At 40.0% G+C, this 42,520-nt stretch carries 41 protein-coding genes and 2 tRNA genes (1 of these 43 running past the window's edge); 25 read left to right on the top strand and 18 right to left on the bottom strand.

From position 1 onward, the window contains the following. Positions 1–232: 232 nt before the first annotated feature. Positions 233–634: a DoxX family protein gene (locus HSP_RS0101910; protein WP_007526756.1), complete on the top strand. Its 402-nt coding sequence runs from the start codon at positions 233–235 to the stop codon at positions 632–634. A gap of 75 nt (positions 635–709) precedes the next feature. On the opposite strand, the gene mutM is transcribed toward HSP_RS0101910, so the two are convergent. From mutM to ppa, 6 genes are all read right to left on the bottom strand, one after another. After that, positions 710–1,546 carry a bifunctional DNA-formamidopyrimidine glycosylase/DNA-(apurinic or apyrimidinic site) lyase gene (gene mutM, locus HSP_RS0101905; RefSeq protein ID WP_007526916.1) on the bottom strand — a complete coding sequence of 279 codons (837 nt, stop codon included), beginning with the start codon at positions 1,544–1,546 and terminating at the stop codon, positions 710–712. A gap of 70 nt (positions 1,547–1,616) precedes the next feature. Next, positions 1,617–2,903, bottom strand: coding sequence for a branched-chain amino acid transport system II carrier protein (brnQ, locus tag HSP_RS0101900; RefSeq protein ID WP_007526876.1), 1,287 nt, complete (start codon positions 2,901–2,903; stop codon positions 1,617–1,619). 116 nt (positions 2,904–3,019) lie between these two features. Further along, positions 3,020–3,745, bottom strand: a complete 726-nt coding sequence (fabG, locus tag HSP_RS0101895) for a 3-oxoacyl-ACP reductase FabG (protein ID WP_007526937.1) — start codon at positions 3,743–3,745, stop codon at positions 3,020–3,022. 78 nt (positions 3,746–3,823) lie between these two features. Beyond that, entirely contained in the window at positions 3,824–4,759 is a 936-nt protein-coding gene (gene fabD, locus HSP_RS0101890; RefSeq protein WP_007526661.1) for an ACP S-malonyltransferase, read from the bottom strand. Between the two features lie 129 nt (positions 4,760–4,888). Next, positions 4,889–5,638, bottom strand: coding sequence for a M48 family metallopeptidase (locus tag HSP_RS0101885; protein ID WP_007526795.1), 750 nt, complete (start codon positions 5,636–5,638; stop codon positions 4,889–4,891). Between the two features lie 75 nt (positions 5,639–5,713). After that, entirely contained in the window at positions 5,714–6,241 is a 528-nt protein-coding gene (gene ppa / locus HSP_RS0101880) for an inorganic diphosphatase (RefSeq protein ID WP_007526912.1), read from the bottom strand. A gap of 82 nt (positions 6,242–6,323) precedes the next feature. Here ppa and HSP_RS0101875 point away from each other — a divergent pair, with 82 nt between their 5' ends. Further along, positions 6,324–7,034: a tRNA1(Val) (adenine(37)-N6)-methyltransferase gene (locus HSP_RS0101875; RefSeq protein ID WP_007526880.1), complete on the top strand. Its 711-nt coding sequence runs from the start codon at positions 6,324–6,326 to the stop codon at positions 7,032–7,034. A 57-nt stretch (positions 7,035–7,091) separates the two neighbouring features. Here HSP_RS0101875 and HSP_RS0101870 read toward each other — a convergent pair whose 3' ends face one another. The 8 genes from HSP_RS0101870 to HSP_RS0101835 all read right to left on the bottom strand — a co-directional run bounded on the left by HSP_RS0101870 (position 7,092) and on the right by HSP_RS0101835 (position 16,930). Further along, positions 7,092–7,865: a hypothetical protein gene (locus HSP_RS0101870; RefSeq protein WP_007526640.1), complete on the bottom strand. Its 774-nt coding sequence runs from the start codon at positions 7,863–7,865 to the stop codon at positions 7,092–7,094. Between the two features lie 165 nt (positions 7,866–8,030). Continuing rightward, complete coding sequence (locus tag HSP_RS0101865) at positions 8,031–8,810, bottom strand: hypothetical protein (protein ID WP_007526693.1); 780 nt, start codon at positions 8,808–8,810, stop codon at positions 8,031–8,033. Between the two features lie 188 nt (positions 8,811–8,998). After that, positions 8,999–9,658, bottom strand: coding sequence for an HNH endonuclease (locus HSP_RS0101860; protein ID WP_007526789.1), 660 nt, complete (start codon positions 9,656–9,658; stop codon positions 8,999–9,001). Next, positions 9,659–10,882, bottom strand: coding sequence for an AAA family ATPase (locus tag HSP_RS0101855; protein ID WP_007526703.1), 1,224 nt, complete (start codon positions 10,880–10,882; stop codon positions 9,659–9,661). A gap of 54 nt (positions 10,883–10,936) precedes the next feature. After that, a complete protein-coding gene (gene metH, locus HSP_RS0101850; RefSeq protein WP_010128279.1) occupies positions 10,937–14,629 on the bottom strand; it encodes a methionine synthase in 3,693 nt (1,230 codons plus the stop codon). Positions 14,630–14,816: 187 nt separating this feature from the next. Then, positions 14,817–16,190: a DUF4026 domain-containing protein gene (locus HSP_RS0101845; RefSeq protein ID WP_007526667.1), complete on the bottom strand. Its 1,374-nt coding sequence runs from the start codon at positions 16,188–16,190 to the stop codon at positions 14,817–14,819. 141 nt (positions 16,191–16,331) lie between these two features. After that, complete coding sequence (locus HSP_RS0101840; protein WP_007526801.1) at positions 16,332–16,622, bottom strand: Bor family protein; 291 nt, start codon at positions 16,620–16,622, stop codon at positions 16,332–16,334. A gap of 11 nt (positions 16,623–16,633) precedes the next feature. After that, positions 16,634–16,930, bottom strand: a complete 297-nt coding sequence (locus HSP_RS0101835) for a Bor family protein (RefSeq protein ID WP_007526642.1) — start codon at positions 16,928–16,930, stop codon at positions 16,634–16,636. 193 nt (positions 16,931–17,123) lie between these two features. Between HSP_RS0101835 and HSP_RS0101830 the strand changes: the two genes are divergently transcribed. The 10 genes from HSP_RS0101830 (at position 17,124) to HSP_RS0101785 (ending at position 27,162) form a co-directional block, all read left to right on the top strand. After that, a complete protein-coding gene (locus tag HSP_RS0101830; protein ID WP_007526967.1) occupies positions 17,124–18,317 on the top strand; it encodes a cupin domain-containing protein in 1,194 nt (397 codons plus the stop codon). A gap of 57 nt (positions 18,318–18,374) precedes the next feature. Beyond that, positions 18,375–19,217: a glycosyltransferase family 8 protein gene (locus tag HSP_RS0101825; RefSeq protein ID WP_007526843.1), complete on the top strand. Its 843-nt coding sequence runs from the start codon at positions 18,375–18,377 to the stop codon at positions 19,215–19,217. Between the two features lie 116 nt (positions 19,218–19,333). Continuing rightward, positions 19,334–21,049: a proline--tRNA ligase gene (proS, locus tag HSP_RS0101820; protein WP_007526926.1), complete on the top strand. Its 1,716-nt coding sequence runs from the start codon at positions 19,334–19,336 to the stop codon at positions 21,047–21,049. Between the two features lie 341 nt (positions 21,050–21,390). Further along, positions 21,391–22,755: a diaminobutyrate--2-oxoglutarate transaminase gene (locus HSP_RS0101815; protein WP_007526646.1), complete on the top strand. Its 1,365-nt coding sequence runs from the start codon at positions 21,391–21,393 to the stop codon at positions 22,753–22,755. A gap of 97 nt (positions 22,756–22,852) precedes the next feature. Continuing rightward, positions 22,853–24,388, top strand: coding sequence for an L-2,4-diaminobutyrate decarboxylase (ddc, locus tag HSP_RS0101810; RefSeq protein ID WP_007526962.1), 1,536 nt, complete (start codon positions 22,853–22,855; stop codon positions 24,386–24,388). Between the two features lie 86 nt (positions 24,389–24,474). Then, positions 24,475–25,191 (top strand): DUF4184 family protein, encoded by a 717-nt coding sequence (locus tag HSP_RS0101805; RefSeq protein WP_007526781.1) that lies wholly within the window; start codon positions 24,475–24,477, stop codon positions 25,189–25,191. Positions 25,192–25,321: 130 nt separating this feature from the next. Next, the gene (locus HSP_RS0101800; RefSeq protein ID WP_007526857.1) at positions 25,322–25,654 is read left to right on the top strand and encodes a MaoP family protein; all 333 of its coding nucleotides are present in this window, start codon (positions 25,322–25,324) and stop codon (positions 25,652–25,654) included. A 52-nt stretch (positions 25,655–25,706) separates the two neighbouring features. Next, positions 25,707–26,813, top strand: a complete 1,107-nt coding sequence (gene trmA, locus HSP_RS0101795; protein WP_007526664.1) for a tRNA (uridine(54)-C5)-methyltransferase TrmA — start codon at positions 25,707–25,709, stop codon at positions 26,811–26,813. Positions 26,814–26,907: 94 nt separating this feature from the next. Then, positions 26,908–26,997: transfer RNA gene (locus HSP_RS0101790), tRNA-Ser, on the top strand. 75 nt (positions 26,998–27,072) lie between these two features. After that, a tRNA-Ser gene (locus tag HSP_RS0101785) sits at positions 27,073–27,162 on the top strand. 145 nt (positions 27,163–27,307) lie between these two features. On the opposite strand, the gene HSP_RS0101780 is transcribed toward HSP_RS0101785, so the two are convergent. Further along, positions 27,308–28,084 (bottom strand): DUF5358 family protein, encoded by a 777-nt coding sequence (locus HSP_RS0101780; protein WP_007526864.1) that lies wholly within the window; start codon positions 28,082–28,084, stop codon positions 27,308–27,310. A gap of 92 nt (positions 28,085–28,176) precedes the next feature. On the opposite strand from HSP_RS0101780, the gene HSP_RS0101775 reads away from it, so the two are divergent. From HSP_RS0101775 to ftsN, 5 genes are all read left to right on the top strand, one after another. Then, the gene (locus tag HSP_RS0101775) at positions 28,177–28,524 is read left to right on the top strand and encodes an ArsC family reductase (RefSeq protein WP_007526707.1); all 348 of its coding nucleotides are present in this window, start codon (positions 28,177–28,179) and stop codon (positions 28,522–28,524) included. A gap of 26 nt (positions 28,525–28,550) precedes the next feature. Next, on the top strand, positions 28,551–29,687 hold the full coding sequence (dapE, locus tag HSP_RS0101770; RefSeq protein WP_007526885.1) for a succinyl-diaminopimelate desuccinylase: 1,137 nt from the start codon (positions 28,551–28,553) through the stop codon (positions 29,685–29,687). Positions 29,688–29,695: 8 nt separating this feature from the next. Then, on the top strand, positions 29,696–30,361 hold the full coding sequence (locus HSP_RS0101765; RefSeq protein ID WP_007526701.1) for a M15 family metallopeptidase: 666 nt from the start codon (positions 29,696–29,698) through the stop codon (positions 30,359–30,361). Further along, complete coding sequence (locus HSP_RS0101760; RefSeq protein WP_007526799.1) at positions 30,358–31,110, top strand: class I SAM-dependent methyltransferase; 753 nt, start codon at positions 30,358–30,360, stop codon at positions 31,108–31,110. The genes HSP_RS0101765 and HSP_RS0101760 overlap by 4 nt, the downstream gene beginning before the upstream one ends. A 128-nt stretch (positions 31,111–31,238) precedes the next feature. Further along, the gene (gene ftsN / locus HSP_RS0101755; protein WP_010128277.1) at positions 31,239–32,156 is read left to right on the top strand and encodes a cell division protein FtsN; all 918 of its coding nucleotides are present in this window, start codon (positions 31,239–31,241) and stop codon (positions 32,154–32,156) included. Positions 32,157–32,217: 61 nt separating this feature from the next. Here ftsN and HSP_RS0101750 read toward each other — a convergent pair whose 3' ends face one another. Then, entirely contained in the window at positions 32,218–32,571 is a 354-nt protein-coding gene (locus HSP_RS0101750; RefSeq protein WP_007526918.1) for a DUF805 domain-containing protein, read from the bottom strand. 134 nt (positions 32,572–32,705) lie between these two features. On the opposite strand from HSP_RS0101750, the gene HSP_RS0101745 reads away from it, so the two are divergent. From HSP_RS0101745 to uvrD, 8 genes are all read left to right on the top strand, one after another. Then, the gene (locus HSP_RS0101745; protein WP_007526727.1) at positions 32,706–33,065 is read left to right on the top strand and encodes a helix-turn-helix domain-containing protein; all 360 of its coding nucleotides are present in this window, start codon (positions 32,706–32,708) and stop codon (positions 33,063–33,065) included. After that, positions 33,065–34,060 carry a tetraacyldisaccharide 4'-kinase gene (gene lpxK, locus HSP_RS0101740; protein WP_007526874.1) on the top strand — a complete coding sequence of 332 codons (996 nt, stop codon included), beginning with the start codon at positions 33,065–33,067 and terminating at the stop codon, positions 34,058–34,060. The genes HSP_RS0101745 and lpxK overlap by 1 nt, the downstream gene beginning before the upstream one ends. Positions 34,061–34,092: 32 nt before the next feature. After that, positions 34,093–34,698 (top strand): recombination mediator RecR, encoded by a 606-nt coding sequence (recR, locus tag HSP_RS0101735; protein WP_010128275.1) that lies wholly within the window; start codon positions 34,093–34,095, stop codon positions 34,696–34,698. Between the two features lie 60 nt (positions 34,699–34,758). Continuing rightward, on the top strand, positions 34,759–35,085 hold the full coding sequence (gene grxD / locus HSP_RS0101730; protein ID WP_007526903.1) for a Grx4 family monothiol glutaredoxin: 327 nt from the start codon (positions 34,759–34,761) through the stop codon (positions 35,083–35,085). Positions 35,086–35,178: 93 nt separating this feature from the next. Beyond that, positions 35,179–36,351, top strand: coding sequence for a lipoprotein-releasing ABC transporter permease subunit (locus HSP_RS0101725; RefSeq protein WP_010128274.1), 1,173 nt, complete (start codon positions 35,179–35,181; stop codon positions 36,349–36,351). 15 nt (positions 36,352–36,366) lie between these two features. Next, positions 36,367–37,047, top strand: a complete 681-nt coding sequence (gene lolD, locus HSP_RS0101720) for a lipoprotein-releasing ABC transporter ATP-binding protein LolD (RefSeq protein WP_007526793.1) — start codon at positions 36,367–36,369, stop codon at positions 37,045–37,047. Next, complete coding sequence (lolE, locus tag HSP_RS0101715) at positions 37,047–38,297, top strand: lipoprotein-releasing ABC transporter permease subunit LolE (protein ID WP_010128273.1); 1,251 nt, start codon at positions 37,047–37,049, stop codon at positions 38,295–38,297. Before lolD ends, lolE begins: the two co-directional genes overlap by 1 nt. 109 nt (positions 38,298–38,406) lie before the next feature. Further along, positions 38,407–40,623 carry a DNA helicase II gene (gene uvrD / locus HSP_RS0101705; RefSeq protein WP_010128272.1) on the top strand — a complete coding sequence of 739 codons (2,217 nt, stop codon included), beginning with the start codon at positions 38,407–38,409 and terminating at the stop codon, positions 40,621–40,623. A 67-nt stretch (positions 40,624–40,690) separates the two neighbouring features. Here the strand turns inward: uvrD and leuD are convergent, their stop codons facing one another. Both leuD and leuC read right to left on the bottom strand, forming a co-directional pair. Further along, the gene (gene leuD / locus HSP_RS0101700) at positions 40,691–41,293 is read right to left on the bottom strand and encodes a 3-isopropylmalate dehydratase small subunit (RefSeq protein ID WP_007526878.1); all 603 of its coding nucleotides are present in this window, start codon (positions 41,291–41,293) and stop codon (positions 40,691–40,693) included. A 26-nt stretch (positions 41,294–41,319) separates the two neighbouring features. Beyond that, positions 41,320–42,520: the 3' portion of a 3-isopropylmalate dehydratase large subunit gene (gene leuC / locus HSP_RS0101695; protein WP_010128271.1), read on the bottom strand. Its footprint extends 209 nt past the window's final position; only the last 1,201 of its 1,410 coding nucleotides appear in the window; the start codon falls outside the window, past its right edge — the gene reads right to left on this strand; its stop codon occupies positions 41,320–41,322.

Below are 42,520 nucleotides of genomic sequence, written 5' to 3'. Positions count from 1 at the left end.
GAAAGATTTTAAATCGTATTTACCATGATGATATAAACTCTCCCTCCACTTCTTCACATTACTTTTGTTATTCGTTTTTTAATAGTCTACTTTTTCATTACCCTAGCATTAGGATTATTCATTTATAGGAAATAATATGTTTCCAATTATCTACTTTATTGAAAAATAATATAGGGTAAAATAAGCCTCGTATTTGAGAAACAAATATTCTATTTTTATTTTAGAGGAACTTATGAATTCAACTTTTGAAAAACTTACCCCTGTTGTACTTTTACTTGCTCGTATCGTTATTGGTTATATGTTTTTACTTCACGGTACTGCAAAATTCTTTGAATATCCAATGTCAATGACCGGTGGAAATGGTGCAGTTACTGATCCAATGATGATTGTTGGTGGTATTTTAGAAATTGCAGGTGGATTATTATTAGCATTAGGCTTATTTACTCGTCCAATTTCATTCTTATTAGCAGGTCAAATGGCTTATGCTTATTTCTTTATGCATATGAGCGCAGAAACGATTTTTAATCCGTTAGCAAACAAAGGCGAATTAGCCATTATGTATTGCATGGCATTTTTAATTTTCATGGTGATTGGCCCAGGTAAATTATCTTTAGATGCTAAACGTAGTGCTTAATACCCAATAAACATGAGATGAGAATAAAAGGCGAACTAATTTAAATAGTTCGCCTTTTTTGTTTGAAAGGAATTTTTATTTTATTGAGGAAAGCGGGAGTTTTTGACAATTTGGACAGAAATAGCTATTTCTTTGCCCAATAACTTTTGCTTGAATTAACTCTCCACAAACATGGCAAGATTCTCCTTTTCGCCCATAAACTTGGAGAACTTGTGCAAAGTAACCAGGTTTGCCGTTAGGTTGAATAAAATCTTTTAGAGTCGTTCCACCTTGTTGAATAGCTTTCTCTAACACCGATTTAATTACGGTGACTAACCGTTCGCATTGTTTTCGTGTCAGGTTTTGTGTAATCAGCTCTGGATGAATTCCTGCCATAAATAGCGATTCACATGCATAGATATTACCTACACCAACCACGATATCATTATTCATAATAAAGTTTTTGACAGCGACACTTTTCCCTCGACTCTTCTTAAAGAGATAATCGGTATTAAATGCCTCAGAAAGCGGCTCAGGCCCGAGTTTCTGAATGAGTTCATGTTCTGATGCATCTTCAGCCCAAAGCCAACAGCCAAATTTGCGTGGGTCGTTATAACGCAATACCACACCTGATTCGGTAATTAAATCAACGTGGTCATGTTTATTAGGGGCGATTTCATCTTCTAAGTGAAGAATGCTTAATGAACCCGACATCCCTAAATGTATCAATATATCTCCCTGATTCGTATGAAGAATCAGATATTTCGCACGTCTAGAAAGGCGTTGAATAATAGCGCCAGACATTTCTGTTAAGACATGAGGAATGGCCCAGCGGAGTTTAGGCACGCGCAAAACAATAGCTTTAATAGTTTGCCCAACTAAGTAAGGTTCGACACCGCGTAGGCTAGTTTCTACTTCGGGTAATTCAGGCATGAAGATTCCTTATAAAATAAAAAAGCAGTCAAATTTACAAAGTTTTTTGCAAAGTTGACCGCTTGTTGGATTAACGTTTTTTGATTAAATGATGAATGATATAACCTGTTACTAAACCAATTATTGCAAACGGCATCCATTCCATGGAATAAGATTTAAATGGTAGTTGATCAGTAAAGCCAGTACCAATTACCGATAAAATTGAGATGATGGTCACTAGCCCCACTGCAAGGCGTTGTCCTAATAGCGGAATGTGGTGTAATGCGTTGATTCCTAGCATTAAGATTACTGTCATTGCAATTGGATAAAGAATCAGTAACACAGGAATTGAGCGCGTAATGACTTCTTTTAACCCTAAGTTGGCAATTAACATACTTAATAAGCAGAAAATAATCACATAGGTACGATAGCTGATTTTTGGGAACACTTCATTAAAGTATTCACTGACTGATGCGCATAAACCAACGGCGGTGGTTAAACAAGCTAGCGATACAATAATGCCTAGTAGCATTCGACCATATTCACCGAATGCCTGAATGGTAATAGTGTTTAGAATATAAGTACCAAGATCTTGTTTATTGGCTTCTAACGTCGCAAGGGTTTCTTGGCTAATTTCAATATGGTTACCAATCCAACCTAATGAGAAATAAATCACGCCTAAAGCACTCGCGGCAATAACGCCTGCCACTACGGTTTGTTTAATCAATGCAGAAGGGCTGACACCTTTCGCTTTAATCGCATTTAATACGATAACAGAGAAGGCAAGTGATGCTAGTGCATCCATGGTGAAATATCCGTCGATAACACCTTTAAATAACCAAGAGTTTTCGCTTACTGCAGGGTGAATGGTTTCTGTATTCAGTAAGAAAAAAGCACGGATAACTAGACCAATAATACTAATAATTAACACAGGCGTTAAAATTGCGCCGATACGGTCAACCATTTTGGAAGGGTTGAGACTCAACCAGAGGGTTAAGGAAAAATAGATAAGTGTGAAAATGAATAGTGAGATGCTGCTTGGTTCTTTAAGAAACGGTAAAACCGCCATTTCATAAGCCGTTGCCCCTGTACGAGGGCCAGCAAAAAATGGCCCGATTGAAAGGTAAATTGCCGCTAAGAAAATCAGTGAGAACCAAGGGTGAATTCGGTTTAATGCCGATTTATAACCACCTTCATAGCAGGCACTCACAATAATGCCTAATAGCGGCAAGCCAACACCGGTTGTAATAAAACCGAGGATAGCCGGTAAGAAATGTCCTCCACTTTCTAGCCCAAGTTTAGGCGGGAAAATTAGGTTACCTGCGCCAAAAAAGATGGCAAATAGCATAAAGCCAACAACAAAATTATTTTTAGTCATAAAACACACACAAAGATTAAAAAAAGAAAAATAATAAAAGTAAAATGCCGAATCTTGCTTTTACCTGAGCTGGCATAATAGCAAAATTCGGCAGAAATTAAACCGCTTGTAGGCGATTAGTTCATATATAACCCACCATTAACGTGTAAGGTCTCACCATTGATATAACGTGCATCATCTGAAGCTAAGAATGCAACGGCTTTTGCGATGTCTTGCGCTGAACCTAATTCCCCTGCTGGAATTTGGCTAAGAATCGCTTGTTTTTGATCTTCGGTTAACTCATCGGTCATATCTGTTGCGATAAAGCCTGGTGCGACTACGTTAACTGTAATCCCGCGTGAAGCGACTTCTTTTGCTAATGATTTTGAGAAACCAATTAAGCCCGCTTTCGCTGCGCAGTAGTTTGTTTGACCAGGGTTACCCATAGAACCTACCACAGAACCGATGGTGATAATACGTCCGCCTTTTTTCATCATCGGGCGTAATACTGCTTTTGATAAACGGTAAACTGAAGTGAGGTTAGTTTGAATAATATCGAACCAATCTTGATCTTTCATACGCATTAACAAGCCATCGCGTGTAATGCCAGCATTGTTCACTAAAATATCAATATCACCAAATTCAGCTTTCACTTGAGCTAGAAGCGCTTCAATAGATTCAGGTTCGGTCACGTTTAACACAAATCCTTTACCTTTATCGCCTAAATAAGCTGAAATAGCTTCAGCACCTTTTTCAGAGGTTGCTGTACCGATAACGGTTGCACCTTTTGCAACTAATTCTTCTGCGATGGCTTTACCGATACCACGGGTTGCGCCAGTCACTAATGCGATTTTACCTTGCATTTTTTGTTCCTTTTGTTTTTTTAGTGCGTAATAAATCCCGTTTTTGCGAAGTTTATTACACACTATTGAATTAAAAAATTACGCTAACACCGCTTCCAATGATGCAACATCATTGACTGCTTTTGCTGAAAGCTCTTTGACGATACGGCTGGTTAAACCGGTTAATACTTTGCCTGGGCCGATTTCATATAATGTGGTTGCGCCATCTTGTGCCATTTTTTCAACCGTTTCTGTCCAACGTACAGGGCTATAAAGCTGACGAACTAAGGCATCACGGATTTTATCTGAGTCTGTTTCTACACTAACATCTACATTGTTGATAACCGGTACAAGCGGTGCATTTAATTGAATATTTTGCAATGCTTCAGCTAATTTTTCCGCAGCAGGTTTCATCAATGCACAGTGAGAAGGCACGCTAACGGCTAATGGTAACGCACGTTTTGCCCCAGCTTCTTTACAAAGCTCGCCTGCGCGAGTTGCTGCGGTTTTAGTTCCTGCAATAACAACTTGACCTGGTGAGTTAAAATTCACGGCAGAAACAATTTCGCCCGTTTCTTTTGCGGTTTGTTCACAAGCATTGATAATTGCATTGTTTTCTAAACCGATAATCGCAAACATTGCGCCAGTGCCAGCAGGCACCGCTTGTTGCATTGCATTACCACGTAATTCCACTAATTTTACGGCATCTTGGAAATCTAACACGCCAGCGCATACTAAGGCAGAGTATTCGCCTAAACTGTGGCCTGCCATGACTGATGGTTTCAGTTCGGGGAATTTTTCTTGCCATACACGGAAAATCGCCACAGAAGCGGTTAATAACGCAGGTTGTGTGCGTTGAGTTTGTCCTAAGTCTTCTGCGCTACCGTTTTGCACTAAATCCCATAAATCATAACCAAGCACATCGCTTGCTTGTTTGAAGGTGGCTTCTACGATCGGATATTGAGGGGCAAGGTCAGCTAACATCCCAACTGCTTGAGAGCCTTGACCTGGGAATACCATTGCGAAATTAGACATTGTTGTTCCTCTTGTAAAAATGGAAGCGGTAGGATTTTGCAAAAAATTTGCGAAATTCAACCGCTTGAAAATAGTGATAGTGTATCAGTTTTGCTACTTTTGGCTCATCGGAGCTCAAGTTTGAACCGATTAGCGTTTGCTCGCTTTATAAAGTTTCATTGCTTCAGGAATCAGACGTTCTAGATTTTCCTGACGATCTTCGTTTGAAGGGTGAGTAGAGAAAATGCCGCCGCTGCCGCCAGATTCTTTACTCATTTTCACCCACACGTTTGGTGCTGCTGAAGGGTTATAGCCAGATTCAGCCATTAACATTAAGCCGACTTCATCTGCTTCGGTTTCTTGTGATCGGGAGAATGGTTTGTTTGCGATCAGATCTGTCCCTGTGCTTAATAAACCACCTGTGTCTGCGCCTAATGCAGCAGAAGCTGCCGCATCTGCGATTGCACCAAAGATACCCGTTGTCATTTCAAAGTTATGCGCTGATTTGCTGTGTTCTTTTAATGCGTGCGCCATTTCATGGCCCATTACGGTGGCAATTTCGTCATCTGTCATTTTTAAACGATCAACTAAGCCTGTGTAGAAGCCCATTTTTCCGCCTGCCATTGCCCAAGCATTTAGCTCGTTGGTGCGGAAAACCGTAATTTCCCACTGGAATGGTACGCCAGTAGTATTGGCTTTTTCTGCATAAGGTTTCATGCGATTGAATACCGTGTGAACACGTCTCGCTGTTGAAGATGAAGTATCAATTGCACGCGCATTTTGTTGTTTCATTTGTGCATAGCCAGCATAAGCTTTAGCGTTCATTTCTTGAGTACTAACACAAGCAGCGAGGGCTGCTGCTAAAAAAGCAGATAAACATAATTTTTTAATTAAAGTCATAATATTTTCCGTAAGGTTAAAAATGGCTATATAGAAAAAATGCCAAAGTGACCTCTGGCATTTTGCATTAAAAGATTATTTTTTTGCACGCTCAAATGAGTCTAAGATTTCTTTACGAGCTTCGTTGACATCGCCCCAACCTTCAACTTTCACCCATTTGCCAGCTTCTAAAGCTTTGTAGCTTTCGAAGAAGTGTTGGATTTGTGCTTTTAATAAAGCAGGTAAGTCGCCTACATCTTGGATGTGATCGTATTCTTTGCTTAATTTAGTGTGCGGAACTGCAACAACTTTCGCATCGCCACCTGCTTCGTCGGTCATTTTTAATACGCCAACTGGACGGCAACGAATAACTGAACCCGGTTGTAATGGGTATGGAGTTGGAACTAATACGTCCACTGGGTCGCCATCTGAAGAAAGTGTGTTGTTCACATAACCGTAGTTTGCTGGATAGAACATTGCAGTTGCCATAAAACGGTCAACAAATAATGCACCGCTTTCTTTATCAACTTCGTATTTGATTGGATCTGAATTTGCTGGAATTTCGATCACAACATAAATATCGTCTGGTAATTCTTTACCAGCTGGTACGTTTTCTAAGCCCATTTTAGTTTCCTTCTGTTGTAGAGGTAAAAAAACAATGCGATTATAGCTTATCTTCATCGAAATTTGTATAAGTATCACGAAAATGAGTAAACCAAGCGGCTTTCAATTTAAACAATTTTTCATCGCACACGATAAATGTGCCATGAAAGTAAATACAGATGGCATTTTATTAGGCGCAATAGCCGATGTAGAAGGCGTTAATGTAGCCTTAGATCTTGGCACAGGAACCGGCTTAGTGGCGTTAATGTTAGCGCAACGAACAGATTCAAATTGCCAAATTCATGCGTTAGAGATCGAACCGAATGCTTATCAACAAGCAAAAGAAAATATTCAAAGATCCCCATGGGCTGATCGTATTGCGTTACGTCAATATGATGTGCTAGAAGCAGATTACACTCAAAAATTTGATCTCATTGTTGCAAATCCGCCCTATTTTATGGATTCCTTACGTAGTCCAGATAATGCGCGAGATCTTGCCAGAAGTGCAGTTCAAACGCATTTTGCTTGGTTAATGCAAGCGCAAAAATGGCTGAATGAAGAGGGAAAAATAATATTTATTTTGCCAAATGATGCCGCTGAAAAATTACTCGAACAAAGCCAAACAAGCGGTCTTTTTTGCCAAGAGATTTGCAAAATTATTACTAAAAGAGGGCAAGCACCAAAACGCTGGATAATCACATTCACGAAGCATTCACAAACGAGATTTGAACGTGACTTAACGGTTTATGATGAAAATAATCGCTATACAGATGAATTTATTCAACTGACACAAGCGTTTTATTTGAAGATGTAAAAAGGAAATGGCACTAACAGGTTTGTTAATGCCATTTAATAGAAAGATGGGGATGAATTATTTAACTGACGTAATAAGAAATAAAATAAATGATACAGGTAGCCATATTGGTGCCGTAATAAACATACCAGTTATAACAATTGCGTATATTAGTGGTTCTAGTTTCAGATAACTTTTCTCGAAAAAAACAGTAATATCTGACTTTTGATAATAGTTTTTGATAGTCGTTTTAATCGGCACTGAAAAAGAGGGATTTTTAAGTATTTCGTCACGGTTATTCAGTTTCGTAATCTTTCCATTGACAGCTTTGGTTGTCATATAAAAGTTGATTTCATTCCCACCTTTCTCTTTTTTACAATCGGCAGGCTCTTTATCAAAAAGGTCTGCAAAGCAGCCTTCGCCATAAGTAACATGCCAACGTTCTTCTAACCCATCCACGCTTTGGCGGAGTGTGTTGAGAGATTCAACAGGAATAGTCAAACTATATTCTATCTGAACCTTATCATTTTTCCTGTCAGCAATAAAATGCATGGAGAGATGAGATTTTTCATCATTTTCTAAAATAGATTTCATATATTCAGGTTGAAGTAATGGCTGTAAATAATGCGCTTCAACATCTGAAAATTCATAATCTTCCTTATCGCTAAGGAAATAAATTTTATTGTCTGGAGTTTGAATAATTTCACGAATAGAGATTTCTTCAGAATCCAAATAATCCATCTCAAAACGCTGTGTGAAAAAGTCAGTTGGTTTACTTTCGTAAGAATCTGGTCCATTCGTGTTAAAAAATACTAGCAAAAATAAGCAAGGCCAAAGCGCTATTTTTTTCATAAAGATTCCTACAAGCGGTTAAATTTTTAAATAAGTTTACTGAATTAGGTATTCTTTGGCTATTTTCTCTGTATAGGCGAGTTAATACCAGAAAATTTTATGAAGATAAGAAAAAAAGACAGCACCAACAAATGGGTTGGTGCTATTGAAATAAAGTTATTTTAATTAACCGATTCTGCCACTGAAACCATAGATATAGAGAGGCAACCATATTGGTGCGGTAATAATCATTAGCGTATCTTTAACCCCGTCTTTAGCAGCTTCTTTTGTATTCTCCCATTTTTCTGAACGTTTTTCTTTATCTGTTTTTAAACGATAATTATATACATACGATCTTATTGCAATAGGAAGAGATGGATTTTTCATAATATCATCTCGGTTACTCAGTTTTACGATTTTCCCATTGAGTCTATCTTCTTGGGCATCTATTTCGAATACGAGTTGAGTTGGGCGTTCTTTTCCTTTGCAGTCAGCAGGTGCTGGATAGAAGAAATCATTCGTATTGCATCTTCCATCGTTGTAATAGTTAGTCCAGCGTGGTTTTAGCCCCTGAAGACTTTGGCGTAATGTTTTTATATGCTTAACCGGCATATTTAAACGATATTTTAACTGGACATTATTATGGCTGCGATCAGCATAAATAATGATACTAAGGTCGTAATTTTTGTCTTCTTTTTTTAACATTGGTGTGATGTATTCGGGTTGTAACAAAGGTCGAAGATATTCTATTTCAGCCCCTGAAAACTCGTAATCTTCGGTATCACCAAGTAAATAAATTTTGTTATCTGGGGTTTTGATAATATCTCGAATATACACGATATCATCACTGATATGTTGCAGTCCTGAAGATTCTGAAATGTATGTGATTTCTTCAGGAGAAGATGAAGTCTTGTTACTAGAACAAGCTGCTAATACTAAGCAAAGCAAAGAGATGATTTTTTTCATAGGGTTCCTTACAAGCGGTAGGATTTTTGAGTTAGTTTACTTAATCCAGAATTGTTTTGCTATTTGTTTTTAGGATAGGTTTTTTTCAATGTTAGCGTTGGAGAATAAAAAGTGTGGTGAGTTTTTGGAGTGTTTTTTAGTGAAATTAGGCACACATAGGGAAATGTGTGCCATAGTGGTAAATTATTTTATTCTTCATTAAAAATGGAAATTTTATCCTTTAAAACATTATCGCGATAAATATGCCACTTCCAAAAAGCCGAAAAAGGATAATTTGATTGGCACATTTTCTCTAGTTTTTCTAGAATTTCTTTTTCTTCTCTAGTTGAGAGAAGATTGTTCCGTAATTTGAGTTTAAGGTCTAACCAACATGCATAATGTTTAATTATTTCATCAATGAGAGCTTGTCTGCTTATACCTCTAATTCCAGTAGAGCGACTGTTGTAACATTCTTCTAATAATTTTTTTGTCGCTAATATTTCTTCGTTTTCATTAAGCAAACCTAAACTAACGATTACTGGATCCGAATCAGATGAAGGGCAACGTAATTCTATTGCTTTACCTGCATCAATATTTGTACAATCCAAAATTTTCTCTTTTATGCCTTTTATACTGTTACATCTAGAACAAGAATAAAATAGATTATTCCAATCATATTTTAAATTTTCATTGTTCTGATGTGGTATGAGATGTTCAACTTCAATATCTGAGATGTTATCTTTTTCACATAAATAACATTTACCAAAAAACATTTTATTTAACTTTTTAACAACCTCGTCAGTACGATAATCTTTTCTAGTGTTTGATAAACTATTAGGTACTTGTGGATCCCTTTTAACAAAAAACATTTATCTATTCTCCTCTATATCTAGAACCTTGTTTTCTGCTAATAATAGGATTACTTTCGCTGAATTAGTTAAGCTTTCTTTAAATGGTTCTAGCTTTTTTATATGTTCTCTTAATTTATTCGAGTCATTAATATCTGAATCTATAACTTCTTTCAGTTCATCGATTATATTCTGGAGTTCTATGCTATGAGTTGTATTTACATGAAACAATCCTTTCACAATAGCATCATTTGAATAATATGTTATATTGTTTGTAATAAGTTCTTGTGTTGTTAAATCATAAATTACTGTATTAGAACTAGAGCTAATTACAAATGGAGAATGTGTGCTTACAATAAATTGAACCTTTGGAAAGGAGTTAATGAAAAAAGGTAAAATTATCTTCTGTAAAGATATATGTAAATGGGCATCTATTTCATCAATTAGTACAACACCAGTTAATTCATCTGGAGTTATATCAAACAGTTCGGTTCTCATTAACAGATCCGCATAAATGTCAAAAATGGCTTGATAGCCAGATGAGAGATTTTGAAATGTAAATTTCTTATTTCTTTGAATAATATAGAATTTCATTGATGAAACATCAAACTCTAATTTTGTGTCATTATCTTCAAAAAGATATTTTAACTGGCACTCAAAATTATCAAACCATTGTGAGAATTTATTAGCTTTTACATGATCTTTAGCCTCTGTCATAAGTAATGATTTAGTGACTCTTATATTCAAAAGATGTTGTTCTAATGTAGAACCCACATATTCTAGATTAAGAGAAGTTTTCTTCTCCTCCTCTAAAGATGTTGATGAAGATGTCGCTTGAATTCTACTTGTTCTGTATGCGGAAAAATTAGAATTGATTGCTTTTTTTGTATTAAAATCTCTAATAAAATCGCTTATATTAGGAATTGAAAGCGTTAATGGTAAATTAAACTCTTTTAGTCTTCTTTCACAACGTTGTATTGAACTTAATACGTCTATATATTCATTTGATCCTTCAGGATAATTTTTTATATTGCATTTATAATAAGCTAAGGAGGATTTCAAATTCTCTATTTGAGAGTTGTTTTTTTCTAGCTCTATAGTAATAGCTTTATAAATTGAATTTAATATTGATGTTTTTCCGACTCCATTAGCTCCAACAAGAATTAAGTTTTTACCATTTAAATCAATGTTTATTTCATAGTCGAGATGCTCAATTTTTCCAGATATATTGTGTATATATTTCATTGTATTAACCTTAATTTTAGTAAAATTACATAATTATTTTTTCTAGAATAAATTTCACTTCATCGCCACCCCCAACCACTTCATCATTTCTCTTTCATCCCAACCTTTACGTTTGGCATAATCTTGAGCTTGGTCTTCATCAATGCGACCAAGTGTGAAATAGTTACTTGCAGGGTGGGTGAAGTACCAACCGCAGACGGAAGCTGCCGGCCACATGGCGTAGCTTTCGGTGAGTTTCATACCGATGCGTTGTTCGACTTCTAATAAATCCCAAATCAAGGCTTTTTCGGTATGTTCAGGGCAGCTTGGATAACCTGGTGCAGGTCGGATGCCAACATAGTTTTCATTGATTAAGCCTTGGTTATCGAATTCTTCTTGCGTGTAGCCCCAAATGCGGGTGCGTAGCTCAAAGTGCAGGTATTCAGCCATGGCTTCGGCTAAGCGGTCGCCCACAGCTTGTAGCAAGATAGCGTTGTAGTCATCGCCTGCTGCTTTATAGCCTTCTACTAACTCCATTTCTTCAATACCGGCACAGACGGCAAACATACCCATCCAGTCTTTTTTGCCACTTTCGCGATCGGCAATAAAGTCGCTTAAGGCAAAGTTAAACGGGCTTTTGCTATTTTTGCCACGTTCGGTTTGTTGGCGTAAGCCGTAAGCGGTGCCAATAGGTTTTGTGCGTTCCTCATTAGCGAAAAGCACCACATCATCGCCTACACGTTCCGCAGGGAAGATGCCTAAAATACCGCTTGGGTTGAGTTTGTGGTTTTGTTCTAATTCATCCAATACCACTTGTGCATCGTTCCACACTTTGCGTGCTTCTTCGCCACCTTCTGGATAATCAAAGGCGTCAGGGTAACCTCCCATTAAGCCCCAAATGCGGAAGAATGGCGACCAGTCGATAAATTTACGCAGCTCGGCAATCGGTACGTTTTTAAATTCCACAATACCGATTTGGTTTGGTTTAGGCGGCACGTAATCTGCCCATTCACCACTAAAGCCATCAAAGCGGTTTGCACGTGCTTCTTCAATGCTCAGTTGCTTACGAAGTGGTTTACGGTTAGAGAAAGATTGCTGAATTTTCTCATAATCCTTTTTAAACTGTTCCCATAATTCTGCACGGCTTTCAGGGTTCATCAATGTCGCACATACCGTCACTGCGCGGGAAGCGTTAGAGGTATAAAATACGCCGTGTTCTTTATATTTGGGATAAAGTTTAATTGCCGTATGTTCTTTAGAGGTGGTCGCACCGCCAATCATCACTGGCAAATTCAAACCTAAGCGAGTCATTTCTCCTAAGAAGTATTCCATCTCGTCTAGAGAAGGGGTAATTAAACCACTTAATGCAATAATGTCCGCTTTTTCATCAATAGCGGTTTGAATGATTTTGTCTGCCGGCACCATCACACCTAAGTCAATCACTTCAAAGTTATTACATTGCATTACTACGCTTACGATGTTTTTACCAATATCGTGTACGTCGCCTTTTACGGTCGCAATCACCACTTTACCGTTGCTTGAGCCTTTTTGTTTGGTGGCGTTGATAAACGGCTCTAAATACGCCACGGATTGTTTCATCACGCGCGCAGATTTCACTACTTGTGGGAGGAACATTTTACCGTCACCGAATAAATCGCCGACTACGTCCATGCCCGCCATCAACGGACCTTCAATTACATCTAACGGGCTTGGCAATGTTTGGCGAGCTTCTTCCGTATCTTCCACAATGTAAGTGGTAATCCCTTTCACCAGCGCGTGTTTTAAACGTTCTTCCACTGGCCAAGTACGCCATTCTGCGACAGAATCGACTGCACTTTCATCGTTGCCTTGATTACGATATTTTTCCGCAATATCGAGTAATTTTTCAGTGGCATCAGGGCTGCGGTTTAATACCGCATCTTCCACAATTTCACGTAATTCAGGATCGAGATCGTCATAAATTGCGAGCTGTCCCGCATTCACAATTCCCATATCCATGCCTTGTTTAATGGCATGGTAGAGGAAAACAGCGTGGATAGCTTCACGCATCACGTTGTTACCACGGAAGGAGAAAGACACATTAGACACCCCGCCCGAGATTTTCGCATGTGGTAACGCGCGTTTAATACGGCCTGTAGCGTTGATGAAATCTACACCGTAGTTGTTGTGTTCTTCAATCCCCGTACCAATCGCAAAAATATTCGGGTCGAAAATAATGTCTTCTGGTGGGAAGCCGACTTGGTTCACCAAAATGTCATAAGCACGGCTACAAATTTCAACTTTGCGATCTTCGGTATCGGCTTGACCCACTTCATCGAAAGCCATTACGACTACGGCGGCGCCGTATTTATGCACCAGTTTAGCGTGTTCGATAAAGATTTCTTCGCCTTCTTTCAACGAGATCGAGTTCACAATCGGTTTACCCTGCACCGACTGCAAACCTGCCTCAATCACTTCCCATTTAGACGAGTCGATCATCACTGGCACTTTTGCCGCATCAGGCTCGGTCGCCATAATATTGAGGAAACGGGTCATACATTTTTTGCCGTCTAATAAGGCTTCGTCCATATTGACGTCGATCACTTGCGCGCCGTTTTCCACTTGGTCGATGGCAATTTCAATGGCTTCGGCAAATTTGTCTTCTTTAATTAAGCGTTTGAATTTCGCCGAACCTGTCACGTTATTACGTTCACCCACGTTCACGAATAGGCTTTCATCATCAATATTGAGTGGTTCTAAGCCGGATAAACGCATTGCGGTTTTAATTTCAGGCAATTTACGCGGCGCAATACCCTGCATTGCATCCGCAAAGGCTTTGATATGTTCTGGTGTCGTACCACAACAACCGCCGACAATGTTCACAAAGCCACTTTCAGCCCATTCTTTAAGGTGTGCCGCCATCTCTTCTGCACCCAAATCGTAGCCACCAAAGGCATTGGGCAAGCCCGCATTTGGGTGAACAGACACATAGGTTTCGCTGATTTTAGACAGTTGCTCAACATATTGGCGGAGTTCTTTCGGGCCGAGCGCACAGTTCAAACCAAAAGTCAGTGGTTTAGCGTGACGAAGCGAGTTGTAGAACGCTTCTGTGGTTTGCCCAGAAAGCGTCCGACCGGAAGCATCGGTAATGGTGCCGGAAATCATAATCGGCAATTCCACACCTAATTCTTCAAACACGGTTTCAATGGCGAAAATGGCGGCTTTTGCGTTTAACGTGTCGAAAATGGTTTCGATCATGATTAAATCTGCGCCACCTTCAATTAAGCCTTTAGTTGCTTGGGCATAGGCATCCACCAATTCCATAAAAGTGACATTACGGAAACCCGGGTCATTTACGTCAGGAGAAATAGAGGCTGTACGGTTGGTTGGCCCTAACACACCTGCCACAAAGCGAGGTTTTTCTGGTGTGCTGTATTTATCAGCGGCTAAACGCGCTAATCTTGCACCTGCAAAATTTAACTCAAAAGCGACCGCTTGTAAGTCATAATCCGCTTGTGCAATGGTGGTAGAACTGAAAGTATTGGTTTCAATAATATCGGCGCCCGCTTGTAAATATTTCTCATGAATGGCAGAAATTAACAGCGGTTGGGTTAAGGTGAGCAAGTCATTATTGCCACGTAAATCAACCGCACTTTCTTTAAAACGCTCGCCTCTAAAATCAGCCTCGGTGAGTTTGTATTTTTGGATCATCGTTCCCATCGCACCATCTAAAATAAGGATGCGTTCAGCGAGGGATTTTTTCAGTAATTCGGTTTGATTATGTGACATAGTTTGCTCTTTTAGAAAATCAATCAATATTGGGGAGAATGATAGGTATAAGCACAGAGAGTGTCAATTATTCCATAAAAAAGGCTAACGCATAAAATCTATATCGTTAGCCTTATTTCAAGAGTTTTTAAATTATGGATAATAAACACATCGTCTTGCTCAGTCGATGAATGCTTGTTTTTCCATGCTAGTGGCGATTCAAATATCTTCTTAATTCAAAAACTGAATCTGGTGTAATTGCAGTTTTTAGTGGTGTGCTGTAAATAATCCAATCTGTGATTTGCTCAGATGGCATGAAATAGATTTCATCCATTTGCATTTCAGGGATTTCAAATGGTGTATTTGCGAGTTTTGCTTGAATGCCTTTATCTTCAATGCTTAGCACTTCAAACCACATATGTTCTGTTGCCCCGGTTTGTTCAGAAGTACAAGCAAATTTAATAATATAGTGCCATTTATCGACTTCAGGCGGATTAGCTTGAAAACATTGCTGATAAAGTGCAAATTTTTCTTGGGCTAATGCAGACATTCTGATAGTTTCACTATTTGGCAATGCGCGAACAATATGTGTCTCATCATCTAATGTATCGCCATAATCATTCAATGCACAAACTTGATCGTTGATATTGGCAAACAGTACGATAGAAGGTGCATCGTGCATTTCATCATCACGATCACGGATATCGCCATTAAAAGGCAACACTTTTTTACGGAATAACCCTTTTTTCTTCACTAATAAATCGGAAGTAATGGCTTGTTGCCAAGGCATGAAACTTACCCAAATTTCTTCTTGTTCAGAACGTGCTAAACAGCATTTTTCTTCTAGCCAGAGTTCAGGGTTATCAATTAACTGTAACGCTAACGTTTGAATGAGATACTGGCAAATGTAAATATTATTTTGTTTAACTTGTAGAATTTCTAACTCAGGTAAACCGTATTTCAGTAAACCATGCGTGTGTAACCAGTAGCCTTCTTCAGGGTTTTCAGGGCTAACGGCATGAATAATATAGTTCACTTCAGGATTTGGCGGCGTATAAGAGATCGCCATTTCAGCCAACCAAGTTCCCCCAAAAAAGACAGACGAAATCTCATCAACAACTGCATAACATTCGCCAGCTACGGCATCTAATACAGCAAGTTGAATCATGGTGTCTTGTTGTGGTGCATTTAAATCTAAATAAGCTAGGCATTCAACAATTTGTGGGCTTTGTTGCATTTCCATTCGCTCATCTTCTAATAAATAACGTTGACGGTATTCTGCTGCTTCATAAGACCACGCGTCAGGGTGAAGGTTATGTTTAAATTCAATACGAAATAAATAACTTATTTCATCGCCTGCTAACGCAACCTTAAATGATTGATCTTCATTTTGTGTGACTTGTAGGATTTGCTCAACATCATCTCGTAGCAAGACTTTTTGTAAACGGTTTTCGATTAATTCACAAGTGGGATATTCGACATATTGCTTTACTGCTGCTGAATAAACACTAGGGAGTTGGAATTCCTGATCTTTTAATTGTTGATACTCAGGATATTCTTGTAAAAATTGAGAAGAGAGCATAGTGATTCCTTTGTTTAATCTATTTCAAAAATCAATCAATTTTGGGAAGCATGATAGGTATCAGCATAAAACGTGTCAAACATTCAATAAAAAAGGCCAACGTATAAAATTTATATCGTTAGCCTTTTTTAAGTTTTTAAATTATTGGCAGTAAACGCGAGCAGTACGAGGTGTATAAATACCTAATGTCACGAGTCCTAATAAAACGTTTGGTGCAGTTAATTCACTTTCAACTTTTGCAATTTTTGCTTCACCACCACAAACTTCAACGGCATTAACTGTTTTTTCTTGACCGATACCAAATAAGAAGAATGTTTGGCTGTCTTCATAGGTTAATTTACCTGCTGGGCTTTTTACATAAGCGGTTTGTGTTGAACAAGCAGAAAGTAATAATGTTGTACCCGCTAATAGTGTTGCTAAAAATTTTTTCATCGTATTACTCCTTATTTGCAATAAATTCTCATATCACGTGGTGAATAGATGCCATAAGAGATAAGACCCAAGAAACCATTTAAGAAGGTTTGCTGAGTTTGTACTTTTGCGACACTACCGTTAGGACATACTTCCTTGGTATCTTTTTCAGATTGCTGACCAATTCCCCCAACAAAGAAATGTTGCATTTTGTCATAGCTTGCGGTTTGCGAAGCTGTTTGATTAGACACAATATAAGTTTGTGTGGAACAGCCAGCTAATCCGGCAAGTAATACTGCTGCACTTGCGGCTACTGCGAGTTTTTTCATAAAGACCTCATTTATTTTAGGTGGAAATTTCACTTCAATTACAGCGGTAACGCTCGGTTTTGTCAAGCAAGACTGGCGGTTTAATATCATTTTTGAGAACTACTCCACACTTTTATCAATCTTTCCGTGAATTATTGCTAAAACCTCGCTAGAATAGGGCTAATTGCAACACAAGACCAAGAAGGAACGCTTTATGATCATTCCATTCTGTTTACCTGAACACATTTCGCCGCATGACTTTTTGCAAAATTATTGGCAAAAACGACCGCTTCTTATTCGCCAAGGCTTGCCGCAAATTATCGGTTTGTTTGAGCCAGAAGATATTTTAGATTTGGCGCAAGAAGAGGATGTAACTGCTCGTTTAATTCAATGCGAAGACGGACAATGGTCGGTTAAACGCAGCCCGCTCGAGGCGGAAGATTTGCAAAACTTACCTGCGCAATGGTCAGTCATGGTGCAAAACCTTGAACAATGGTCAACAGAATTAGGTGAACTTTGGCAAGCATTTGGCTTTATCCCACAATGGCAGCGTGATGACATTATGGTGTCTTGCTCGCCAAAAGGTGGCACGGTTGGTAAGCACTACGATGAATACGATGTATTTTTAGTGCAAGGTTATGGTGAACGCCGCTGGCAAGTGGGTAAATGGTGTGATCCTTCTACTGAATTCCAACCAAATCAACCTATCCGTATTTTCGATGATATGGGCGATTTAGTGGTGGATGAAATCATGCAGCCAGGCGATGTACTCTATATTCCTTCTCGTATGGCGCATTATGGTGTATCAGAAAGCGATTCTTTAACTTTCTCATTCGGCTTACGTTTCCCGAATGCGGCAGATTTATTAGAGAAATTAACCGAGAATTTAGCCCAACAACAAGAAAGTGCTGGGGTGTCTGAATTCCATATTCCATTCCGTCTTTCACCAAATGTACAGCCGAATGCCCAGCTTGATCCGAAAATGGTCGCGACCTTAAAACGTCAATTGATTAACTTGTTGCAAGAATCTGACCAATTTGATTCACTCTTTGAACAAGCCGTTGCCAAAGCGGTAAGTAGCCGTCGTTACGAACAGCTGCAAGAGGAAGAAGAGTATTATCCAGATGAAGTGCAAGAAGTATTAGAATCTGGCGGTTGGGTGCAACAAGATGCCAATGTGAAAATGCTTTATACCGAGAACCCGAAACGTGTTTACGTGAATGGCGAGTGGATTGATGAGCTGAACGAAGCTGAAATGAACTTGCTGATTCGCATTGCGAACGGCGATTCGGTTTCGTGGAATAAATTGGCCTCTAAAGCAAAAGATCAAGAAGAGCTGGAATTACTTCTAGATACCCTTTGTGATTGGTTAGATCAAGGTTGGTTAGTGCTAGAAGAAGCGGAATAAATTATTATTTCAAATAAATACACATATATTTTGAGAACTTAAAACTAAGGAAATTCAATGTCAAAAATCAATGTAGTTTTAGCTACAGATGCAAATTATCTTCGGTATGTTGAAGTTACGCTAAAATCACTGCTAGCACATAATCAGAATTTATCTGTTTTTATTATGTATACTGGTGATGTTAGCCCTGAATGGGGGGATAGATTAAAGCCTTATTTTGAAAAAAGAAATAGCACATTAAAATTAGTTTATTTTGATGAAAATCATTTGGCGTCGTTCAATCCTAGTACTTATATTTCCACAACGACTTATTTGCGTTTTTATATTCCATCGCTGTTTCAATATAGTGAAAGCCCTTATTGGATTTATTTAGATTGTGATATTGTCATTAATGGAGATGTCACGCGTCCATTTTATCTGTATAATTTTGAAAATTATGCTCTTGGTGCAGTTTCTGATCCTTATGTTAATTCACTAGGTCATTCTTATGTCAATCAAGATTATTTTAATGCTGGTGTACTTTATTTAAATAAAAATAAATTACAATCAGGCAATTATGCTTCATTTACTTCTGATTTACTTAGTTTGGCTAATGAATTGAAAGATAAGATTTTATTTGGAGATCAGGATTTATTAAACTTTTATTTTAAAGATAATTGGGTTTCATTATCCCAAGAGTATAATTTCCAATTAGCCAATATGAAATTATACAATAAAGAACAAAAAGTAAATCCTGCTATTATTCATTTTACAGGTGCAGCTAAGCCACTAGGGCCTGTATATATAGATTATGAATGTGTAAAAAAGGTTGTTCCATTATTTAGAATATATGATTCAGCCTCTTGGGATGATATTGTTAACCTTCCAATAGGAACGATCACACTAAAAATCTCCGACTAGATGTTTAACAAGCGGTTAGATTTTAGGAAGAATTTGCAAAATTCTTTAAGAATCTGGCCGCTTTTTGTTTTAAAATAGCGCCATTTTGAATCGAAATTTACGAAATAGGAAAAACAATGCGTACAAGTCAGTATTTATTTTCAACGCTTAAAGAGACCCCGAATGATGCACAAGTGGTAAGCCACCAGCTAATGTTGCGTGCAGGGATGATCCGCCCAATGGCATCAGGCTTATATAACTGGTTGCCAACAGGGATTAAAGTGTTGAAAAAAGTGGAAAATATTATCCGTGAAGAGATGAACAAAGGTGGTGCGATTGAAGTGTTAATGCCAGTTGTACAACCTGCTGAGCTTTGGCAAGAATCTGGTCGCTGGGAGCAATATGGCCCAGAATTATTACGTTTTGTTGATCGTGGCAACCGTGATTTCGTATTAGGCCCAACTCACGAAGAAGTGATTACTGATTTAGTGCGCAGAGAAGTGTCTTCATATAAACAATTACCACTGAATTTATACCAAATCCAAACTAAATTCCGTGATGAAGTTCGCCCACGTTTTGGGGTAATGCGTTCTCGCGAATTTATTATGAAAGATGCGTATTCTTTCCACACTACCCAAGAAAGTTTGCAAGAAACTTATGATGTGATGTATCAAGTTTATAGCAATATTTTCAACCGTTTAGGATTAGATTTCCGTGCAGTACAAGCGGATACGGGTTCAATCGGGGGTTCAGCTTCACACGAGTTCCAAGTGTTAGCTTCAAGCGGTGAAGATGATGTGGTGTTCTCAACAGAATCTGATTTTGCAGCAAACATTGAGTTAGCTGAAGCTGTGGCAGTAGGTGAGCGTCAAGCGCCAACAGCTGCAATGGAGTTAGTCGATACGCCAAACGCAAAAACGATTGCAGAATTAGTCGAACAATTCAATTTACCAATTGAAAAAACGGTTAAAACCCTTATTGTGAAAGGCGCTGATGAAAATCAACCGCTTGTTGCTTTAGTGATTCGTGGCGACCATGAATTAAACGAAATTAAAGCACAAAAACACCCATTAGTTGCTGATCCATTTGAGTTTGCAGACGAAGCTGAAATCAAAGCAAAAATTGGCGCCAGTGTTGGTTCATTAGGGGTGGTTAATCTTCCCATTCCTGCGATTATTGATCGTAGCGTGGCATTGATGTCAGATTTCAGCTGTGGTGCAAACGTGGATGGCAAACATTACTTCAACGTAAACTGGGAACGTGATGTGGCAATGCCAGAAACTTTCGACTTACGTAATGTAGTTGAAGGCGACCCAAGCCCAGATGGCAAAGGTGTATTACAAATCAAACGCGGTATTGAAGTTGGTCATATTTTCCAATTAGGAAAAAAATATTCTGAAGCAATGAAAGCGACTGTACAAGGTGAAGATGGTAAACCGCTTGTTATGACGATGGGTTGTTATGGTATTGGTGTTACCCGTGTTGTGGCTTCTGCAATTGAGCAACATCACGATGAGCGCGGTATTATTTGGCCATCAGATGAAATTGCACCATTTACAGTGGCGATTGTGCCGATGAATATGCACAAATCTGAAAAAGTCCAAGCTTTTGCAGAAGATCTGTATAAAACCTTAAAAGCACAAGGTGTGGATGTAATTTTCGATGATCGTAAAGAGCGTCCGGGTGTGATGTTTGCTGATATGGAACTTATTGGCGTGCCACATATGGTAGTAATTGGTGAGAAAAACCTTGATAACGGCGAGATTGAATATAAAAACCGCCGTACAGGTGAAAAACAGATGATTGCAAAAGAAGCTTTATTAGCGTTTTTAAAAGAAAATGTGAAAGCCTAAGTTATCAAGAATAGCCCGCAGATTTCTGCGGGTTATTTTTTAAATTGACAGCAAACGTTTGCCTAGAATTCGCCCACTTGTGCGACAAGCGGTAGAATTTTCTTTCTATTTTGCAGTAAAAATGTACAATAAGCCCGTTCTGATGTAGCCCTACATCAAACTGTTTCCAACCTAGCCAACCTCTTTGGGCAATTAGGGTAAAAACAAAAAAGCTGAAACGCTTTTTTTAATAAGTAGCGAGTCAAATGCCCCATGGCGTCTGTTTTTTAGAAACAGAAAGTTTAGGCTTCCCGCAAGGCACCCGACTTATTTTTTTCACCTCTTTTAGAAGGTTTTAATCAATGACAATTACCACTCCTGTAAAAGCAATTCTTGCTTCCAATAAACACTTTTTAGATCGCCAAGATGCAATGGAATCAAACGTTCGTAGCTATCCGCGTAAATTACCTTTTGCTTATGAAAAAGCAGAAGGCTGCTGGGTTACTGACGTTGAAGGCAACAAATACCTTGATTTCTTAGCCGGTGCTGGCACCTTAGCATTAGGGCATAACCACCCTGTGTTAATGCAGGCGATTCGTGATGTGTTAGATAGCGGTTTGCCTTTACACACACTGGATTTAACGACCCCATTAAAAGATGCATTCACTGAAGAATTATTGTCGTTCTTCCCGAAAGATGAATACATTTTACAATTCACCGGCCCATCAGGCGCAGATGCAAATGAAGCGGCAATTAAATTAGCGAAAACTTATACTGGCCGCGGTAACGTAATTGCGTTCTCTGGCGGTTTCCATGGTATGACTCATGGCGCATTATCACTAACGGGTAACTTAGGTGCGAAAAATGCCGTGCAAAACTTAATGCCAGGCGTGCAATTCTTACCTTATCCGCACGAATACCGTTGTCCATTTGGCATTGGTGGTGAAGCTGGTGCAAAAGCCGTTGAACATTATTTTGAACACTTTATTGAAGATGTTGAAAGCGGTGTAGTAAAACCAGCTGCGGTAATTTTAGAAGCGATTCAAGGCGAAGGTGGTGTTGTGCCAGCGCCAATTAGCTTCTTACAAAAAGTCCGTGAAGTAACCCAAAAACATGGCATTTTAATGATTGTAGATGAAGTGCAAGCGGGCTTCTGCCGTTCAGGAAAAATGTTTGCGTTTGAACATGCGGGCATTCAACCTGATATCGTTGTGATGTCAAAAGCGGTAGGCGGTAGCTTGCCATTAGCCGTGCTTGCAATCAAAAAAGAATTTGATGCTTGGCAACCAGCAGGTCATACTGGTACTTTCCGTGGTAACCAATTAGCGATGGCAACAGGTTATGCTTCACTAAAAATCATGCGTAATGAAAACTTAGCGCAAAATGCTAAAGAACGTGGCGAGTACTTAACCAACGCATTACGCGAATTAAGCAAAGAATACCCATGTATCGGTAACGTGCGTGGTAAAGGCTTAATGATGGGGATTGATATTGTTGATGAACGTCAAGCCAAAGATGCAACAGGCGCATACCCACAAGATGGCGAACTTGCGGTCGCTATCCAAAAAGCCTGCTTTAATAATAAATTATTGTTAGAGCGCGGCGGACGTGGCGGTAACGTTGTGCGTGTACTTTGTGCGGTAAACATCAATCAAGCAGAATGTGAAGAGTTTATTAAACGCTTTAAACAATCTGTTGTAGATGCATTAAAAGCCGTACGTGGTTAATCAAGAGCGGTCCAGATTTTGCAAATGTTTTGCGAAATTTGACCGCTTGTATTCCCCCTCTTTGTCAAAGAGGGGAATTTTTTAGGAAAGAATGGCTATGTCAGACCTTAAACAACATAAACAATCCCTTTTTTGTCGCGATGAGCAGTCGATTAAAGACTATGAAAATGCGATGAATAAAGCCGTGCAAGCGGTCTCAAATTGGTTAAAAAACGACAAAATGTACACGGGTGGCTCAATCAAACAAATGCGTGCTTTGATTGATGGATTCAAACCAAGCCAAGCTGGCGTAGGCGTAGAAAATGCGCTGGATCACCTCGTTGAAATTTTCTTAAATCCAAGTTTAAAAGTACATCATCCCCATTCATTAGCGCATTTACATTGCCCAACGATGGTTACTAGCCAAATTGCGGAAGTGTTAATCAATGCCACGAACCAATCTATGGACTCTTGGGATCAAAGCCCAGCAGGTTCAATTATGGAAGAGCATTTGATTGATTGGTTACGCCAAAAAGTAGGCTATGGACAAGGTACTTCTGGGGTGTTTACCTCGGGCGGTACACAGTCTAACTTAATGGGCATATTATTAGCTCGCGATTGGGCGATTGCGAATCACTGGAAAAATGAAGATGGTTCAGAATGGTCGGTGCAACGTGATGGTATTCCCGTTGATGCCATGAAGAAAGTTAAAGTCATTTGTTCAGAGAATGCGCATTTTTCTGTGCAAAAAAATATGGCAATGATGGGAATGGGCTTCCAATCTGTGGTTACTTTGCCATCGAATGCCAATGCACAAATGGATGTCAATGCGCTTGAACAAACTTTGGCGCAATTAAAAGCAGAAGGTAAAATAGTTGCTTGTATTGTGGCGACGGCAGGCACCACCGATGCGGGTGCGATTGATGATCTAAAAGCGATTCGAAAACTGGCTGATGAATACCAAGCATGGTTACACGTTGATGCCGCTTGGGGCGGTGCGTTATTGCTTTCTAAAGAATTCCGTCATTTCTTAGATGGCATTGAGCTAACAGATTCAATTACACTTGATTTCCACAAGCACTTCTTCCAAACCATTTCTTGTGGAGCATTCTTGCTTAAAGATCAAGCGAACTATCGTTTTATTGATTACAAAGCAGATTATCTTAATTCAGAATATGATGAAGAGCACGGCGTACCAAACTTAGTGGCAAAATCTCTACAAACAACGCGTCGTTTTGATGCCTTAAAATTATGGTTTACCGTGGAAGCATTAGGCGAAGAACTCTACGCTTCAATGATTGACCATGGTGTCAAATTGACCAAAGAAGTAGAAGGTTATATCAATGAAGCCGAAGAGTTAGAAATGCTCGTGCCAACGCAGTTCGCATCAGTGCTATTCCGTGTAGTGCCAAAAGGCTATCCAGCAGAATTTTTAGATGCCTTAAACCAAAATGTGGCGGATGAACTTTTTGCCCGTGGCGAAGCGAATATTGGTGTTACTAAAGTTGGCGATAAGCAATCCCTGAAAATGACGACATTAAGCCCGATTGCTACGCTTGAAAACGTAAAAGCATTGTTGGCTCAAGTCTTAGCTGAAGCAAACCGCATTAAAGATGCGATTGCAAACGGCACCTATGTACCCCCGATTGACTAATTGGTAAATTAGCCTCTAAAAATAACCGCTTGTATGAGAGAATTTATACAAGCGGTTAATTTATTCTCGTAACAATCTGAATTGCTATGCCATTTACACTTGCACATCCTGCAATTATTTTGCCTCTTTCTCATCGATATTTTCATTTTCCAGCATTAGTTTTGGGCTCAATGTCGCCTGATTTTATTTACTATTTATCAGGAAAGCCGGCAGATGGCGGGCATACGATTTTTCATAGCGAGTGGCTGAATTTACCGCTTTGCTTATGCTTTTATGCGATCTATGTTGCGGTATTAAAAGTGCCACTTTGGGCTAATTTGCCTCAACGTTGGTCGCACCGTTTGCCTGATTCACCTCGTCGTCCCCTGTGGTTATGGCTACTGATTTTTCTCTTTTCCGCTTGGGTAGGTATGTTGTCGCACATTTTCTTAGATAACTTCACGCATGGATCAGGCACTTTCGTTCGTGCGTTGCCATTTTTACAACAAGAATTTTATATTCCAATGTATAAGTGGTGTCAGTATGGCGGAACTGTTTTAGGATTGGTTTGTATTGCGTGGTATTTGCGGACGACGGCGAAACGTTATCCTCATACTAGCACGCAAACAACTCGCCAAAAAAGCCAATTTTGGTTGCTAACTTTCGTGTTATCTAGTGTTACTTTTGTTGGTTGGAATATGATGGATTTTATTCCATTAAAACAACATGGAATTTGGATTGTACGTGCTGTGGATTGCTTTGTTATGGCGCTATTTATTGTGAGTATTCCTCATAAATTTCGAATGACAAGCGGTCAAATTTGAAGGTTTTTTTGTAAAAAATTGATGAGAATCGACCGCTTGTTGCATTAAATCTTGCATATTCGTTAGCGGTTTGCTTTAATAGAGCGTTAATTTTCTTTTGGCAATTTCAAGTAAAAATAAGAGGCATATTATGGCAGAAAGTTTTAGTGTTACCCGTCGTTATTTTGATGATAAAAACTATCCACGCGGTTTCTCTCGCCACGGCGATTTTACTATCCGTGAAGCACAAACTTTAGAGCAATTCGGTCAAGCGTGTTTAGCATTAGAATTAGGCGAGCGTAAGCCGGTAACTCAAGAAGAAGAACGCTTTGTTGCTGTGATGAAAGGTGATGAAATTGCCCAAAGCATTATTGAGAAATCTTGGTTAAAATATCGTTCTTTAACGACTAAAACCAAACGTATTTATACCCTTTCAGGCAATGCAGGCAGCGATGCCGGCGATGATTTCAGCGCGACAGAATAGTCCTAATCTCTACCCCTCTGCTATCAGAGGGGCATTTTTTTCATTTCCTGTTATGACATTACCTATTGAGCAATACCCCGAACTACTTGCAAAAAAAGTAGAAAATCTGACCGCTTTATTAGCGCCATTTAATCCACCAGCTTTAGATGTATTTGAATCTGCGCCAAATCATTTTCGTATGCGCGCAGAGTTTCGCCTTTGGCATGATAAAAATGCGGCTGGCGAGGATGAGTTGTATCACATTATGTTTGATCAAGCGACCAAGCAGCGCTATCGTGTGGATGAGTTTCCGATTGCGAGTGTCCTCATCAATCAAATGATGAAGGCGTTATTAGCTGAAATTCAAGGTAATGAAGTGCTCACCCGTAAGCTATTTCAGGTGGATTACCTCAGCACATTAAGTGGCGAAATTGCAGTTTCTTTGCTTTATCATAAAAAGCTTGATGAACAATGGGAAAGTGAGGCAAAAGCGCTTAAAACGCGACTGACGAAGCAAGGATTTAATGTTCAAATTATTGGGCGCGCAACCAAGCAAAAAATTGCTTTAGATTGTGATTATGTAGAAGAAGTGCTTAAGGTGGATGGTAAATCGTTGATTTATCGTCAGGTTGAAAATAGTTTCACCCAACCTAATGCACAGATGAACATTAAAATGCTTGAATGGGCAAGAGAGTGTACCCGAAATAGTGAAGGCGATTTGTTAGAGCTTTACTGTGGTAACGGGAATTTCTCCATTGCATTAGCTGAAAATTTTCGAAAAGTATTGGCGACTGAAATTTCTAAATCTTCTGTGAATTCTGCACAATATAACATTGTGCAAAATGGTGTAGAAAATTTACAGATTATTCGAATGTCGGCTGAAGAATTCACTCAAGCAATGAATGGTGTGCGTGAGTTTAATCGTTTAAAAGGCATTGATTTAAAAGCGTATGAATGTAACACCATTTTTGTTGACCCACCAAGAGCTGGGTTAGATCAAGCAACTTTAGATATGGTGCAAGGTTATGAGCGTATTTTATATATTTCTTGCAATCCTGAAACATTAGCGGAAAACTTAAACCAGCTTTGCCAAACACATAGAGTTGAGAGAGCAGCATTATTTGATCAGTTCCCTTATACCCATCATATTGAAAGTGGCGTTTGGTTAATCAGAAAATAGCTTTTTTGTTTAATATAAATACAATCAAAAGTATTTTTATGAATTCTATTTGACAGCGCAACTTTCTCTCGGTATGATTGCGCCTGTTTTCAACGGAGGAATGGTCGAGTGGTTGAAGGCACCGGTCTTGAAAACCGGCGAGGGTTTACGCCCTCCGTGAGTTCGAATCTCACTTCCTCCGCCATCAAATTTTAACTTGTTGATTTTTCAGTAAGTTTTCTCTTTTTAGAGAGTACAATTTAGAATATGTTTTCAACACGGAGGAATGGTCGAGTGGTTGAAGGCACCGGTCTTGAAAACCGGCGAGGGTTTACGCCCTCCGTGAGTTCGAATCTCACTTCCTCCGCCATTATTTAAGCCGCTTGTTTTTACAAGCGGTTTTTTCTTACCTAAAATTTACCAAATGTATAATAAAAAGCGGAAAAGAATAGTTTCTTTTCCGCTTGTGAGTTTTAGTTAATCAGCCAGTAAATTTAACCGCTTGTATCTTAAAACTAGAAATGAATTACTTCGCTTTTAAACGGTTCGTTATTGATACGAATTTGCTCATCACCATCATAGCTTGAAGGGGCCGGCCCCACAGCTGGTGGCGTTGGTGTCGTTTCCGGTTTTGGCGGTGTTACTGGTGTTACTGGTGTTGCTGGTGCTGTTGGCGTCGTTGATTGAGCCGGTGGCATTGGCAACATTGGCGCAGTATCCTGTGTGGTAATTTCTTCATCTAAAATGTCACTTTCGCTATACACGTTTGGTATTGGTGGCAATTTAATCTTAATTGCTTGGCGGTTTAGTTGTACATTTTTCTTTTTGGTAACTTTATTCTCAAGCGTTTTAGTTGCTTGTGGTTGCGCTTGTGCCAATTTCACTAAAGTGCCGTATTCTTTACGTAATTCATTACACCAACTTTTGCCAAATTTTGCTTTTTTGGTGTGGTTAAATTTACGTAGTTTTGCCGCTGCATATTGTTGTGAAGATGGGCTTTGGCTTAAGATTTGATAATTTTGCTCACCAATGACTTGTAATAATGGGTGATTATAAATAGCCATTTGATATAGAAACGGTTGCGCAGCAGCAATGCGATTGCTCTCTTTAGGGAACAAGCATTGTTGCGCCTTATTTTTCTCGATAACCCATTTTTTGGCTAATTCATCAGATATTTTATATTTTGTGGCTGGTTTGGGTTGATTTGCGGTATGATTAGCCCTCGTGTATGTTTCACTAGAACAGGCACTGAGTAAGCATATCATTCCGCAAGTAAGCAGAATTTTATTCATAATATTTCCTCATTTTGTAGATCGAATCAATTATAGCAAGAAATCCGACTAGAAGTGATGGGTAAATATAATTTTAATTAAAAGGGCATAATATGACGATTATTGTTTATGGTATTAAAAATTGTGACACGGTAAAAAAAGCACTTAATTGGCTTTCAGCGCATCATGTTGAGCATCGTTTGCATGACTATCGTGTAGATGGGTTAGATGTAAATTGGTTAAATCAAGCGGAAAAGGCTTTTGGCTGGGAAGCATTAGTCAATAAGCGCTCAACGACTTGGAGAAACCTTGATCAAGCAGTTAAGGATAATCTAGATCGCGCCAGCGCATTAAAAGTATTAGCTGAACAACCAACGCTAATTAAGCGCCCAATTATTTTACAAGATGAGCTTGCCCTGATTGGATTTGACGAGAAAGCGTATGGTGTAGCTTTTCCCTAATGCTTTAAATAAGGAATCAACAGAAGATGAAATCACAAATTATTGAGCTTGCTCAAGCGTTAATTCGCAGAGAATCAATTAGCCCTGAAGATGCGGGTTGTCAACAAGTGATTGCGAATAGGCTAGCAGCACAAGGATTTCAAATTGAATGGATGCCGTTTGGTGAAACATTAAATTTATGGGCTACTCACGGTTGCGATGCTGAACCTTGTGTGGTTTTTGCTGGGCATACTGATGTTGTGCCAGTTGGTGATTTACAAGCTTGGCAATATCCACCATTCTCTGCGGAAATTGTGGATGGCATGCTCTATGGGCGTGGTGCTGCAGATATGAAAGGTTCACTGGCAGCTTTGGTGATTGCGGCTGAGAATTTTGTGAAGCATCATCCTAATCATCGTGGCAAAATTGCGCTGCTGATTACCTCTGATGAAGAAGCAGCGGCAAAAGATGGAACGGTTAAAGTGGTTGAAGCCTTAATGGCACGCCAAGAAATCGTGAACTATGCTGTGGTAGGCGAGCCTTCAAGTAGCCAAGTATTGGGTGATGTGATTAAAAACGGACGCCGTGGTTCAATCACGGGTAACCTTTATATAGAAGGGATTCAAGGCCATGTTGCTTACCCGCATTTAGCGGAAAATCCAGTGCATACAGCCTTAGGTTTCTTAACCGAATTAACTACGTATCAATGGGATCAGGGAAATGAATTTTTCCCAGCAACAAGCTTGCAAATTGCGAATATTCAAGCAGGAACTGGCAGTAATAATGTGATTCCAGGTGAACTTTATGTTCAATTTAACTTACGCTATTGCACAGAAGTTACTGATGAAATCATTAAAACCACGGTTGCCAAAATGCTAGAAAAGCATGGTTTGAAATATCGAATCAGTTGGAATTTATCGGGTAAGCCATTTCTTGCAGGTCACGGAAAGTTAGTTCAAGCTGCTAAGCAAGCGGTCGAAAATGTAACGCAAATTACACCGAAATTAGATACTAGTGGTGGGACGTCTGATGGTCGTTTTATTGCTCTGATGGGCGCAGAAGTCGTCGAATTCGGACCATTAAATCGCACTATTCATAAAGTCAATGAATGTGTCAGTGTTGAAGATTTGGCAAAATGTGGTGAAGTTTATTATCAAATTTTAACCAATTTACTCGAAGCATAGGAAAGTATATGGATAATTTAACGGCTTTATTAACAGGCAAAAGTCGAGCACATTTGGTTGCTTTACCAAATCCATTATCAGATAAACATTACTTACAAGCTGAAGTGGTGGAAGTATTTCTGGCTTTACAAGCAGCGGCAAAACAAGCAGGGTTTAATTTGCAACCCGCTTCTACGTATCGAGACTTTGAGCGTCAACTGTCAATTTGGAATGCGAAGTTTGAAGGACAACGCAAGGTGCATGATGATGCTGGTAATCCAATAGACGTAAGCAAATTGGATGAATGGCAGAAAATTCAAGCGATTTTACGTTGGTCTGCGGTGCCGGGAATGAGTCGCCACCATTGGGGAACTGAAATTGATATTTTTGACCCAGATCTTCTCCCTGAAGGCAAAACTTTGCAGCTTGAGCCTTGGGAATATGAAGAAGGCGGATATTTTGCACCGTTAGCTGAATGGTTACATCAACATGCCGCTGAGTTTGGCTTCTATTTTCCATTTGATGGCATTCACAATACACAGGTTGGCTTTGAGCCTTGGCATATCAGTTATCAATCAATTTCAGCACGATATGAAAAACAATTTAATGCAGAAATGTTGCAAATCGCTTGGCAAAATGAACCGCTTGCAGGCAAAGATTGTTTACTAGCACATTTGGATGAGTGGTTTGTATGATTCAACTAATTAACGAGTCTGCGCAAAAAGAGAAATTTCACGCAATTTGTGATAAGTGGCAACTTACACATCAATCAGAAAGTCCGCTTGCTTTAGTCTTAACAGACAAGCGTTTAGAGCTCCGTAAGCTAGATGAGCCTAAATTAGGGGCAATTGCCGTGGATTTTGTCGAAGGGGTGATGGCTCATCGCCGTAAGTTTGGTGGTGGACGAGGAGAGGCGGTTGCCAAAGCAGTTGGAATTAAAGGGAATGATTGCCCAACGGTCATTGACGCAACAGCAGGTCTTGGGCGTGATGCTTTTGTATTAGCTGCAATTGGGTGTAAAGTGCGTTTGGTTGAGCGCCATCCAGTCGTCGCGGCATTATTAGAAGATGGTTTAGCTCGTGCGTATGCTGATGCAGAAATCGGCAAGTTTATGCAAGAAAGGATGCAATTAGTGGCTGTTTCTCATATTGCACAACTGGATTGTGAGAAAGAACAAGCTGACGTGGTTTATTTAGATCCGATGTATCCGCATAAACAAAAAAGTGCATTAGTGAAAAAAGAGATGCGTGTTTTTCAACATTTGGTTGGAGCGGATTTAGACGCAGATAGTTTATTTTTACCCGCAAAAGCTTTAGCACGAAAACGAGTGGTTGTGAAACGTCCGGATTATGCGCAGTTTATGGCAGATATGAAGCCAGATTTTTCGCATACTACCAAAAATCATCGTTTCGATATTTATCTTTCTCATCAATCGGGAAATTAAATTAAACTTTTATTCACAAAAGTTTACAATAATTTTGATACAACTGTTTTTTAAACGATAGGCAAGCGGTTGTTTTTTCAGTAAAATTTACGAATTTCATTCTATATAAAATTGATAAGGTAACCATTGTGCCTCAACGTGACTATATGGCTCGCTCTAAAAAGAAAAAGGGCGGCATGAACAAATCAACATTATTTTCGCTCATCATTGTTTTATTGTTAGCAGCAGGACTAGGTTTATGGCTCTTAAAAGAAAATGCGCCAGCTCCTGTGATTCCGAACAATGTGCAAGTTCAGGTGCCAACACAAAAATCAAGCAATTTGCCTAGCCGACCAGAAGAAGTGTACAGCTATATTCGTGATTTAGAATCTCGAGAAGTGATAACCGATAGTAGCAAAAAATCACAAGAAAAATTAGCTCAACTGACTAAAGAACAGATTCAACAGTTTGAAGAAAAGCGTAAGCAAGAAGAAGCAGCCCGCTTAAATGCAGAAAAAACGCAGCAAGTAGAAACTACCGCAACAAATACTGAAACGCAAACTGCTCAAAGTACAGCAAATAATACGGCTACCGCGCAGCCAACTACCTCTGCAACGCCAGCGCCAAGCGCTGAACAAATTGCTGCTCAGAAAGCTCAAGAGCAAAAAGCTGCAGAAGAAAAGCGTAAGCAGGCAGAGCTCAAAAAACAGCAAGAATTAGCGAAAAAAGCAGAACAAGTTAAACAGGCTGAAGCAGCTAAAGCGGCGGAACAAGCAAAAGTGGAAACAGCCAAAAAAGCTGAAACGCCAAAAGAAACCACAGCTAAACCAGCAGAAAAACCAGCTGCTACTGCAGGGCGTTTTGGATTACAATGCGGGGCATTTAAAAATAAAGCACAAGCAGAGAATATGCAGGCTCGTTTAGCAATGTCAGGTTTTAATGCACGTATTGTGAGCAGCGGAGAATGGAATCGAGTCTTTGTCGGCCCAGTTGGCGACCGTGCAGCTGCAGCCAATGCGCAATCTAACGCTCGTAGCGTAGCTGAATGTTTGATTGTAACGATGTAATAAAACATAAAAAAACCGCCTATTGGCGGTTTTTTGTTTTAGCAAGATAATCAAATTAGGATTATGCTGGATCTACTAATTTAGGATTGTCACCATATTGGTTGCTTTGTAGCTGACCTTCAAGGCACATAAAGATAATTAAAACGATGCTAACAAATGGAACAAGACCAAGTAATAACCACCACGCGCTACGACCTGTGTCATGTAAGCGACGCACGGTTACCGCTAAGCTTGGTAAAAGAGTTGCTAAAGCGTAAATGATAGTCACAATACCTGTACCACCTAATACGCCATCAATTACCATGGCAATGCAAGCGGCGATGATATTGAAAAGTGTGAACATCCAATATTCTTTTCTTCTTGCGCGACCAGAGAAAGTTGTATATTTCTTAAGAACGGCTAAATACCAATTCATAATAAAACCTCGTGATAATAGTAGAGTTAAAGAAGGCAGTATTCTAAGGATTGTATGAAAAGGATACAATCCACAAATTTGCTCCTTTAGGGAACAAATGTTATCCTTTGCTCTACAGTTTGTGGGTGTTTGATATGAAAATCAATGAAAAAATTAAACAGCTTCGTGAAGTGCGCCAATGGACCCAAGAAGAAATGGCGCAGAAGCTGAATATGACAACAAAAGGCTATGCCAAAATAGAGCGAGGCGAAACGCTGTCTAATTTGCCTCGACTTGAGCAAATTGCCGAAATTTTTGGCATGCATATTTGCCAATTATTATCTTATGGTGAAGAAGGAAACCTTTATGCACGCAACGCGGATCAAGAAACTGAAACACTTAGGCTGATTCTTTTGCATAAAGAGGAATTGCTCGCACATAAAAACGAAATTATTGAAAATCAAAAACGCGAATTATTGTTACTGCGTGAAATGATCGAGACATTAAAAAAATAATGAAACTTTGGCAAACAAAATCTGTACTGACTTGGCTGCTTTCGCCCCTTTCCATGCTTTTTTGGCTGATTAGCCAAACACGCCGATGGTTATATCAGAAAAATATTTTGAAATCTTACCGTGCTCCTGTACCTGTATTGGTTGTGGGGAATATTTCCGTCGGGGGAAATGGTAAAACGCCAGTCGTTGTTTGGCTAGTAGAACAGCTGCAGGCAAAAGGCATAAGGGTAGGCGTTATTTCTCGTGGCTATGGCGGTAAAACAAAACAGTTTCCGCAGTTAGTCACAAATTCAAGCTCTGCCGAAATGGTGGGTGATGAGCCTGTGCTCATTGTACAGCGAACAGGCGTGGCATTAGCAATATCACCAAATCGCCGCCAAAGTATTGAGCTATTGCTCAGTCAGTTTCCGCTGGATTTGATTATTGCAGATGATGGTTTGCAACATTATGCGCTCGCACGCGATATTGAATGGGTTGTTGTTGATGGCGTGCGCCGTTTTGGTAACGGTTTTTTACTGCCAGCAGGTGGGCTGCGTGAGCTACCGAGTAGACTCAAACAGGTGCAAGCAGTCATTTGCAACGGTGGGCAGCCGCAAACTGGCGAACATTTCATGACATTAGAACCTGAATGGGCAGTCAATCTTGTGACCCACGAACGCCGTTTATTAACCGAATTTACTAAAACGCCTTGCGTTGCGATTGCAGGGATTGGTCACCCCCCACGCTTTTTTGAAATGTTAAAAGGCTTAGGCATTCGATTGCGTGATGAAGTAGGTTTTGCTGATCATCAACCTTTTGAACTTAAACAATTACAGGCATTAGCTGAAGTTGACACACCGTTATTGATGACAGAAAAAGATGCCGTGAAGTGCCAAGCCTTTGCGCAATCTAATTGGTGGTATGTGCCGGTTTCTGCAAAATTTTCTGAAAAATCGACCGCTTGTTTGCTTCAACCTATCTTGGAAAAAGTAGCAAAATTGGGTGAAAAGCACTAGAATGTGCCGTTTTGTTTTGTCGGTAAAATTTTATGCAAACCAGTCCTTTACTTGAAAATTTGATGGAAGCCTTGCGGGCATTGCCGGGAGTGGGGCCAAAATCGGCTCAGCGAATGGCATTTCATCTGCTGCAACGCAATCGTGCAGGGGGCGTGAACCTTGCTAAAGCGTTGCATGAAGCTATGACCCATATTGGGCATTGCCAAAGTTGCCGTACCTTCACCGAAGAAGAGGAATGTAACATCTGCAAGAATCCGCGTCGTCAAATGAGCGGACAGCTTTGTGTTGTGGAAATGCCGGAAGATATTCAAGTGATTGAGCAAACCGGTCAATTTTCAGGACGTTATTTTGTATTGATGGGACATTTGTCGCCGATTGATGGTATTGGGCCACGCGAAATCGGGTTAGATTTATTACAACAGCGCTTAGAGCATGAATCTTTCCATGAAGTGATTTTAGCGACGAATCCAACCATTGAAGGTGATGCAACTGCCAATTATATTGCAGAAATGTGTCATCAATATAATGTGAAAACCAGTCGTATTGCGCACGGTGTGCCGGTTGGTGGTTCATTAGAAATGGTAGATGGGACGACCCTTTCTCATGCATTTACGGGTAGACGAGAGATTGCACTTTAGTTCTTAATAAAATCTGATACAATCACTCGGCTATTTTTTAGATAATCCTTAGAGGTAACAATGGAAACGATTGAAAAAATCAAAAAACAAATTAGCGAGAACCCAATTTTACTTTACATGAAAGGTTCTCCAAAATTCCCTTCATGTGGTTTCTCTGCACGTGCAGTAGAAGCAGTGATTAGCTGCCAAGTACCATTTGGTTATGTAGATATTTTAACTAACCCAGATATTCGTGCAGAATTACCAAAATTTGCAAACTGGCCAACTTTCCCACAATTATGGGTAGAAGGCGAATTAGTGGGTGGTTGTGACATTGTTTTAGAAATGGCACAAAAAGGCGAATTACAAAGCTTATTAAAAGAAGTCGCTGAGCGTCATCCGGCTTAATTTATCTCCCTCAAAACAAGCGGTTATTTTTATGCAGAGTTTTGCAAAAATTCAGTATAATTTGACCGCTTGTTTTATTTTATGACCAGAAATATGAATTTAACCCCTTTATTTATTGCCTTTCGTTATTGGCGCACGAAAAGCGCCGACCGTTTCGGGCGTTTGGTAACTAACCTCGCCAGCCTTGGTATTACGCTAGGTGTGATGGCGCTTGTGATTGTACTTTCCGTGATGAACGGTTTAGAAAATATGCAAAAGCGCAATCTCCTTTCCCATTTACCGCATGCCATTATTGCCCCGCAAGAAGGACATTTTACGCAGAATGAAAAATTAACCCTGCCAGATTTTGTGCAAAAAAGCACGGCGATTAACCGTGCGAATGTCATTATTCAAAGCCAAAGTGGTATTCAAGCAGGGCAGCTAATTGGTGTGACGAAAGCAGAAGACGATCCTCTGCTAGATGAACAAGCAGTTGCTGAGCGTTTGCCCGCAGGTGAATTTAAGGTACTTATCGGTAGCCAATTAGCGCATAAACTAAATTTAAGTATAGGCGAGAAAATTCGTTTGATGATTACCGAGAATAGCCAATATACGCCAATGGGAAGAATTCCAGTTCAGCGTTTATTTGAAATTTCGGGTATCTATCCAAGTCAAAGCAGTGCCAGCGAATATACGCTATTTGCGAATTTGACGGATGTAGGGCGTCTTCTTCGTATTGCGCCTGAAGAAGTACAAGGCGTGCGCTTATTCTTGCAAGACCCATTCCAAGTAACAGAACTTGCACAAACTTTTGATGAAGCACATTACCAAATTAGCGACTGGCGTGAACAAAAAGGTGAGTTTTTCCAAGCTGTCCGGATGGAAAAAAATATGATGGGGTTATTGATTAGCCTAATTATTATTGTTGCAATTTCTAATATTGTGACTTCATTAAGTCTGATGGTGGTGGATAAACAAGGTGAGATCGCCATTTTACAAACTCAAGGGCTTAAGAAAAGATCGGTTATGGCCATTTTTGTTTTCCAAGGAGCCATTGTGGGTGTCATTGGCGCATTTATTGGTGGTGGGCTAGGCGTGTTAATTAGCCACTACTTAGACCAAATTGTTGCACTCTTTAACCCAATGCTGCTTTTACCGACAGAAATTTCGAGTACACAAGTTGCAGTGATTATTACAAGCTCGATTGGATTATCACTGCTCTGCACCCTTTACCCAGCCTACCGCGCAGCAAAAATTGAACCTGCGCAGGCGTTAAGATATGAATAATAAAAAGGCTAAACCATGACAACATTATTGCGCTGTGAAAATATCAGCAAGTTTTATGAAGAAGGCGAACAGCAAGTTCAAGTATTAAAAAATGTTTCTTTTTCGATGGAAAAAGGTGAGCTAGTGGCAATCGTTGGGAGTTCTGGTTCAGGTAAAAGTACCTTACTACATAGTTTAGGTGGCTTAGACCAACCGAGTGCTGGCGAGGTTTGGATTGCGGATCAATCGTTACAAAAATTGAGTGCCAATCAGTTAGCCGATTTGCGTAATCGCTATTTAGGCTTCGTTTATCAATTCCATCATTTGATGGCAGATTTTACGGCGCTGGAAAATGTCATGATGCCGATGTTAATCGGGCGTCAGAACAAAAGCGAAGCGGCAGATCGTGCTGAGAAAATGCTACAAGCGGTCGGATTATCACATCGAATTACGCATCGTCCATCGGCTCTTTCAGGTGGTGAGCGCCAACGGGTTGCAATTGCGCGTGCTTTAGTCAATAACCCATCGCTTGTATTGGCAGATGAACCTACAGGGAACTTAGATCAGAAAACTACAGAAAGTATTTTCGATTTAATCAAACAGCTAAATCATGAGCAAAATATTGCCTTCTTATTAGTGACACACGATTTGAATCTCGCGCAAAAACTCTCTCGTCGTTTTGTCATGCGTGATGGTATTTTAACTGAGGAAGCCTAATGAATACCCCATTTTTTATTAGCTGGCGGTATCAGCGAGGCAAGCAGAAAAACCGCCTTGTTTCACTAATCTCTCTTTTTTCAAGCGTAGGGATTGCGCTTGGGGTTGCCGTGTTGATTATTGGTTTAAGTGCGATGAATGGTTTTGAGCGTGAGCTTAATCAGCGCGTACTTTCTGTTGTGCCACACGTGGAACTCTATTCTTACAATGGAAATGAAAATGTGCCAATTCAGGCGGGGGAGCGTTTAGAGAAATTAGTTAGCGAGAATCCGAATGTGAGCGCTGTTTCGCCATTCGTGAGTTTTACTGGACTGATTGAAAACGGTAGCCAACTTAAAATTGCACAAGTGCGTGGAGTTGACCCGAAAAAGCAAGACCAAGTGAGCCAATTAAGTCATTATATTCCGGCAGAACAATGGCAAGCGTTTCACCAAGAGGGTGGGCTTATTTTAGGTGCAGGTATTGCTAAAGATTTATCGGTTGAAGCAGGCGATGAAGTTACTTTATTACTTCCGCAACCGACTGAAGATGGTAAATTAGCCCAGCCGTTACGTTTTAGTTTGCCAGTAACGGGTATTTTGAAATTAGAAGGGCAGCTAGACCACAGTTATGCGTTATTGCCATTAACCAAAGCACAAGAGCTGTTGGAATATAGCCCTCAAGAAATTTCAGGGGTTGAGCTTTCTTTAAAATCGCCGTTTGCGGTTAATCAACTGGCGCTCCCTGAGTTAAATGCTTTTGAGCAACCACTTTATCTCAATACTTGGATAGACAAATTTGGCTATATGTATAACGACATTCAGCTGATTCGTGCGGTGATGTATATTGCAATGGTATTAGTGATTGGCGTGGCTTGTTTTAATATTATTTCCACTTTAATTATGGCAGTAAAAGACAAGCAAGGAGATATTGCGATTATGCGTACGCTGGGTGCTAATAATCGTTTTATTAAGCAGATTTTCCTTTGGTATGGACTGATTTCAGGTATGAAAGGTGCAGTAATTGGCTTAATTTTAGGCGTATTGCTGGCACTAAATTTAACCGCAATTATCAAATCTTTAGAACAATTCTTCGGGGTTAAATTGCTTTCAGATGGTATCTACTTTATTGATTTCCTTCCAAGCGAATTACATTGGCAAGATATTGTTTATGTATTACTTGCCACTCTCGTGCTAAGTTTGTGTGCGAGCCTCTATCCGGCATCGCGTGCTGCAAAACTTTCTCCTGCGCAGGTCTTAAGCGGACATTGATTTTAAGCCATTCGAAAGAATGGCTTTTTCTTTGTGGGATTTGCAAAAAATTTCAAAAAAACGACCGCTTGCGATATAATGGATAAAAATACAATAGATAGGTTTCATCATGGATTTTTCTTTACTCTTAGACGGGCTGAACGATAAGCAACGTGAAGCAGTTGCTGCCCCGATTGGTAATTATTTAGTACTTGCAGGGGCAGGCTCTGGCAAAACACGCGTGCTTACTCACCGTATTGCGTGGTTAATTGGCGTGGAGAATGTGCCAGAATCGAACATTTTAGCCGTGACTTTTACCAATAAAGCGGCAGCGGAAATGCGTCATCGAATTGAATATACGTTAGCACAAACTGCAGAAGATCACATGAGTGGCGGACGTCTATTTGGAATGTGGGTAGGGACTTTCCATAGCATTGCAAACCGTTTGTTGCGCGCGCATTATTTGGACGCCAACTTGCCACAAGATTTCCAAATTATGGATACGGAAGATCAGCAACGCCTGATTAAACGCTTACTCAAGCTACATAATATTGATGAGAAAAATTTTCCACCGAAGCATGTCGCGTGGTATATCAATGCGCAAAAGGATAAAGGCAAGCGTGCCAAAGATATTGATCACCACAACGATCCGAATGAGAAAAAATTAGTTGAAATTTATCGTTTGTACCAAGAGGCTTGTGATCGAGCAGGCTTGTTGGATTTCGCGGAATTATTGATTCGCGCTTATGAATTGCTAAAACACAATAAATTGATTTTGCAACGCTATCAGCAACGTTTCCAACATATTTTGATTGATGAGTTTCAAGATACCAACAACATTCAGTATGACCTGATTCATTTATTGGCGGGGCAAACCGGCAAAGTGATGATTGTGGGCGATGATGACCAATCTATCTATGGTTGGCGTGGTGCGCAAGTTGAAAATATTCAGCGTTTTTTAAACGATTACCAACAGGCAGAGACTATTCGTCTTGAGCAAAATTATCGTTCCACAGGGCATATTCTTTCCGCTGCCAATAAGTTAATCGCCAATAATGATAACCGCTTGGGGAAAAATCTTTGGACGGAAAGTGGTGATGGTGACCCAGTTGAAATTTATTGCGCGTTTAACGAATTGGATGAAGCGCGTTTTGTGGCTGCACAAATTAAACAGTGGAAAGAAGATGAGGGCGAATTATCTGAATGTGCTGTGCTTTATCGGAGCAATAGTCAATCACGTGTGATTGAAGAAGCGCTGATTCAAGCAAATATTCCTTACCGCATTTATGGGGGAATGCGCTTTTTTGAACGCCAAGAGATTAAAGATGCATTAGCCTATTTGCGCTTGATTAGTAACCGTTTTGATGATGCTGCTTTCGAGCGTGTCATTAACACCCCGCCGCGTGGTATTGGGGAGCGCACGTTAGAAACCATTCGCCAGCTGGTGCGTGATCGTCAAATTACACTATGGCAAGCAATTCAAGTGGCGGTAAATGAAGAGTTATTATCAGGCAGAGCAGCGAATGCCTTGTTGCGTTTTGTAGATTTAATTAATGCGCTCGATCAAGAAACCGAACAGATGAATTTATCTGAACAGACTGATTTTGTAATCAAAAAATCGGGCTTGTATGAGATGTATCAGCAAGAAAAAGGTGAAAAGGGCGAAGTCCGCATTGAAAACTTGGAAGAGTTAGTGACGGCCACAAAGCAATTTACTAAACCGGATGAAGCAGAAGATCTTTCTGATTTAACCGCTTTTTTAACCCATGCTTCGTTGGAAGCCGGCGAAGCGCAAGCCTCTCCGAACCAAGACTATGTGGAACTGATGACGCTACATTCAGCAAAAGGTTTGGAATTTCCGCGCGTGTTCATGGTGGGCGTTGAAGAAGGTATTTTCCCAAGTGGCATGAGTTTTGATGAAGGGCGATTGCAAGAAGAACGCCGTCTTGCTTATGTAGGTATTACGCGTGCTAAACGCAAATTAACCATTAGCTATGCGGAATTACGCCGTTTATATGGCAAAGAAGAGCGCCATGTGGCATCACGTTTTATTGAAGAGCTCCCAGAAGCGCATATTCGTGAAATTCGCTTACGTGGTAACATTAACCGTGCTGCGAGTTTTGTACAAAATAACATATTTGCAAAACAGGTCGCAAAAACGACCGCTTCCATTCTCCATGATAGCAGCTGGAAGATGGGGCAAAAAGTGATGCACCCGAAATTTGGGCAAGGCACCATTGTCAACGTTGAAGGGAGTGGTGAGGCAACACGCCTGCAGATTGCTTTCCAAGGCAATGGCATTAAATGGCTGATTGCAAAAATGGCGCCATTAGAAAAGTTATCGTGATAAGCCAATAAAACGGGAAAGCCCCAGATCAATTTGATTTGGGGCTTTTTGATGCTTAATGTTTAACTTAGCGAAGAAATGCGGGAATGTTTTTCTCGTAAGCAGCAATCGCATCTTCATGTTGAAGGGTTAAGCCGATGTTATCTAAGCCGTTTAATAGGCAGTGGCGGCGGAATTCATCTAATTCAAAATGATATACTTTTTCGCCAACGGTCACTGTCATGGCTTCTAAATCGACATGAATTTGCTTGCCTTCATTTGCCCACACCCATTGGAAAATCTCTTCCACTTCCTCTTCGCTTAAACGAATTGGCAACATATGGTTGTTTAGGCTGTTATTGTAGAAAATATCTGCAAAGCTTGGGGCAATCATCACTTTAAAACCGTAGTCAGCTAATGCCCATGGTGCGTGTTCGCGTGAAGAACCACAACCTAAATTTTTACGCGCTAATAAAATAGTCGCGCCTTGATATTGTGGAAAATTGAGCACAAAATCTGGATTTGGCTGGGTTTCTGCCGCATCTAAATAGCGCCATTCGTGAAATAAATGTTTCCCAAAACCTACGCGAGTAATTGCTTGTAAGAATTGCTTTGGAATGATTGCATCCGTATCTACGTTTGCTGCATCAAGTGGAACCACTAAGCCTGAATGTTGTTTAATACCTGCCATTTTTCTTATCCTTTCTTATCTGAGGGTTAGTTGAGTTTTACATCACGAATATCAACAAATTTACCAAATACTGCCGCAGCGGCTGCCATTGCTGGGCTAACTAAGTGAGTGCGACCATTACGGCCTTGGCGGCCTTCAAAGTTACGGTTAGAGGTTGAAGCGCAGCGTTCCCATTCACCTAAACGATCATCATTCATCCCTAAGCACATTGAGCAGCCTGGGTTACGCCATTCTGCACCAGCCTCAATAAAGATTTTATCTAACCCTTCTTTCTCGGCTTGCTCTTTAACTAAACCTGAGCCTGGAACGACTAACACACGTTTAACATTATCCGCTTTTTTACGGCCTTTCATGACCGCTGCGGCTGCGCGTAAATCTTCAATTCGGGAGTTGGTGCAAGAGCCGATAAAGACTTGATCAACGGGAACATTTTTGAAATCGGTATCTGCTTCTAAACCGATATAAGCTAATGCTTTTTCTGCCGAAGCTTTTGTCACTGGATCAGCCATTTCTGCTGGGTTTGGAACGCGTTCATCAATTCCAATAACTTGCCCTGGGTTTGTCCCCCAAGTCACTTGTGGTGCAATATCTTTCGCTTCTAGCACAACGATGCTGTCAAAGTGAGCATCGTCATCTGATTTTAAGGTTTTCCAATAAGCGACAGCATCTTCCCAATCCTGACCAGTTGGCGCGTGCGGACGACCTTTTAAGTATGCAAAAGTCGTTTCATCTGGCGCAATTAAGCCTGCTTTTGCACCGAATTCAATCGCCATATTACATACCGTCATGCGGCCTTCCATCGAAAGATCACGAATAGCTTCACCACAGAATTCCACAACATGGCCTGTACCACCCGCCATTGTGGTTTTACCGATAATGGCTAATACAATATCTTTTGCAGTGATGCCGGGCGCAACTTTACCGCGCACTTCCACTTTCATATTTTTTGCGCGAGCTTGTTTTAAAGTTTGGGTGGCAAGAACGTGTTCTACTTCAGAAGTTCCGATACCAAAGGCTAACGCGCCGAATGCTCCGTGTGTCGCGGTGTGAGAGTCCCCACAGACAATGGTCATCCCAGGTAGGGTTAAGCCTTGTTCTGGCCCCATAACATGGACGATCCCTTGCTGTTTGGTTTGCATATCAAATAACGAAATCCCCGTTGCTTCGCAGTTTTTGGCTAATTCCAGTACTTGAATTTTTGCTTGGCCTTCTAGTTGATTGACATCG

Origin of the sequence: Haemophilus sputorum CCUG 13788 (assembly GCF_000238795.1) — a bacterium.
Classification (GTDB): Bacteria; Pseudomonadota; Gammaproteobacteria; order Enterobacterales; family Pasteurellaceae; genus Haemophilus_A; species Haemophilus_A sputorum.
Note: the sequence above shows the minus strand (reverse complement) of the source record. Positions and strands in the feature narration are given on the sequence as shown.

Bases quoted from the DNA above. Each gene is read 5' to 3' on its own strand.
- HSP_RS0101910 (WP_007526756.1), top strand. From the start codon at position 233: ATGAATTCAACTTTTGAAAAACTTACCCCTGTTGTACTTTTACTTGCT.
- mutM (WP_007526916.1), bottom strand. From the start codon at position 1,546: ATGCCTGAATTACCCGAAGTAGAAACTAGCCTACGCGGTGTCGAACCT.
- brnQ (WP_007526876.1), bottom strand. From the start codon at position 2,903: ATGACTAAAAATAATTTTGTTGTTGGCTTTATGCTATTTGCCATCTTT.
- fabG (WP_007526937.1), bottom strand. From the start codon at position 3,745: ATGCAAGGTAAAATCGCATTAGTGACTGGCGCAACCCGTGGTATCGGT.
- fabD (WP_007526661.1), bottom strand. From the start codon at position 4,759: ATGTCTAATTTCGCAATGGTATTCCCAGGTCAAGGCTCTCAAGCAGTT.
- HSP_RS0101885 (WP_007526795.1), bottom strand. From the start codon at position 5,638: ATGACTTTAATTAAAAAATTATGTTTATCTGCTTTTTTAGCAGCAGCC.
- ppa (WP_007526912.1), bottom strand. From the start codon at position 6,241: ATGGGCTTAGAAAACGTACCAGCTGGTAAAGAATTACCAGACGATATT.
- HSP_RS0101875 (WP_007526880.1), top strand. From the start codon at position 6,324: ATGAGTAAACCAAGCGGCTTTCAATTTAAACAATTTTTCATCGCACAC.
- HSP_RS0101870 (WP_007526640.1), bottom strand. From the start codon at position 7,865: ATGAAAAAAATAGCGCTTTGGCCTTGCTTATTTTTGCTAGTATTTTTT.
- HSP_RS0101865 (WP_007526693.1), bottom strand. From the start codon at position 8,810: ATGAAAAAAATCATCTCTTTGCTTTGCTTAGTATTAGCAGCTTGTTCT.
- HSP_RS0101860 (WP_007526789.1), bottom strand. From the start codon at position 9,658: ATGTTTTTTGTTAAAAGGGATCCACAAGTACCTAATAGTTTATCAAAC.
- HSP_RS0101855 (WP_007526703.1), bottom strand. From the start codon at position 10,882: ATGAAATATATACACAATATATCTGGAAAAATTGAGCATCTCGACTAT.
- metH (WP_010128279.1), bottom strand. From the start codon at position 14,629: ATGTCACATAATCAAACCGAATTACTGAAAAAATCCCTCGCTGAACGC.
- HSP_RS0101845 (WP_007526667.1), bottom strand. From the start codon at position 16,190: ATGCTCTCTTCTCAATTTTTACAAGAATATCCTGAGTATCAACAATTA.
- HSP_RS0101840 (WP_007526801.1), bottom strand. From the start codon at position 16,622: ATGAAAAAATTTTTAGCAACACTATTAGCGGGTACAACATTATTACTT.
- HSP_RS0101835 (WP_007526642.1), bottom strand. From the start codon at position 16,930: ATGAAAAAACTCGCAGTAGCCGCAAGTGCAGCAGTATTACTTGCCGGA.
- HSP_RS0101830 (WP_007526967.1), top strand. From the start codon at position 17,124: ATGATCATTCCATTCTGTTTACCTGAACACATTTCGCCGCATGACTTT.
- HSP_RS0101825 (WP_007526843.1), top strand. From the start codon at position 18,375: ATGTCAAAAATCAATGTAGTTTTAGCTACAGATGCAAATTATCTTCGG.
- proS (WP_007526926.1), top strand. From the start codon at position 19,334: ATGCGTACAAGTCAGTATTTATTTTCAACGCTTAAAGAGACCCCGAAT.
- HSP_RS0101815 (WP_007526646.1), top strand. From the start codon at position 21,391: ATGACAATTACCACTCCTGTAAAAGCAATTCTTGCTTCCAATAAACAC.
- ddc (WP_007526962.1), top strand. From the start codon at position 22,853: ATGTCAGACCTTAAACAACATAAACAATCCCTTTTTTGTCGCGATGAG.
- HSP_RS0101805 (WP_007526781.1), top strand. From the start codon at position 24,475: ATGCCATTTACACTTGCACATCCTGCAATTATTTTGCCTCTTTCTCAT.
- HSP_RS0101800 (WP_007526857.1), top strand. From the start codon at position 25,322: ATGGCAGAAAGTTTTAGTGTTACCCGTCGTTATTTTGATGATAAAAAC.
- trmA (WP_007526664.1), top strand. From the start codon at position 25,707: ATGACATTACCTATTGAGCAATACCCCGAACTACTTGCAAAAAAAGTA.
- HSP_RS0101780 (WP_007526864.1), bottom strand. From the start codon at position 28,084: ATGAATAAAATTCTGCTTACTTGCGGAATGATATGCTTACTCAGTGCC.
- HSP_RS0101775 (WP_007526707.1), top strand. From the start codon at position 28,177: ATGACGATTATTGTTTATGGTATTAAAAATTGTGACACGGTAAAAAAA.
- dapE (WP_007526885.1), top strand. From the start codon at position 28,551: ATGAAATCACAAATTATTGAGCTTGCTCAAGCGTTAATTCGCAGAGAA.
- HSP_RS0101765 (WP_007526701.1), top strand. From the start codon at position 29,696: ATGGATAATTTAACGGCTTTATTAACAGGCAAAAGTCGAGCACATTTG.
- HSP_RS0101760 (WP_007526799.1), top strand. From the start codon at position 30,358: ATGATTCAACTAATTAACGAGTCTGCGCAAAAAGAGAAATTTCACGCA.
- HSP_RS0101750 (WP_007526918.1), bottom strand. From the start codon at position 32,571: ATGAATTGGTATTTAGCCGTTCTTAAGAAATATACAACTTTCTCTGGT.
- HSP_RS0101745 (WP_007526727.1), top strand. From the start codon at position 32,706: ATGAAAATCAATGAAAAAATTAAACAGCTTCGTGAAGTGCGCCAATGG.
- lpxK (WP_007526874.1), top strand. From the start codon at position 33,065: ATGAAACTTTGGCAAACAAAATCTGTACTGACTTGGCTGCTTTCGCCC.
- recR (WP_010128275.1), top strand. From the start codon at position 34,093: ATGCAAACCAGTCCTTTACTTGAAAATTTGATGGAAGCCTTGCGGGCA.
- grxD (WP_007526903.1), top strand. From the start codon at position 34,759: ATGGAAACGATTGAAAAAATCAAAAAACAAATTAGCGAGAACCCAATT.
- HSP_RS0101725 (WP_010128274.1), top strand. From the start codon at position 35,179: ATGAATTTAACCCCTTTATTTATTGCCTTTCGTTATTGGCGCACGAAA.
- lolD (WP_007526793.1), top strand. From the start codon at position 36,367: ATGACAACATTATTGCGCTGTGAAAATATCAGCAAGTTTTATGAAGAA.
- lolE (WP_010128273.1), top strand. From the start codon at position 37,047: ATGAATACCCCATTTTTTATTAGCTGGCGGTATCAGCGAGGCAAGCAG.
- uvrD (WP_010128272.1), top strand. From the start codon at position 38,407: ATGGATTTTTCTTTACTCTTAGACGGGCTGAACGATAAGCAACGTGAA.
- leuD (WP_007526878.1), bottom strand. From the start codon at position 41,293: ATGGCAGGTATTAAACAACATTCAGGCTTAGTGGTTCCACTTGATGCA.